The 57,671-nt window shown below is 46.9% G+C and carries 42 protein-coding genes and 2 pseudogenes (1 of these 44 cut by a window edge); 19 read left to right on the top strand and 25 right to left on the bottom strand.

What is annotated here, in order from left to right; all coding sequences use genetic code 11:
• The 4 genes from GZ78_RS14245 to GZ78_RS28945 all read left to right on the top strand — a co-directional run.
• Positions 1–2,436, top strand: partial view of a hypothetical protein gene (locus GZ78_RS14245; protein WP_034837295.1) — the 3' portion only. 48 nt of this gene lie to the left of the window's left edge; only the last 2,436 of its 2,484 coding nucleotides appear in the window; its start codon lies beyond the left edge, outside the window; its stop codon occupies positions 2,434–2,436.
• A gap of 195 nt (positions 2,437–2,631) precedes the next feature.
• Entirely contained in the window at positions 2,632–3,993 is a 1,362-nt protein-coding gene (locus tag GZ78_RS14240; RefSeq protein ID WP_034837292.1) for a hypothetical protein, read from the top strand.
• A 114-nt stretch (positions 3,994–4,107) separates the two neighbouring features.
• Positions 4,108–5,576, top strand: a protein-coding gene (locus GZ78_RS14230; RefSeq protein ID WP_407919779.1) for an ISNCY-like element ISEnu1 family transposase whose coding sequence is annotated in 2 segments (ribosomal slippage) — positions 4,108–4,552 and positions 4,552–5,576 — 1,470 coding nt in all. Because the reading frame shifts where the segments join, the coding sequence is not laid out codon by codon here.
• Positions 5,577–6,244: 668 nt separating this feature from the next.
• On the top strand, positions 6,245–6,475 hold the full coding sequence (locus GZ78_RS28945; RefSeq protein ID WP_236631570.1) for a hypothetical protein: 231 nt from the start codon (positions 6,245–6,247) through the stop codon (positions 6,473–6,475).
• A gap of 121 nt (positions 6,476–6,596) precedes the next feature.
• Here the strand turns inward: GZ78_RS28945 and GZ78_RS14220 are convergent, their stop codons facing one another.
• Both GZ78_RS14220 and GZ78_RS14215 read right to left on the bottom strand, forming a co-directional pair.
• The gene (locus GZ78_RS14220) at positions 6,597–6,902 is read right to left on the bottom strand and encodes a hypothetical protein (RefSeq protein WP_152558735.1); all 306 of its coding nucleotides are present in this window, start codon (positions 6,900–6,902) and stop codon (positions 6,597–6,599) included.
• 131 nt (positions 6,903–7,033) lie between these two features.
• Positions 7,034–8,500, bottom strand: coding sequence for a hypothetical protein (locus GZ78_RS14215; protein WP_152558734.1), 1,467 nt, complete (start codon positions 8,498–8,500; stop codon positions 7,034–7,036).
• Positions 8,501–8,919: 419 nt separating this feature from the next.
• On the opposite strand from GZ78_RS14215, the gene GZ78_RS14210 reads away from it, so the two are divergent.
• Complete coding sequence (locus GZ78_RS14210) at positions 8,920–10,266, top strand: hypothetical protein (RefSeq protein WP_034837280.1); 1,347 nt, start codon at positions 8,920–8,922, stop codon at positions 10,264–10,266.
• A gap of 161 nt (positions 10,267–10,427) precedes the next feature.
• Here the strand turns inward: GZ78_RS14210 and ccoP are convergent, their stop codons facing one another.
• From ccoP to GZ78_RS14150, 11 genes are all read right to left on the bottom strand, one after another.
• Entirely contained in the window at positions 10,428–11,348 is a 921-nt protein-coding gene (gene ccoP / locus GZ78_RS14205; RefSeq protein WP_330217612.1) for a cytochrome-c oxidase, cbb3-type subunit III, read from the bottom strand.
• Positions 11,345–11,560 carry a CcoQ/FixQ family Cbb3-type cytochrome c oxidase assembly chaperone gene (locus tag GZ78_RS14200; protein WP_034838313.1) on the bottom strand — a complete coding sequence of 72 codons (216 nt, stop codon included), beginning with the start codon at positions 11,558–11,560 and terminating at the stop codon, positions 11,345–11,347. Before GZ78_RS14200 ends, ccoP begins: the two co-directional genes overlap by 4 nt.
• A gap of 5 nt (positions 11,561–11,565) precedes the next feature.
• On the bottom strand, positions 11,566–12,177 hold the full coding sequence (gene ccoO / locus GZ78_RS14195) for a cytochrome-c oxidase, cbb3-type subunit II (RefSeq protein WP_034837277.1): 612 nt from the start codon (positions 12,175–12,177) through the stop codon (positions 11,566–11,568).
• Between the two features lie 15 nt (positions 12,178–12,192).
• On the bottom strand, positions 12,193–13,635 hold the full coding sequence (ccoN, locus tag GZ78_RS14190; protein WP_034837274.1) for a cytochrome-c oxidase, cbb3-type subunit I: 1,443 nt from the start codon (positions 13,633–13,635) through the stop codon (positions 12,193–12,195).
• Between the two features lie 811 nt (positions 13,636–14,446).
• On the bottom strand, positions 14,447–15,577 hold the full coding sequence (locus GZ78_RS14180; protein ID WP_201772716.1) for a YHYH protein: 1,131 nt from the start codon (positions 15,575–15,577) through the stop codon (positions 14,447–14,449).
• A gap of 303 nt (positions 15,578–15,880) precedes the next feature.
• Entirely contained in the window at positions 15,881–17,008 is a 1,128-nt protein-coding gene (locus tag GZ78_RS14175) for an ABC transporter permease (protein ID WP_051786191.1), read from the bottom strand.
• Complete coding sequence (locus GZ78_RS14170; RefSeq protein ID WP_034837270.1) at positions 17,008–17,934, bottom strand: ABC transporter ATP-binding protein; 927 nt, start codon at positions 17,932–17,934, stop codon at positions 17,008–17,010. Before GZ78_RS14170 ends, GZ78_RS14175 begins: the two co-directional genes overlap by 1 nt.
• Positions 17,931–18,887 (bottom strand): HlyD family secretion protein, encoded by a 957-nt coding sequence (locus tag GZ78_RS14165; RefSeq protein ID WP_034837266.1) that lies wholly within the window; start codon positions 18,885–18,887, stop codon positions 17,931–17,933. The genes GZ78_RS14170 and GZ78_RS14165 overlap by 4 nt, the downstream gene beginning before the upstream one ends.
• 83 nt (positions 18,888–18,970) lie before the next feature.
• Complete coding sequence (locus tag GZ78_RS14160) at positions 18,971–20,308, bottom strand: protein kinase domain-containing protein (protein WP_152558733.1); 1,338 nt, start codon at positions 20,306–20,308, stop codon at positions 18,971–18,973.
• Between the two features lie 396 nt (positions 20,309–20,704).
• Positions 20,705–21,640 carry a Dyp-type peroxidase gene (locus GZ78_RS14155; protein WP_034837261.1) on the bottom strand — a complete coding sequence of 312 codons (936 nt, stop codon included), beginning with the start codon at positions 21,638–21,640 and terminating at the stop codon, positions 20,705–20,707.
• A gap of 853 nt (positions 21,641–22,493) precedes the next feature.
• On the bottom strand, positions 22,494–23,753 hold the full coding sequence (locus GZ78_RS14150; protein WP_081869905.1) for an FAD-dependent monooxygenase: 1,260 nt from the start codon (positions 23,751–23,753) through the stop codon (positions 22,494–22,496).
• A 209-nt stretch (positions 23,754–23,962) separates the two neighbouring features.
• On the opposite strand from GZ78_RS14150, the gene GZ78_RS14145 reads away from it, so the two are divergent.
• Positions 23,963–25,342, top strand: a complete 1,380-nt coding sequence (locus GZ78_RS14145; protein ID WP_236631568.1) for a hypothetical protein — start codon at positions 23,963–23,965, stop codon at positions 25,340–25,342.
• On the opposite strand, the gene GZ78_RS14140 is transcribed toward GZ78_RS14145, so the two are convergent.
• From GZ78_RS14140 to GZ78_RS14130, 3 genes are all read right to left on the bottom strand, one after another.
• Entirely contained in the window at positions 25,339–25,614 is a 276-nt protein-coding gene (locus GZ78_RS14140) for a hypothetical protein (RefSeq protein WP_034837254.1), read from the bottom strand. The two genes, GZ78_RS14145 and GZ78_RS14140, sit on opposite strands and share 4 nt — an antisense overlap.
• Before the next feature lie 137 nt (positions 25,615–25,751).
• The gene (gene cdd / locus GZ78_RS14135) at positions 25,752–26,660 is read right to left on the bottom strand and encodes a cytidine deaminase (RefSeq protein WP_051786190.1); all 909 of its coding nucleotides are present in this window, start codon (positions 26,658–26,660) and stop codon (positions 25,752–25,754) included.
• A 517-nt stretch (positions 26,661–27,177) separates the two neighbouring features.
• A complete protein-coding gene (locus tag GZ78_RS14130) occupies positions 27,178–28,668 on the bottom strand; it encodes an MATE family efflux transporter (RefSeq protein ID WP_034837253.1) in 1,491 nt (496 codons plus the stop codon).
• A 224-nt stretch (positions 28,669–28,892) separates the two neighbouring features.
• Between GZ78_RS14130 and GZ78_RS14125 the strand changes: the two genes are divergently transcribed.
• From GZ78_RS14125 to tusA, 4 genes are all read left to right on the top strand, one after another.
• The gene (locus tag GZ78_RS14125; RefSeq protein WP_034837249.1) at positions 28,893–29,525 is read left to right on the top strand and encodes an alpha/beta family hydrolase; all 633 of its coding nucleotides are present in this window, start codon (positions 28,893–28,895) and stop codon (positions 29,523–29,525) included.
• A gap of 89 nt (positions 29,526–29,614) precedes the next feature.
• Positions 29,615–32,518 (top strand): hypothetical protein, encoded by a 2,904-nt coding sequence (locus tag GZ78_RS14120; RefSeq protein WP_034837246.1) that lies wholly within the window; start codon positions 29,615–29,617, stop codon positions 32,516–32,518.
• Between the two features lie 82 nt (positions 32,519–32,600).
• On the top strand, positions 32,601–33,950 hold the full coding sequence (locus tag GZ78_RS14115) for an MATE family efflux transporter (protein ID WP_034837244.1): 1,350 nt from the start codon (positions 32,601–32,603) through the stop codon (positions 33,948–33,950).
• Entirely contained in the window at positions 33,940–34,182 is a 243-nt protein-coding gene (gene tusA, locus GZ78_RS14110; RefSeq protein ID WP_034837242.1) for a sulfurtransferase TusA, read from the top strand. The genes GZ78_RS14115 and tusA overlap by 11 nt, the downstream gene beginning before the upstream one ends.
• Before the next feature lie 407 nt (positions 34,183–34,589).
• Here tusA and GZ78_RS14100 read toward each other — a convergent pair whose 3' ends face one another.
• Both GZ78_RS14100 and GZ78_RS14095 read right to left on the bottom strand, forming a co-directional pair.
• Positions 34,590–35,279: a hypothetical protein gene (locus GZ78_RS14100; RefSeq protein WP_034837237.1), complete on the bottom strand. Its 690-nt coding sequence runs from the start codon at positions 35,277–35,279 to the stop codon at positions 34,590–34,592.
• Positions 35,280–35,496: 217 nt separating this feature from the next.
• A complete protein-coding gene (locus tag GZ78_RS14095; protein ID WP_034837234.1) occupies positions 35,497–36,555 on the bottom strand; it encodes a DUF3080 family protein in 1,059 nt (352 codons plus the stop codon).
• 166 nt (positions 36,556–36,721) lie between these two features.
• On the opposite strand from GZ78_RS14095, the gene pdxB reads away from it, so the two are divergent.
• Entirely contained in the window at positions 36,722–37,873 is a 1,152-nt protein-coding gene (gene pdxB / locus GZ78_RS14090; RefSeq protein ID WP_034837232.1) for a 4-phosphoerythronate dehydrogenase PdxB, read from the top strand.
• Positions 37,874–38,197: 324 nt separating this feature from the next.
• Here the strand turns inward: pdxB and GZ78_RS14085 are convergent, their stop codons facing one another.
• On the bottom strand, positions 38,198–38,713 hold the full coding sequence (locus tag GZ78_RS14085) for a hypothetical protein (protein WP_034837229.1): 516 nt from the start codon (positions 38,711–38,713) through the stop codon (positions 38,198–38,200).
• Positions 38,714–38,750: 37 nt separating this feature from the next.
• Between GZ78_RS14085 and GZ78_RS14080 the strand changes: the two genes are divergently transcribed.
• The 3 genes and pseudogenes from GZ78_RS14080 to GZ78_RS30995 all read left to right on the top strand — a co-directional run.
• Positions 38,751–39,770 (top strand): hypothetical protein, encoded by a 1,020-nt coding sequence (locus GZ78_RS14080; RefSeq protein ID WP_034837226.1) that lies wholly within the window; start codon positions 38,751–38,753, stop codon positions 39,768–39,770.
• Positions 39,771–40,128: 358 nt separating this feature from the next.
• Positions 40,129–40,673, top strand: a pseudogene (locus GZ78_RS14075) (transposase); the annotation flags it as partial.
• 207 nt (positions 40,674–40,880) lie between these two features.
• Positions 40,881–41,453, top strand: a pseudogene (locus GZ78_RS30995) (hypothetical protein); the annotation flags it as partial.
• Between the two features lie 260 nt (positions 41,454–41,713).
• Here GZ78_RS30995 and GZ78_RS14065 read toward each other — a convergent pair.
• The 4 genes from GZ78_RS14065 to GZ78_RS14050 all read right to left on the bottom strand — a co-directional run bounded on the left by GZ78_RS14065 (position 41,714) and on the right by GZ78_RS14050 (position 45,727).
• Complete coding sequence (locus GZ78_RS14065) at positions 41,714–42,571, bottom strand: PA4780 family RIO1-like protein kinase (protein ID WP_034837224.1); 858 nt, start codon at positions 42,569–42,571, stop codon at positions 41,714–41,716.
• 712 nt (positions 42,572–43,283) lie between these two features.
• The gene (locus tag GZ78_RS14060; RefSeq protein WP_034837222.1) at positions 43,284–43,565 is read right to left on the bottom strand and encodes an addiction module antidote protein; all 282 of its coding nucleotides are present in this window, start codon (positions 43,563–43,565) and stop codon (positions 43,284–43,286) included.
• Between the two features lie 3 nt (positions 43,566–43,568).
• Positions 43,569–43,868 (bottom strand): type II toxin-antitoxin system RelE/ParE family toxin, encoded by a 300-nt coding sequence (locus GZ78_RS14055; RefSeq protein ID WP_034837219.1) that lies wholly within the window; start codon positions 43,866–43,868, stop codon positions 43,569–43,571.
• A gap of 224 nt (positions 43,869–44,092) precedes the next feature.
• Positions 44,093–45,727: a cytochrome P450 gene (locus GZ78_RS14050; protein WP_034837217.1), complete on the bottom strand. Its 1,635-nt coding sequence runs from the start codon at positions 45,725–45,727 to the stop codon at positions 44,093–44,095.
• Positions 45,728–45,885: 158 nt separating this feature from the next.
• Between GZ78_RS14050 and GZ78_RS14045 the strand changes: the two genes are divergently transcribed.
• On the top strand, positions 45,886–48,519 hold the full coding sequence (locus tag GZ78_RS14045; RefSeq protein WP_034837214.1) for an autotransporter family protein: 2,634 nt from the start codon (positions 45,886–45,888) through the stop codon (positions 48,517–48,519).
• Between the two features lie 186 nt (positions 48,520–48,705).
• Here GZ78_RS14045 and GZ78_RS14040 read toward each other — a convergent pair whose 3' ends face one another.
• Complete coding sequence (locus tag GZ78_RS14040) at positions 48,706–49,725, bottom strand: IS66 family transposase (protein WP_051786188.1); 1,020 nt, start codon at positions 49,723–49,725, stop codon at positions 48,706–48,708.
• A gap of 275 nt (positions 49,726–50,000) precedes the next feature.
• On the opposite strand from GZ78_RS14040, the gene ltrA reads away from it, so the two are divergent.
• From ltrA to GZ78_RS30990, 4 genes are all read left to right on the top strand, one after another.
• The gene (ltrA, locus tag GZ78_RS14035; RefSeq protein WP_201772715.1) at positions 50,001–51,572 is read left to right on the top strand and encodes a group II intron reverse transcriptase/maturase; all 1,572 of its coding nucleotides are present in this window, start codon (positions 50,001–50,003) and stop codon (positions 51,570–51,572) included.
• Between the two features lie 432 nt (positions 51,573–52,004).
• Positions 52,005–53,210 (top strand): transposase, encoded by a 1,206-nt coding sequence (locus GZ78_RS14030; RefSeq protein ID WP_152558732.1) that lies wholly within the window; start codon positions 52,005–52,007, stop codon positions 53,208–53,210.
• Positions 53,211–53,587: 377 nt separating this feature from the next.
• The gene (locus GZ78_RS14025) at positions 53,588–54,553 is read left to right on the top strand and encodes a hypothetical protein (RefSeq protein ID WP_236631567.1); all 966 of its coding nucleotides are present in this window, start codon (positions 53,588–53,590) and stop codon (positions 54,551–54,553) included.
• Between the two features lie 399 nt (positions 54,554–54,952).
• Positions 54,953–55,324, top strand: coding sequence for a transposase (locus tag GZ78_RS30990; protein WP_034837206.1), 372 nt, complete (start codon positions 54,953–54,955; stop codon positions 55,322–55,324).
• 888 nt (positions 55,325–56,212) lie between these two features.
• On the opposite strand, the gene GZ78_RS14010 is transcribed toward GZ78_RS30990, so the two are convergent.
• On the bottom strand, positions 56,213–57,154 hold the full coding sequence (locus tag GZ78_RS14010) for a hypothetical protein (RefSeq protein ID WP_152558730.1): 942 nt from the start codon (positions 57,152–57,154) through the stop codon (positions 56,213–56,215).
• Positions 57,155–57,671 lie beyond the last annotated feature (517 nt).

The following is a 57,671-nucleotide window of genomic DNA, read 5'->3' as shown; positions in this document are numbered from 1 at the left end:
ATTGGCGCTAATGCTGAAGTTGATTCGACTACTGTCGTGCAAAATATAGCAGCCACAAAGGGGGAGGCAGGCACTCATTCTGTTAACCCCAAAGAACGAATCCAGTTGCCTCTGGGGGTTTTGCAAAAAGCTCCTGATGGATGGGTGTATTGGAACGGTGCTGAAGCCAGACAGGTTGATTATTATCAGTCTTCTGCTCTTTACAGTTATCTTTATTCAATCACCACCTATGTTCTCATGGGTGGGGTTACTGCCATGCTCGGCGGATATACTCCCTTTGAAATGAAAGCCATCAGTCTTCTGACGACGTTCGGCTTTCTGGTTGATCTTGGTTTAACGGCCAAGCAGGCCTATAAGGTTTATAGCCTGTCTGGTCAGCCTGAGAGAGGGATCTGGCAGATTCCTTTCAGAGACAGGAAAGAACCGCCTCTGCTGATACTGTTGAACCAGCATGCTATAGGCAGTGTTCATTACACCGTTTTCAGCCTGTATGACGAGGAAGCCAGTGACTTACGGTACATTGACGACGAATATTTAAAACTGGCCAAAATCCTTTACAAAAGAGGGGTTTATCTGACTTTAACTCCGATGGAAGAGGAGCCTGAAGAACATTCCTCATTAAGGGATGAGCTGGCCAGAGACAGTGATCTGTCGGTATCGATCTTTCAGAATTTGAACCGGGAATTACTCTACCATGTTGATTTTAGTGGCAGCCCATCCTTGCCATGGCAGGAGCTGTCCCTGAACACTGCATCCGGTGCGGAGTTGGACAGGCAATATATTTCTGCAATCTCTCCGCTCTGGATCGGGCACGTGGCTGATTGGCTGACAAAGCCTCAAAACTGGAAGCTGATGGGTGACTATCATGCAGCTCTGGATGAAGACCTCTCTGGTTTGGGAGAAATGCCTGAGCAGCCAGGCCCCTTGCTTGAAGAGGATGAGCTGGGTGTGAACAACATGTTGGTGAAAGATGCAGAATCTGGCTGTTTGCAATTGGATATGGGGTCTATGGTGGGTCGGTTGCCAGCATCTGGCGTTCTGCTGATGGCCCATGATCAGCATTGCCTCTCCATTGGGCGTAAAGATATCCCGCGTCATGCTGAGCATGATGTTTCAAAGAGTTATACCTACAACCATTATGAAGCTGAGAGTACATTCCTGAAGTGGACAGTACTTAAGAAGATCCAGGTGGCGGGTATTAACTGGTTGTTCATGAATGGTGTCAGTCAAGGGCACAAAGCATATATGGGCTGGCAAAACAGAAAGGCTGTCTCAGTGCCGGTCACTGAATTTGTTCCACCTAAAGACATCCCAGCAAAAGATATTACTGGTAATGAAGTGATACCTGCTCCCATAGCGAAACCTCCTGCCAACGTAGCTAAAGTGGTCGCGAAAAGCTTGGGGTTGCAAGATCACCTGGTGCTTGCCGAAGTAGAGAAAAGGGTAGGGCTTGGTGCTGAACTTGCAAAAGGTATTCAACTGAAGAAGAGAGACGAGATAAAACCTCTTAAAGAAAAAAAGGTGAGCGAGTTTGAAAAGAAACTGGAAGCCCATAATAAGGCAATGCACAGGGGCGGGGATTCAGACGATGAAAGTGATGATGACTTTGAATTTGACGATGAGAAAAATGAGGAGGTTACATCTGCCAGACCTAAATTGGTCGTTGTAGGGAAGAAAACAATACCCGATGAACCCCAACCTGAAAAAGACAATACAGCAGGGGGGCAGAAGCAGGGTATACCTGCACCTCCAACTGGGGCAGTACCACCACCTCCACCGCCACCAGAGGTGAAAGTTCAGACAGGGTTAAAGATCAAAATCAAACCCAAGGCTCAGCTAGCTGCAGATCAGACTGCTAAAGCCAATCAACCGAAGAGTAAAAACGGTATGGATGATGTGGTGAGTGCTATGGGCGATATTCTTGAGGCTAGAAGGAAAAAGCTCGAAGCATTTGAGCGTCAACAGCAACAGCCCTCTGTGGATCAGGATGTTCCACCCGTTGAGCCTGTCAATGTTGCAATGGGTCAAGTTAACCAAAGGCAGGCTCCGCCACCGGTTAAACCAAAGCCACCAAGGTTGAAGCCCAGGCCCACACGAGATCAGGTCAATGCTATTCGTGAAAAGCTTCTGCAAAAGCGTCAGGGTGATCATGTTGTCATTGACGAAGTTAAAGAAGAAGTGGAAGTCTTTGGCTATAAAGTGGAGCCTGAAAACTGGAATCGATTCCTCAAAGCCTCCAGAGCGGCAGGTGTTAAAGGCAAAGAGCAAGCGGCGCTCAATGCGGGGAACATACCTGAAATAGGTGATGATGAGTGGGATGGAGAGGGACAAAGACCTGTCGAAGACTATGATGGCCCCGCCATTATTGAGATACCTTACCAGTGGATCATTTACATGTGGCGTACAGGCTTGATTGGAGAAAACGATATAGATTAATTGAATTCCTGATGTAGCTTATAAAGCCCTTATGCCCTGCGTAAGGGCTTTTTTTTTATTTCAATCGATGGGGGAGGTGGGTCAATCAGTGCATCTGGTCATTTAATAGGATTTTGAAATAAATTCCGCTCACATTAAAAATATTAAATTATATTTATCTTTACTCCGAATTCACTGTAGAGATGTAGTTTTCAGATGAGAGTTGGTCTGTTTGTAGTGCTGACACTGTTAGGCTTTAGCAACGTCTATGCCAGGGATGAGGCAATAAGAGTTGTTGAGCTGCCAGAGGGTGTCTATGAAGAGTATGAAAATGGCAGTCTTTGGTGGGAGAAGGCCAGTTCCAATGCTGTTATCGACTATCACAGGTCTACTGTCTCGACCTGGTTTTGTTCGCTGACCTCACTGTTCCCAATACTCATGGTCATCAATACGGTCAGTCAGCATTCGCCTCACAGTGCTCCCATGGCCAGATTGCTTTTTGCGGGTCTGGCTTTCACGGATTTTGCCTTCCTCTGCAGTGACGGGGTAGCTCTGGTTCAGAGCAGTCGTCAACTTCAGCCGGTTTTCCATACCCTGCCTTTTCAAGATCGCAAGCGGGCCCCTTTGTTGATACAGGTGATTGTCGGAGTTTTGCCATTCAATATGCAGTATCGAATCCATTCTCTCTGGCAAACCGGAATATCTGACTCAGATTATGGTGATGATGAGTATCTGGATCTGGCGAAAGTGTTATCCAGAAATGGCCAGTACCTCAGACTGTCGGGCTTTGATATAGAAGATGAAGAGTCTGAGTCAGCAACAAGCAGGCTCTTGGAGCGAACATTGAAGATGGAAGTGCATCAGGTGGGTGGTAACGATACAACTCAGGTGCTGTTTGAAGAAGCGTCGCCCCGGAGATGGATAGAACCCTATCTGCTGAATCTCTCGGAGCTGGAAGATTCTGATGAGCTCTATCAGGCGACTATCAGTCCTGAATGGATGGCACATATTGCGCAGTGGCTGTCAGCTCATCCTGATGTAGCCGTGGAGAATGAAGTTATTCGTGTGGAAATGGGATCTTTGTCATCAGAGACATTTGACGATGAGTTCGATGACCGTTTTACCCTGGTAAAGGGTAAAGAAGGCTGTTTGTCATTGGATATGGATGGCATGCAATGGAATTTGCCAAAAGAAGGCATCCTGTTTTCCAGCGATGGCTGTTTCTCTCTGGGGCACAGCAGCGCAAATGTATCATTGCCGGGCTCTCATGTCGCTCAGAATGAAAGAGACAGTCGTTACTATCTCTATAAAGATAAAGCCCTGAAGCAGTTTATGGTGACAGCCTTTAATGGCGTCATGGGCAAAGCCCTGGAATATGGTATCAGTAAGCTGTTTGGAAATAACCGGCAACCGGTTTTTAAACACACGACTGAGGTTTTCGCGCGGGACAACAAGCAGCTGGTTTTGAAACGTAATATTAAGGCTTACCAGCGAGACTTGGATCAGCAGATAGTCAAGTCTCAAACAGGGCAGTTCTCTTATATAGTGCCTGAACGAAAATCCTCGAATAGCTTATAGATCAAGACGTCTACGTCATATTTACCGTATGAAGTTTTTCCTAAAGCTTGGCTTTTAACGCTAGAATAGCCCTAATCATGTCTATTTCCTTCATTCTTCGGCTCAAAAATAATCATGCGACAGGTACAATCCAGACAACTTCAGATCGGTGAAGTGGATATTGGTAGCATTGAACTCGATCATCGGTCCCGTGATGATATTCCCCAGATCCTGCTTGGCTTACAACACCTCTATTTGAATGCCGAAGCCCGGGATTTAGTCTTTTCTCTTCTGGAGCAGGCTGTCCCTGAAAATATCAGCCCTGACAGGGGGCGACCAGGAATGCAGCTGTGGAAGATCCTTGTTCTGGGTGTACTCCGGTTAAATCTTGATTGGAACTATGACCGGCTTCGGGAAATGGCCAACCAACACGCCACCATCCGGGCAATGCTCGGTCACGGGATGTATGACCTGTATGAATATAAGCTCCAGACGATTAAGGATAACGTCTCACTTTTAACCCCCGAACTGCTCAATCAGATTAATGAAGTCGTTGTGGCTGAAGGCCATAAAATAGTTGGAAAAAAAAAGAAGATCCGCTGAGAGGTCGCTGTGACTCTTATGTTTTAGAAACCGATGTTCATTTCCCGACAGATCTCAACCTTTTGTTTGATGCAGTCAGAACTGTCGTTGTTCTTACTGCACGCTTTGCAGCCAGGGCTGAGGTAAGTGGTTGGCGACAGTGGCAATACAACCTGAATCAGTTGAAAAAAATGTATCGTCGTGTACAGATATTACGACACTCTACTTCGAAAGATCCTGCCAAAAAACTTCAAAGGGACAAGGAAATCCGACAAGCCTGTCAGAACTACCTGAATGGCAGTCAGGCATTGATTAACAGAGCTGAAGAAACACTTCAGGACAAGGCGTTCATTACGATATGTCCAGCGAATAAATACAGTTCTATCCAGAAGTTTATCGATCATGGTAAGCGGCAGGTGGATCATGTTAAACGTCGATTGATCGACCATGAAAAAATCCCTCATGATGAAAAAGTATTCTCGCTCTTTCAGCCGCATACTGAGTGGATCAATAAAGGTAAAGCAGGTGTTCCGGTTGAGCTTGGCGTCCGTTTGGCGATTGTCGAAGACCAGTATGGTTTTATTCTGAACCATCGGGTCATGGAAAAAGAAACCGATGAAAAGGCTGCCGTTCCGATCATCCGGGCAACCAAAGCCGCCTTTCCATCTTTGAGCGTTTGCAGTTTTGATAAAGGGTTTCACTCACCATCCAACCAAAAAGATTTGCTTAAATACCTTACTATGGTCGTATTACCAAAAAAGGGACGACGAACCCGGGCCGAGCAGGAGCGGGAAAACGACCCGGAATTCAAAGCGGCTAAAAGAAAGCACTCGGCGGTAGAATCAGCGATCAATGCACTTGAGTCTCACGGGTTGGATAAATGCGCGGATCACGGAATAGATGGACTGAAACGCTATGTTGCTCTCGGAGTTCTTGCCAGGAATTTTCAGAAGATGGGGGCAGAGCTTCAGAAAATAGAACGAAAGAGCGCAAAAAAACGACAACTTCGACTCTGTGGCTGAAAGCACTGACGGTTAATTCGAAAAAAGAATAAAATCAGTAAAGACTGAGGTCGTCGCTTGTCTTGAAATTGCAGAAATGACGAGTTTGGTAAGAAAATTACGATGAAACTGGCAAATCAGAAAGTCTATTGATCGATTATTCAAATATCTGGCTTATGAAGGCTGAACTTCGAACAGAAAAGAGCATTTTCCGTTCGGGCACTATATAGAAACGTTTGTAGAACAGCCTATCCCGGTTATGTGGCTACCCAATCGGGAGGGTACAGCCAAAGGCAGGGCTCGGGAAAAAAGTGGTGTGAATACCGAGGGCACCAGTAAGCGGAAGTCATCGAAAGACATTTTGTCGGTTAAGCCCACCATCAGGTCATTGCGGGGAGAAGAAATACCTGAGTCGTTTATTAAGGGGGCGAATGATCGAAAGTTGGGTGTACTGGTCGAAGAGTATGAGGAAGGTGATGAAATGAGTGAAAGTTCAAAAGGTTCTCTGACTCACTCGTCAGCTTCGAGCACTCTTGTTTCTCAGAAAGTTAGTTCGTCAAATGATGGTTCTGTTATCAGGGTTCAAGGTGAACGGATAACATTGGAATATCCTGCAAACAGTGATCAGTTGGGACTTGCACAGCCCTATTTACCCGGAGAGGTGGCTTTCCAAGGGGGTGTTGCAGAGAGTGCCAAAGAAAGTGCTGTCAAAATGGGGCGAAGGTCAGCTGGAACTTCTCAGCCGAGAATTAGATAGTCAGGAAATCAAGCTTTATGTAGAAGGGTTGTTTGAAGAGATTCAGCAGTTCGATTGGTGGAGCTTTGATGGGGAAGATCTCTCGGAGCGTGATATTCCCGATCTGGCTCATGAGGTATTGAAAAAAATCTTCTGGAGTAAAACAGGTCGGCTTAGTGTGTAGAAAAACGAAGTTCTGTCACCCGTTCTCGATGATTCCGATGACGATCTGGATATGTGGGGTATAGACATTCCGTAAAGTATTCTCAGGCGTTTTTCTGGACGAAGGCAATACAGAACATTGGTTATCTATCTGATTCTCTTCGAGGGAGAAACCGGATGACCAGAACGGCTCCTCTGCTGTCATCAATAATCAGTTTCCATATGGGGCCGCCATTATCCGGTATAATCAGAAACTGATGGCTACCCTGTGGAATGAAGCCAGCAGGTGGCACCTCAATCAATCTCAATTGTTCCATGGTGACAAAAGGCGGGCATCTTTGAGCAGGGCACTGTGCCTGAAGCAATTGGGCCAGAGCTCCGGATTGAGTGACGTAATTCAAGGCACCGTGCAGTTGGGCTAGCAGTGTGTAAGAAAAAGGTGAGATCAAAACCTGGTCTGCTGTATTTTCGGTCTGGTTCAGAAGGTTTAGCATGTCATGATGAGGTGTGTGTTTGGGGGCTCAAAAGCCCACAGACTGGCTGCAGGCTTTAAATTAAAAAAACGTTTTGATGCCCGGTCTCACTCGATCTTGGTATAAGCACCGGCTTTGCAAGAGATCGCCACAATGCCGATGGCAACGTAGCCAAGTGCTTGCAGGCCATTAACAACGAATGAGGCAATGGCTGCTGCTTTCCAGGTATCTGATCTTTTATTGCAATCAGGGCATTTAGGTCCATCGTACTTTAGAGTCAGATTAAAGTCTGCGCGCTTTGTTTTTGAGCTAAGACCACAGCCCTTGCTCCAGAAAGAAGCTCCCTCATTTTCAATGGTTTCGTTCAGGTTGAGAGTAGGAAACAGTGGAGTAATGCAGGTGCCCATTCTGGGCCAGGCAGTCAAGCTGGTTGGGCTGCTGCCCGGATCAAAAAACTCTGCCCAGGTAATCACTTCCTCCAGGGGGACGGGCCCATAGTTTTCCTCAGTTTCAACCTGCTTACCGACAGATGGGCTGTTACCGCAGGCCCGAGTCAGGTTGTCGGTAATACTGTTGGCAAAGACATGAACTTCCAGATCATGGTCGCTGGTTTGCAGAAACTGCATGGCACAAACCGATGGCCAGCGCGTGGTAGAAAGAGAGTGGAAATAGTTTTCGGCTACTTTGGAGCGTTCAGTTCTGGAAGCGTTGTGCAGGTTCTCTAATGCAAGAAGTGCTCTGGTATGCCCTTTATTGGCGTTATTGCCATCCATATAGAAATCATTATGCTCTATTTGTCCGTACACGTGCTTAAGGTGCATACCTCTCTGGCAACTCATGCCTGCAGCTTCCTCCGTCACTCGTGTAACGTTGTGCTTAATATCAACTTCCTTATGGGCGTTTTCGTCCGGGCCGCCTTCGAGCAGCACTCCGTACTCATTGCCTTCGAGTTCGAACCAGCTTCTGCTGATCCTGTACTTCCCTTCTGAAGCAATATTTTCAGCCCCCGTGTTGTCTACCCAAACCAGCGCTTTCAGTCCAGGTCTGCCAATCATACCCAGTCTGGAAATATCAAATTGACTGCTTCCCCTGCTGTAAGCCAGTACTTTAGGAGCCGTCGTCGTGTTGAATGAGCTACTTTCTGTGAGGTTGAATTGGCCGGAGTCTATTGCCAGCCCGGTAATGTTGTTGTTTTGGGAGAAGTCCAGCAGGCAGTAGATGGAGTCGTCACCGATGTCGAAGTCGCTGGCGGGTGCAATAAAGAACAACCCTTCATCACCGGCGCCATCAGACATCAGTCCAGAGGCTCCTTTTGGCTTCAGTGCTTTTGAAATTTCGTAGGGAGTCGTCCGGGGTCTGGCGGGTATGATCAGCAAATGATTAGCTGGCAGCTCATCAACAGCATCATCCAGCCTTTGATCTGGCTGTAAGTGGTGTATTTGATCTTCAGTGTACTTGAGACAGGTATTTCTGTTTTCCGTTTGATCGGGAATGGCCATACAAGACGGAGGAATAGTAGTCTGTCGTTTAACAATGCCCGTATCTTTATGTCCAGCCGATTTCCCAGGTTGCAAGACATCAACTGAGGTGTCCTGTTGGACTGAAGAAGTTGAACCTGTTGAGGCTGCTCCTGCCGTTATTGAAAACAAAAAAAGACTGCATGCTATAGAGCATGTACGAAGATCAAATTTCATAAGGCATCTCTTGAAGTCAGTAAGAAGACGCAGTCGGCCGTTGCTCATCTTAAAGATAGAATAGATATATATAGGAATAGTTATCGTTTGTAATATTGATGAGATTTTATCTCTTTAATAGTTATAGATTCGAACTCACTTCAGTCGTTGCCCTTTGTCGCTTTTCTGCTATTAGCATTACAAAAAACACAAATCATTATTGTTTACAGATAGGAATGATTATCTATAAATAAGGGTGCCGGGAGGCTACAGGGATTTTTCTACGGGAGTCGTATCACTTGAACAACTGGGTGTAGACAATGAGCAGAAAGCTGTTGATGTTTCTTCTGACAGTGTCTTTAAGTAGAGGTCTCTATGCCAATGACCTGACTTTATACGACGAAGAGCAAGCGAGGCTTAATCAGGCTAATCATCAATTGGCGTTGTCATCAGAAAAGCCCACAGAGATTCCGATGATTGTTTTTACTCCAGTGCCCAGAGAGGGGCTGAAGCCGGATCAGGCAGGCGTAGTGAAGGAAAACATCGAGCTGGAATGGCAGGGAGAGCCGGTGCTCATGAAAGTGGAGAGTCATACCTCCGAAAAAGAATATCGCAAAGCCATGAAAAGGTTCATCAGGGAAGAAGGGTTGGAGCTTGATAAGCGATCTTCTGACTCTGAAGATGAAGGCGTCAACAGGAACGATACTTCTGTAACCGGTCAGGAATGGCTCAAAACAACCTTTCTATGGTCAAGAGAATCCATGGAGCAGGTGATTTTTATAGGGGCTTTTGTGATTGAGTACCCCGAACATCGGGGAAAAATCATGATTGGCGCTGCCGCAGGTGCTGGCGGGACGGCAACGGTTGTGCTGGTGGGCGGTGTGTTGTTGGATAAATTCTCCAGCGGAATACCAGAAGCCATGATCGATCTGATCGAGTGGGGTACAAACCTTTTGGGTGCAGCCGTCTTCGCTCGCTTTAATTACATGGTGTCAAACAGTGTCGCATCGCGCAGATTAGCTGGTGGAGGCTCTCCTGTGGCCAGAACAACCAGTGGCTATGATGTGGGGTCTTATGTGGTATTCCCTGTCGTGATCTATTCCGCGAAAGAGATGGCAGAAGCCGGCTTTGGTACCTTGAAGGTACTGTCAAAAGGTCATTATGAAGCTTCTGCCATGCCGCTGATTCCTGTAGCTTTCTTCATAGTCACGACAGTTGTCGTATTTAAGGATAAGTTGCCCTATGTAAAAAATTATCATTGTCCTGCATGTGTCAGAGGTCAGTATCTCCTTTCGGTTCTGGCGCGGGCAGGTTTGACTGTGGTGGGAGCGGGTATGCTTTCCGGAGCGGCCCATGAAACAGAAGATCTGACCGATTGGCACTCACCTACTGTGTGGGATGCAAACAATAAAACGGTGGTGAATGGTTATGATTTCTGGGGGGATGATTCGGTGCTGGCCTTGATCCTTTCTCCTCTGGGGTTCAGAGCTACTCCCAGCGTAGCGACCATGGTCACATGGTTAGGTTACGCTGCAGCGATCACGGGAATGAATGTTTTTGTTGAGTATATGTACTGGAAAAAAGCCAGAATGGAGGCAAGGGTTCGGGGCAGTGCTGGAGGTGAAGTAGAAATGAACCTCATTGGATCTGATGCTTCGGATTTATGATTATATATTGTTGATTAGCAGTCAGCAGTCAGCAGTCAGCAGTCAGCAGTCAGCAGTTAGCAGTTAGCAGGACTAGGGAAGTTAGAGGTTTACAAGAGTCCAGATAAAAAAACCGCAGCCGAAGCTGCGGTTTTCATGACAAGGGTGTGAATCAGAGAAACTCAGTTCTTCTCTTCTTTCTTTTCCTTGTTGTCTTCATTCAGGCTGTATACGTAAGTAGAGACCAGGTGTACCTTTTCCTTGCCCAGAATGTCTTTCCAGGCAGGCATAACACCATTACGGCCGTTACGAATCGTGTATTCAACCTGAGCCTGGCTGGAGCCGTACAGCCAGGTGTCATCCGTCAGGTCAGGTGCTCCCAGAAGCTGGTTGCCCTTACCATCGGCGTTATGGCATACGGCGCAGGTTGTGTCGTATACCTTTTGGCCGGCTTCAGCTGTGGCTGGGTCAACATTGTCGACCAGGCCAGCCTGAGCGCGGATGAAAGTAGCTACGTCACGAACACCCTTTTCACCAATAACGGCCCCCCAGGCAGGCATCTGCCCGTTACGCCCTTCCATGATGGTGGTGTTGATGGCATCGGCTGTGCCGCCATACAACCAGTCATCATCGGTCAGGTTAGGAAAGCCGAAGGCACCTGCAGCATCACTACCGTGGCAGAGCGCGCAGTTATTCAGGAAGATACGCTCACCCATTTTGACGGCCTTTGGGTTGTTAACCAGCTCTTCTATCGGAGTATTGGCATACTGCGCGAACAGAGGCTGATAACGGCGGTTGTGCTTTTCCTGATGGCGTGTCAGTTCCCCGGTGGAGGTCCAGCCCAGAAAGCCTTTCCAATTTCCCAGACCAGGATACAGCCAGAGGTAGAAGGCCGTGAATATAAACGTGGCGATAAACAGGGCCAGCCACCACTTGGGCATGGGGTTATCCAACTCTTCAATGCCGTCGTAGACATGTCCGGTGGTTTCGTTGGTTGTTTCGCTGCGCTGTTGCCTCCAGGTGGTAAACAGCACATAGCTTACAAATGCCAGGCAGGCCAGAGTAAGGATGACAACCCATCCACTCCAGAAACTACTCATCATTGTATGGCCCCTTTGTCCTTGTCTGCGTGCTCAGCACTTGATACGCCACGGGCGTCTCGTGTATTTATATGTGCTGCGTCGTCTTCGAACGGCAATGTAGCCGCTTCATCAAAGTCGTGCTTCTTACGGCCACTGTATGCCCAGAAACAGACCGCCAAAAAGGCGATCATGGCAAAAACAGTGGACAGTCCTCTCAGATCATTAATATCCATGAGTGTCACCGTTTGTTCTGGAGCGCGGTGCCCAGTGACTGCAAATAAGCCACGACAGCGTCCATTTCAGTACGACCTTTCACGGCAGCAGAGGCACCTTCGATGTCATCATTGGTGTAAGGCACACCCAGACTTCTCAGAACTTCCATTTTTTTGCCAGTCAGTTTGCCATCCAGAGTGTTCTGGTTCAGCCATGGGTAAGATGGCATGATGGATTCAGGCACAACGTCTCTTGGGTTGTTCAGGTGAGCACGGTGCCACTCATCAGAGTAGCGGCCGCCCACACGGGCCAGATCTGGCCCGGTACGCTTGGAGCCCCAAAGGAACGGATACTCATAGACAGATTCACCGGCTACAGAGTAGTGACCGTAACGCTCTACTTCAGCACGCAGAGGGCGAACCATCTGCGAATGACAACCCACACAGCCTTCGCGAATGTAGATGTCACGACCTTCCAGTTGCAGAGCAGTGTAAGGCTTCAGGCCTTCCACTGGCTCAGTGGTGGTCTTCTGGAAAAACAGTGGCACGATCTCAACCAGGCCACCAAAGCTGATGGCGACTACGATCAGTACCACCATCAAACCAAGATTTTTTTCGACTAAATCATGTTTTCTCATGGTGAACTCCCCGGATCAGGCTGTCTGTGCAGGTGACGCCTGAACTTCACCTTCCTGCTGGTTTTCACTGCCAAGTCTGACAGTGCGGAACACGTTGTAAGCCATGATCAGAACACCTGTTACAAAGAAGGCGCCACCGATTGCACGGACAACGTAGCCGAAGTGGCTGGCGGTTACAGACTCAATAAAGCTGTAAGTCAGTGTGCCATCGTTGTTTACTGCTCTCCACATCAGGCCCTGGGTAATACCGTTAACCCACATGGCAACGACATACAGAACGGTACCGATAGTGGCCAGCCAGAAGTGAGCATTAATCAGTCCAACGCTGTACATCTGTTCACGACCGCAAACTCTTGGAATCAGGTGGTACAGAGAGCCAAAGGAAACCATGGCTACCCAGCCCAGAGCACCAGAGTGTACGTGACCAATGGTCCAGTCGGTGTAGTGAGACAGAGCGTTAACAGTCTTGATGGCCATCATCGGGCCTTCGAAGGTAGACATGCCGTAGAAGGACAGGGAAACCACCAAAAAGCGCAGAATTGGATCGGTACGCAGTTTGTGCCACGCGCCGGACAGCGTCATGATGCCGTTGATCATACCGCCCCAGGAAGGTGCCAGCAGAATCAGGGACATAACCATACCCAGACTCTGGGCCCAGTCGGGCAGAGCGGTATAGTGCAGATGGTGTGGACCGGCCCAGATGTAGATGGCGATCAGTGCCCAGAAGTGTACGATAGACAGACGATAGGAATAAACCGGGCGACCAGCCTGTTTGGGTACGAAGTAGTACATCATCCCCAGGAAGCCGGCAGTCAGGAAAAAGCCTACGGCATTGTGGCCATACCACCACTGGATCATAGCGTCCATGGCTCCGGCATAAGCGGAGTAAGACTTGGTCAGGGTGACGGGTACTGCAGCGCTATTGACGATGTGAAGAATCGCAACGGTGATGATGAAGGCACCGAAGAACCAGTTGGCTACATAAATATGCTTTGCCTTGCGCTTCATGATGGTGCCAAAGAACACAATCGCGTAGCTGATCCAGACAATGGCAATCAGAATATCAATAGGCCATTCAAGCTCGGCATACTCTTTAGTAGAGGTCATGCCCATTGGCAGGGTGATTGCGGCTAATACAATGACCAGCTGCCAGCCCCAGAACGTGAAAGATGCCAACTTTGGCAAAGCCAGTGTTGCCTGACAAGTTCTCTGAACGACATAGTAAGAGGTAGCGAAAAGGACGCAGCCTCCAAATGCAAATATAACGGCGTTTGTGTGTAAGGGTCTTAGCCTGCCAAAACTGGTCCAGGGTAGATCAAGATTCAGTTCAGGGAATACCATCTGGGTAGCGATGAACAGTCCCACCCCCATCCCAACGATGGCCCAAACCACCGCCATGATGGCAAACTGCCTGACAACCTTATAGTTATAGGTTGGCTGTAACGTTGCAGTGCTCATGCTCCATGTTACCTTCGGGTTCTGCTAACAAATTACGACTTGGAGTAACCTGAGGCTTTGCACCTCTGACCGGAAATCCAGTAACACATCCTGCACCTTTAAACTGCTTATGAGTATTTCAGGGCAAAACGAACCCTGACCGGCTGCCAAAGGCTTCCGGATAATAAAGGCGTTGCTGTTCTACTGGATTTCAGGCCAGATATTCTCTGCTTCCGGCCAGCTCCCCTGGGTTGTCCGTAAGGCCTATCATCTTGGAGTCTTATCCTTTATTGAATAAATACTGCAGATGATGAATGGAGTCGGAACACTCCGCTCATGGGTCCTGCTAAAAATGGCAATTCCCGTTGAGTCTGCCTGACGTGAGCTTTATGTCATATTCATCTTGTTGCTGAGGTCTTCTGACTCAGTTTGAGTGAACTTTAATGGGCTCATGACAGTGAGACTCTGAGTGCTTATTCCTGGATCGGTACTCCTGATTTTGACACTTCTGATTATTCTCCGGTCCTTATCGGCTGGCAGTGGGTTGATACTGCCAAACCCGCTGCAATCATACAGAAATATCACTAGGCCTGCTAATGCTTTTTAGGTATGAACAGGTGATTTGTATTGAAAGCTTTTGTTTGAGTTTGTTTTGTATGTGAAGTGTCAGGATTACCAAGGGCTGAGGGCTGCATGAAGATAATTAAGGCAAATTTATGCTGTGATTTACCGTGATTGTAAGGAGATGTTCGTTTATGTGTAAGCAGATGGGCTCATGAGATGTAGCGATTAAGCTACATCTCTTAATGGCTCGCTGACAGGAATCATAAGCTCAGTGTGAATGCATTGAGTTGATCAGTGCTTGCCCTGTTTTGCTGAACGAAGAGTCAGGTGTTCCTTTGAAGCATGCCATCGCCCAAGGGTAACTGTCAGTGATGTAATAACCGTACTGATTATTGAGAGTCATGCCGTTGCACTCGTCCAGATCGCCACTATTGATCTGGTATTCATAATCTCCGGTGAATTGACCATTATAAGTGTTGCTGCTCACGACGCCGTTTCCTGCAACCGGTGTTGTATAAGGTGAAACGAATGCCCGGGTACCGGTTTTCAAAACGAAACTGGATCTGGCTTTGCGCACAATTCCGTCAGCGGGATCCCTGAAGCAGGGGCCATAAACTGGAAAACCGTCGGCAGCAAAGCCAATGACGGGAGACTCTTGCCCTTGGGATTCACAATCCTGAAAGTACATCGCTTTCGGATCACCATGATAATGGTAACTGCCATCTGGCTGAACATGGGCGTTATGCTCGTCGGTTCCAAAATTGTTCAGGGCTGACATGGGGTCGTAGCGCCAGGGATTGTCAATCTGACTTTGGTCACAACCTGTTTTCTCCCGTCCCAAGGGTTCATCGCCTACGTCATAACAGGCGGCTGCCAGTAAATCCATAGACACTCCGTTCAGCATGATGACATTAGTGATACCTATGGATCTGGGTGTGACAGAGGCGGAAAAAGTCGGAGAGGGGGTTACTTCATACAGTCCGTTCTGCTCCTGAACAGTATTGGCGAAGTTTGCTGATGCATCGTTGAAATCATGGTTGGGGATTTCATCAGCAGTAAAACGACATTTACCCTCTTCAACGGATAGAGTGAGATTGCCTGTAAAAGCCACGGCTCGCTGAATGTCGGTAACATTGGAGTAGAACGTGCCCACGTATTCTTGGCAATTGGCAGATCGCACAGTAAATAAGCTGTTTGTTATGTCCGTTCCAGTATTGTTAATGGGCGCAGGTGAGATTGAATCACCACTGTCACTTCCTCCACCGCCACCGCCACCGCCACCGCCACCGCCACCGCCACCGCCACCGCCACCGCCACCTCCGCAGCCTGAAAGAGAGACAAGAAGAGCGCTGAAAACAGATACTTTGATGGGTGAAACCAACTGACTTCCCATATTCATTATTATTGTATTCCCGGGGAGAGAGGAGTAGTCAGAACAGTATTTCAGTTAATCTAAACGACAACAAGTAGATAAACGAATAAATAAGAAGGGTATAGGCCTTTAAATATCTTCACATTTATTCATTGCCGTTGCTGTGTGATGGCGATTATAGGGTAGCAGGAATAAGTCGTATAATATTCTTTCTATTCCATACAAAATAAATGTTTGTTTTATTTTTGGTTTTTATGTTTTAGGTTTTTATGTTTTAAAAGTGCACGGGGTTTTTTAAGAGGCAGTGAAGAGGGTTGATATGGAACTTCTCTAATCAAGACTCTTCTTAAATCGTTTTGCCGCGACCATTAGCCCTGCAATCGTAAACACACCAAGATAGAGAGCATTGTTGCTCATGCATTGTATTTCTGCCCCCCTTAATACGATCCCTCTCATCAACCGCATATAATGGGTGGCCGGTAATAGCTCAGACAGCCATTGAGCCGCCACAGGCATGCCTTCAAAAGGAAACATAAACCCTGATAAAAGAATGGAAGGCAACAGAATGAAAACGGTCATCTGCATAGCTTGCAGTTGGGTTTCAGTGCACGTCGAGATAATCAGTCCCAGGGTCAGGCTGGCAGAAATAAACAGCATCGTAGCCAGTAGCATCTGCACAATACTACCCACAAAAGGTACATCAAAAATAAGGTGGCCCAGGGAAATAATGATACCGGTCTGAATGAGTCCAACAAAAATATAAGGAACAATTTTGCCTATCATCAGCTCCATTGGGTGAACCGGTGTCGCGATGAGCAGTTCTAAATTGCCTCTTTCTCTTTCACGAACCAGCGCAGCAGAGGTAAACATGATCATGGTCATCGTAAGGATAACGCCCACCAGTCCAGGCACAATATTGACAACGGACCGTTGCTCCGGGTTGTAATAGAGCACAACCTCAAAGAGTGCTCTTGGAGAGACTGACTGAATACCCTCAATAGCTGAGAAAGGCATGGTCTGTAGTTTCAGAATGGCTGAGCTGATCATGGTGTCCGAACCGTCAACCAGCCATTGAGCAGGGGGTCTGCCATCGTTTAATCGTTGATTAAAGTCAGACGGGATCAACAAGGCCGCTCTGACGGTCCCTCTTTGAAGCGCATTTTCTGCTTCCTGAGGCGTTGCATCTTGCCGTACGACTCTGATCACCTGGGTCGCCTTCAAAGCCTCGATCAGTGCACGGCTATAGTAAGTGCGGCTGTCATCGACAATGCTGACGGGTAACTCTCTGACATCGGTATTAATAGCAAAGCCAAACAGCAGCAGCTGTATGAGTGGAATGATTACAATCATGGCAAAGGTGGGGCGATCGCGTGATAACTGTCGTAACTCCTTGACCAGAATGGACATGATTCGCTGAAGACTGTTCGTCACTTTTCGGAGGGCTGAAACATTTTCCATTACTGCCGCCGTTGTCCTGTGCAATGAACAAATACGTCTTCCAGACTGGGACGAACTCTTTCTATCGTTCTGTCTTTCATCGCATCCGGCCACTGACTTTTAAGCCACTCTTCAGGGTTGCTGAGGGCGTTGGTGACCAGCACTCGTAAACGGGCACCCTGTTGAGCGGCGGATAAAATTTCCGGTCGGGCAGTCAGGACTTCCCTGATCTGTCGAAGATGAGTGCCATCAACTTCAAGCACCGTTGCTTGCATATCAGCCATCAGCTGCTTGGGTGAGCCGTCAGCCTGTTTAATGCCGCCTTCCAGGATGGCCAGATTATGGCAGCGCTCGGCTTCATCCATATAGTGAGTAGACACCAGAATGGTGGCTCCTTGGTCGCAGAGATCAAACAGGGTTTCCCAGAAATCGCGGCGGTTTTCAGGGTCTACGGCCGACGTGGGTTCATCCAGCAGTAATAATTCAGGTTCATGTAATGTTGCAGCTGCCAGAGCAAGCCGCTGACGCTGGCCACCACTGAGGCTACCCGCCATTCGCTTGCGGCGCTGATCCAGACCGTAGACAGTGAGTTGGGCGTCAATGCGTTTATTAACTTCTCTGCCCGGCAGGTTAAATACCTGAGCCATGAACTTCAGGTTTTCTTCTATTGACAGGTCGTCGTATAAAGAAAATTTCTGGGTCATGTACCCCAGACGCAATCGAAGTGCTTCTGACTGTTTGGGTATATCCAGGCCCAGAACACAGATATCGCCATGGCTGGGAGTCAACAAGCCAGTCAACATTCTGAGTGTGGTGGACTTACCGCTGCCATTGGGGCCAAGAAATCCAAAAATGGTTTTTTCTTCAATGCTCAGGTCCAGTCGATCGACAGCAATGAAGTCACCAAAGCAGCGGGTCAGCCCTTTGGCAGAAATGGCCAGGCTCATAAGGGCAAATCCACTTGCACAGGAAGACCTGATGGCAAGTCCGCAGCGGTTTCAGGAAGTTGTACCTCTGCCATATAGACCAGTCGTGATCGTTCTTTCTCATTCAAGGCATAATGGGGAGTAAAGGCTGGATCAAGTGATATCCAGCGTACCTGACCAAGAAAGGTTTTTCCTACACCATCAATATGTATGGTTACATGGTCGCCTACATGAAGAGAGGCCTTATGGGGTTCTGGAACATAGATTCGAGCGTATGGCGCTTCATTGACCAGCAGAATAGCAAGGGGGCTGCCTGCAGAGACTCGTTCTCCCAAGTGTCTGGGAAGACTGTCCAGCCTGCTGTTTCTTGTGGCATAGATTGATAAATCGTCCAGCTTTTGCTCTTCCAGAATATGATTCGCTAATGCCTTGTTCAGAGAAGCTTCAGCTTGCGCTATGGATTCGGGGCGGTTGCCGTTGAGCAAGCTCATGAGTTTTTCTCTGGCATTATTTTTCTCGGCTTTGAGGGCATCACGAGCCGCTCTTGCCTGATCCAGCTCAGACTGGCTGATCAGTTTGCGTTGCAGTAGAAGGGCGTTTCTCTGGAATGTCTTATTAGCATCTACCAGTCTGGCTTCAATTTGGCGGACATTGGCTCTCGCGGCTGCAATATCTTCAACCCTTGCACCGTTGATCATTTCATCCAGATAGGCTCGGGCTCTTGCTGCTTCGGCAGAGGCAGCAGCGACGGCTGCCAGCTGTTTTCGATCATCCAGCTTCAGGATCAGTTGGCCCATTTTTACCGGGCTGCCTTCAGGTATAAGAATGTCTGTGATCAGTTCAGATGCAGTCGCTTCCAGAGTGATTCTGTCTCTCTCAAGTGTCCCCAGAGCTTGGCGGGCGTCAGAAGAGAAACAACCGGAAAGCAGCAGTGTTACTGTGGTACCAAAGAGCAACTTCTGCAGACTATGCATCAACCTGTTCATAAAGGGGAGCGTTCTATGCCGACTAACATCACACAAATGTAGTCATAAAATGTAGTCATAAAATGTAAAGACTACTTTTTCTTTATTCTCGGTCTTCTTCGAGTATGGCTCTTTGGCCGTCTTATTCTTTTGACTGTCGAAGACTGTTGCTGGGCAGCGAGGGCAGCCAGTTGGGGGACTGCATCTTCTATTGTCATCCTCGTGGATGGGGTTTCTTCGGTCAGGTTGGCGATCAGTTCAAGAAGAGGTTGATTCTTTTCAAAGAACTCAGGGTAATATTTGTTGAGGGCTGCTTTCTTTTCAAAGGCGGAGAAATCAGCAAACTCCTTTATATTTTCGAATTGCTCTTTTCTGTCGAGTATCTCTTTATTCTTCCAGCGACCATTGTTATTTGCGGGTAAATAACCACAGCTAGCCTCTAGCAGAACAATGCCCAGCGTCCAGGCATCTACTTGCAGGTTGTATTGTCGGACCTCCCTGTCATCAACCAGTATCTCAGGGGCAAAATAAGACGGAGTGCCACAAAAACTGCGGGTTGTACTTCCGGGTTCCAGGGTTTTATTGAGGCCGAAGTCAATCAGTTTGACGGTGATCTGTCCGGTGTCTGAAACAGAACACATGATGTTCTCAGGTTTTAAGTCACGGTACAGAATCTTGTGGTCGTGCAGGTGCTTAAGCCCCTGGCAGACTTGATGACCCACTTGAATAGCGTTTTTGGCACCAATCGCAAGATGAGTGGAGCGTCCTCCCGCCCATGCTTTTTGAAGGTCCTTACCTGCTACCCTCTCGCCAATACAGGCTCTGATTTCATAATTCCCCTTCTGATCATCGGGAATTTGATCCGCTGAATTAATGACACAGTAATGGCCACTTCTGATATTCCTGACCAGAAGTGCATAGGTATCCGCTACGTTTGCATGTGAGGGACGGCTTAAAGCGGTTATCTCCCCCTGAATCAGTCCACGTCTATCGGGTTTGTGGGTTGCACTCGCCTCTTTCGGCGGTTCTATAAACTTCACAGCGTAACGTTTATTGGCAGGGGTCTTCATCAGTTTTACCTTCCCCATATGACCACTGCCCAGTGTTTTCAAAGGTGTTGAAATAGACAACAGTTTATCAAGCGCCTCTTCGCTGCATGCTGCATCAATGTGATGTCCCCATCCTTGCTCAGGTTTAAAAGGGCAGTGCCTTATGGTGCCTGGCTGATCCGTATTGCTGGCTTTTCTTACTTTTGAAGAGGGTGGTTTCAGGGCTGAATCGGGCTCAGGGCTAGGCGTTTTGGGCAATACCTCTTCACAAGCCAGAACGTCTTTATCAAAAGACCGTGATCTTTTTGCACCAGCCACAGGCGTGGGAGGCACCAAAGGTGCTTCTATGGCTTTAAGATCTCTTGATGTAGAGGGCTGCATTGGAATTCCTTTTTCATGCCAGCAGGGGGTTGTATACAGGTGATTGGACAATGGAAGGCCTGAAAAGTTTAGTCTTTTCGGTTGTGCATCAATGACTGCCAGGGAAGGTGCGAACAAGTCCTACAAGTCCTATACGTGCAGTCGCGCCTTCAGAGGAAGCCAGCCTCCTAGGAGGCTGACCGAAAATAGCGTCCGAGCATAAAATTCAGTAGAACGAGTCAGCTTTTTCACTGAATTTGTGCGAATAGTTGACCTATTTAAGCAAATCCAGTGGAAAAGATGGCCGTTCTTTCTGGATTTTAGGCCGGACTGTCTATTCTCGGTCAGCCTCCTGGACATGCCTGAAAAAGACCCCTTGATTCTGAATCCCCCTGGCAGGCCAGTGCAACATAGGACTTATTCGCACCTTCTCTGGTTATTTTCCAGAAACTCAACAGAAGGCGCAAAGAAAGCGCAGCCGGTAACGGCTTCTGAGTAATCCATCAAGTGATCATAGTAGCCCTGTGTATCGGCCTTGATCATAGACTCCAGCATTTTTTCAAAATGTACGGGTGTACGACAGTAAGAGACAAAGTAAAGTCCGCCTTCACTGGCATTGCCATAGGGCATACTGTGCCGCAGGATTTCCATGCTCTTGCCTTCACTGTTCTTGACGTTTGAACGTTTGACGTGAGCCGTGGGTGCTTTTTCTTCGCCACTGAATTCAATGTCGTCTTCCTTGGTGCGACCAATCACTTTTTCCTGCTCAGGTACTGCCAGTTTGTCCCACTTATTGAACTTGTGGACCCATTTTTGGGTGTGGATATAGCAGCCACCGGAAAAGGCGTTATCTTCTTCTCCCACCAGAGTCACGCTGGCTCTGTTCTCACCCTGGGGGTTTTCAGTACCATCGATAAATCCTGTCAGGTCGCGGCTGTCCAGGTAACGGAAACCTGTTTCATCTTCCTGAATTTCAACACTCTGACCAAAGTGATCCATGGCTTTGTGCAGAAGGATAAAGTTGATATCCCGACGGTTGGAACGGATATGGAGCAGCAGGTCACCTGGTGTAGCCGGTGCAGTCCGAACACCTTCAGTCATGGATTTAAAAGGTTCGAGAAGTGCAGGTTTACTGGCTTTGTACAAGGTATCCCAAGCCAGGCTGCCGATACTCAAGGTGGAAGACAGCCTTGCGTCCGGGTACTGCTCACTGAGGTCCCGGGTCAGCTGGGGAATCAGTGCACAGGTCTTTTTAATCTGATCAAGGCTGTCGGCATCTTGCTTGATGTTTAAAACCAGAAAGCAGGCATCGGTATTCGCTTCTGGAGTAATTCCTGATTGTGGTGTGCTCATTTCCAACTCTAGCGTCAGTTTGCGAAATAATTGGAACCTGACTGAGGATAGCGCTCGAGCATAAAGTTCTGTAGAACGTGGCACAGTCTTGAACGCTCTAGGAGGCTGACCGAGAATAGCGTCCGAGCATAAAATTCAGTAGAACGAGTCAGCTTTTTCACTGAATTTGTGCGAATAGTTGACCTATTTAAGCAAATTCAGTGGAAAAGATGGCCNAGTTAAGCAACCGTTCTGATTATCACAACGGAACGGTTGCCATGCTCACTTCAGAACAGAAAGTTATCCTCCGGGAGCTTTCTTTATATACGACATTTCTCACAGGCGCGCTATCATCAATTGCGGCACCAACGTTCTGCGAGTTGCTTCTGGGGAGTATGATTTCTGGTGAAGGGTTTCTTACACAAACCCTTCTGGTGGTTCAGTGCTCCATAAAGCGGTCAGATGCAAGGCAGTCTTGTGCAGGCATAGCTTTCCTATGTCAATCAAGACTAACGCTGTCACGACTGCATGGATGCAGGAGCTAGAGCAACGCAAGGAGCAGGTGCCCTGATGGCCGCTTTATGGGGCACCCCCCGGGCGACTGAGAGAGGGCTCATTAGCGCGTTCCAACCGATTGAAAGATATTGATATTCCTTCACGGTTGCGCCTTGTCCTGAGCCCTCACTCAGCCGCTGAACGCGACAAATAAATGGGTTTCGAGTACTTGTGTTGCTTCGAACTAACGCCGAAGTCTCCGCCTATTTTCCATGGCAGACATCATTCAGTCATATCGGAGTCTGTCATAAAAAAGCAGCAGACTGATTAAAGAGGAGAGGAGCCACAGAGACAGAAGCTCTGTGGCCTGTTGAAACGATCAGTGACGCTTCGCCAGCTCGGCTTGTTGGCCTGAAATCCCCATAGCGAACTTCATGACTTCTTTAACAGCAGGCGTCGATTTACCCGCTATCCCTAAAGCCATATTCCTTAGTACTTTGAGCGGAGCACTGTCATTACTGAAAACATGGTAAAAAGCATCCATGGCACTCATCATCAACTGATTGTCTCGGCGACGGGCTTTTTCATATCGCATTAACACGTCCTGGCTACCTGGTGCTTCTCCAGCTTGAAAAGCGTTAATCAATATTTCTGACAACCAGGCAACATCCTGAAAGCCCAGGTTGACTCCCTGACCAGCCAAAGGGTTAATGGTGTGTGCTGAATCACCCGCCAATACGACACCATTGGTGAAATAGTTCATGGCATGACGACGGGCCAGAGGGAAAAAGCCTCTTTCATGCAGCTTCACCAATGGCGGTAACTCTTTCGGGAACGTCGTGGATAATTCTTCCAGAAACTCACTGTCCGAGAGCTTCATCAGTTTCTGAACATTCTCTGGCAGGTTATACCAGACGATGGATGCATAACTTTTGCCGTTGATATCAGGCAGCGGCAAAAAAGCTTCTGGCCCTGTTGCAGTAAAAGCCTGCCAGGTAATGTCCTGCAAGCCCCCCTCAATCTCAACTGTAGCAACCAGACACTGCTGCTCGTACTCACGGGTATTCAAACGTATGTTGGCCTGACTTCTTACCCTGGACTGGGCGCCATCAGCACCAATGAGCAGGTCGGCCGAAAATTTTCTTCCATCGTCCAGCACTACTTCAGGCGTATCACCCTTGAAGTTCATACTGGCAATGGTTGCAGGTGCAAACACGGATACCGACTCAATCTCTTCAAGCCTTTTCAAAAGCCCAAGCTGGGTAACCCGATTTTCTACGATGAATCCTAACTGACTATGTTGGATATCAGCCGCGTTGAACACTGTTTGATTAGGACGTTTATCCAGCTCTCTTCCAGGTGGAAAGTGCAGTTTCTCCCAGACTGCCATGCGCCGATAAGGGCACATTCTCATGGCTTCCATGTATGGCCAGGCCCCCAGGTTCTTCAAAATCTGCTCCGACGCATAACTCAGGGCCGATACCCTCAAATCCGGTAGCTGATCAGGTTCGAAAGCTGACGGCAAAGCTCGATCAAAAACCGCAACACGAATACCTTTGAGACCCATAGCACAAGCAATTGCGGCACCTATCATGCCTGCGCCGACCACTAATACATCGTAGTTTTCTGATTTCACCATAGCCTGACTTCCCATCAGCCCACTCTCTGCGAATAACCGGCCTATATGACCACAGGGCTAAGGAATGCTCAACTCTCCAGATCAAGGGAATGACGAATAGTCTTCTTGCATATCGATCAACCAGTGCTAAATACAGTGTCATCACTAATAAAATTTCTTGAGCGAGTATTCAAATGCAGTATCGGTTTTTTCCGATAGTCCCTCTCCTTGTGTCAATTTACAGCGAAGCAGGACAATTCCAGGACACATCCCTGTATTCAGCGTCTTCTTATAGTCACCCCAAAACAATGGGCTTAAACAATCTACCTGAACAAGTATTCGAAATTTCTATAAGACAATGGCTTGGTGCGGGGTTAAATCTACCTGAGCCTCTCCCTCGTAATGAGACAAAAACTCCTTTTCAATTGAATGTTTCTACCCTTGGCGCTTCCAGGGTTGAGGTTATTGAAGTCTCAAACGGTACTTTCGTCACTTCATTTAAAACCACTGAAAGCGTTTCCGAAACAACATCTACATTAGAGAAGATCTATCTGAATCATCTTGATGTACTTACACTCAACAAAGTCAGACTGGTGTTTGACTCTCAAGACGATTCACTAAAATTTTCTTTCCAGGGGAAGCAGTTCATTCTTTCTGAATTCAGCCATTTAGCGTTTTCAGAACCCTATCAATCATTCCTGATCCCTGCCATCTCATTAATGCCGGAAGTCCTCCAACTGGTGGTGAATCTGATCAAACATCTGAATGAAAACCCTATCGGTATAGTAGAGACAGAAGCGTTCCCAGGCGGAATGCTCGAACCCTTGGAGGTGAATAAATACCTCATACTTCCTGACATAGTTCTGCTTCCAACTTTGCCTGACACAAGCCTCTGCTGGGGCAGCAGCCACTGTATACCTCTGAGTCAATACGCTTGGCTTGTCTATTCAGGACATGGAAAAGCAGCCATTATCAGTGACCCTTATTCCTCTGATGAGCCTATGGACGGTAAAAAAAGAAAAGGGGGCAAGGGTGGTAAAGGAAAAAAGATCGCCTATACATCTGTTCCTCTTGCTAAAACAGGCTTTCAGTTCAGTAATATCGGCAATGGTGGAATTGGGACTGGCTCAGGCAGTGGCGACAATGATCCACCGGAAAGAGAAACGGATTATTCCATAACGCCTCCTGCAGACAAAAACGAGTTTGAAGATGACGACACTCGTTATTACCAGGTACCAACGGATGATGAAGCCGAAGAGCTGGATGCCCAGGCAAGATCTGACCAGGAAAGAACAGGGAACGCTCTTCTGACGCGTGATGCGGTTCAAGGCCGGAGAAATGGCAGGCAATTGCTGGACGTTGTGGGCGGAGAAGCTGAAGGGACAAGACAATCACCACCCAATCCACCAGCACCACCAGAAGCCACTGTTGTTCCTAATCAGGAACCAACTGTAACAGAGACAACCGTCAACACTTTTGATACAAACTCCTGGATACCAGACGATGGCGAAGAAATCGTCGTCAATCCAGATCCGGGAAGCAAGGGTCAGCTCCCGAAAGGGATGTCTTCCAGAGAGCGGGACACATTCATTAACATTGATGACATCTAGATCTCTGAATCTTCCTCATTCTCGTTCTCTTCTTTTTGCCGGGCCCAACGCTCGGCAAGCTTTCGAGCTTTACTCTGCTTCTTCTTGCGCTTTTTTGAGGTTTTTCTGGATCGCAGATTACGGGCTGACTCCGGCCCTCCCTCTTCATGAGGGACAATAGGCTGATACTCATCGTCTCCCTGTTGAGCACCTTTATCCTGATCACCGGAGCTTTTGTTTGGATTCTCTCCATAATCCAGGGAAGTAGAGGTAGAAGATGGATTGATCTTCAATGGCTTGGCTTCCTTGCTGAGCTATATAACCGGTTTACAGCTAAAAACCGGTCATCACCAAGAATGCGGAAAGGCCCTGTTCGTCCATTGATCTCACACAGGGAAAACTCATCAGTCTATAGACCTCCCGCTCTGTATCAGAGCTGGATATAACGCAGTGAGATGCCGTATTTATTAAGGAAAGAAGCGGCCAGCTCTTTTTGGGAAGACTTGCTGGGTTGCTCTACCATAACGGCTTCTTCGATAGCGTCTTCTGTGTTGTGAAGCAAGGCCAGACGCCAGTTTACGGCAGCGGACTCCATTGCTGTAACGCCAGGATTAAAAGCAGCATTGGCGCCGTAGCGACCCGTCACGATACGTCCACTTTTTAATCTGAGAGCAATTCCGGCACGGCTTTGGCAGACAGGAGCATAGCTTTTGGAAGCAGCAAACAGAGCGACTTCTGCCAGCTCGTCACCTTCCAGCTCAGCGGGCAGTTCCAACGGGTAGCTAAGATCACACATCAAAGCACCGTCTTCCATCCCCAAATCAGCAGGTCCAAAACGATCAGGCAGTAATTCACCTATCGTATAGTGCCGAGCCTCTCCCTTTGAATTGTTGTAAACAATGACTTGTAGCTGATCGACTCTGCACAACTCATTCAGAAACTGTCGACAGTGGCCGCATGGAGCTTCATTCACTACCAGGCGTTTCAGACCTTGTTCACCACGATGCCAGGCATTAACTACGGCAAACTGCTCTGCATGTACTGTCGTTTTCAAAGGTTGCCCGGTAAATTCCAGGTTGGCTCCCAGATAGAGAGACCCTGATAATCCTTCTGCTACCACACCGACCCGAAAGTCCGAGATTTCGGCAACACTCAAGGAAGCAGCCACCGGTAATAACTGAATCATGAGCTCTTCCAAAGAGAGGCTCATGGCCGCTTTTAATTCTTCAACCTGAGCAGCGTCGAGCTTACCCAATTGTGCAGGAATATTCTCGAGAACAAGGGCAGCAGAGGCGGGGAATTCGGCGATTTTTTGATTAAAGTCTGAAGTGATTTGCATCGCTTTTACCGCAGCAATGATGTATGGAAAGCAACCATACCTCAATATGAATTTCTGTCCACCCAGAAATTGCGCTTACCTCATTTTCTTCGACCGATACCTCTTAAATGAGTAAGTTAAATGAGTAAGCTGAACGATTGTTTTCTTTTCTCCTCTGCAGACAGCTATTTGCAAAGAGCTGCAAACGCTCTAGGAGGCTGACCAAGAATAGCGTCCGAGCATAAAATTCAGTAGAACGAGTCAGCTTTTTCACTGAATTTGTGCGAATAGTTGACCTATTTAAGCAAATTCAGTGGAAAAGATGGCCGTTCTTTCTGGATTTTAGGCCGGACTGTCTATTCTCGGTCAGCCTCCTAGGCAGCTTCACTGGATTTGTGCAAATAGTCATCTATTTAATCAAATGCAGTGGAGCTGTCCAGAACGCTCATGGCTGCGACCGTTCTTTCTGGACTTTAGGCCGAGCTGTCTATCCTCAGTCAGGTTCCCTTACATAGCATGCAGCGGTTTATCTTTGGGATCAAGACACCTGTTTGGCTTTATCTGGCAGGTTGCAGGCTTCTTCGCACTCACCTTCTTCAGCCATTTGTGCCAGCTGTGAACACTCCGATGACATTGGGTTGAAGGCGCAGGTCATAGTTTCATCCTGATGGGTCATGATACTGGCTATCATATTCTGGCGGGTTACCTTGCAGTCTATGGAATCTATGGTGCGGAAGCCGAGCCATATGGCGATCACTGAGAACAGTACACCACCGGCCGCCTGACCTACCAGAACCCCGTAAGCGCCCATGGATTCCGATGCCAGCCAGATAAACGGAAGGGTGCCCAGCGTTGCCCGGCCCCAGTTAAGAAGCGTGGAATAGCCCGGTTTACCGAGGTTGTTGAAAACCGCGTTGGTGACGAAGAGGCAGCCAGTAAAAACAAAACTGATGGCAATCCAGGTGCAGAAAAACGACACCAGACTGGCAGCCTGACGCTTGGCTCGAAAGACCTCAATCAGAATGTCCTGCAAAAGAAACAACACCACTGAAATCAGGATGACATAGATCACCGTGAAGAAGATGGCATTGCGAAATGACTCTCGAACCCGGCCAATCAGTCTTGCCCCAAAATTCTGTCCGACAATAGGGCCCACAGCACCAGACAGAGCAAAAATGACACCAAAAGCAACAGGAACCAGGCGATTGATAATGGAATAGCCAGCCACATAACTGTCGCCATACTGCGACATATAACGAACCATCCAGGCACTGCTGAATGGCATAGCCAGGTTGGTTCCAATGGCTGGCAGGGCAATGCTCATGATATTTTTCAAATCACTGTTGAACAGGATGAAACGAAAGGGCGAGTAAAGCTTGTGTTTACGGAAAATGCCGTAACAGACAACGCTGAACAGGGTTACTCGAGCCATGACAGAGGCTATGGCTGCGCCTTCAATATTCAGATCCAGCAGAAAGATCAGTATGGGGTCCAATACGGCATTGACTGCCCCGGCGCATAAGGATGATGTCATGGACAGTTTTGCATCACCCACTGCTCTAAGTCCGGCACCCAGAGTCATGGCCAGACTGACCAGAGGCATGGAGGGGATCAAAATGTTCAGATATCGCACCGCCAGATCGTGAACCTGGCCTGTCGCTCCAAGTAGAGTCAGCAGTTGTGGAATGAGCAGCCAGATCACCAGAGCCAGAGTGATACTGATGAACAGAACCAGAAAGCAGATATTGACTTGATACTGGCAGGCTCTTTCCCGGTCATGGCTGCCTATAGCTCGTGAAACCAGAGCGCCTGCGGCAATGGATAAGCCAATACCCAAAGAAGACGTCAGGAAGAGTATAGTTCCTGCATAGCCTATGGCTGCAGCCAAAAACTTTTCACCCAGCAGGCTAAGAAAAAACAGGTCGAGCAAGTCGACAATAAACAGGGTCGTGATGCCTGCTGCATTGCTGAGGCTCATAACAATGATATGTTTCATTGTTGAGCCTTGGGTAAAGCGGGGCTGGGACATCAGAGGCTTCCGTCAGGAGTGGTAGAAACTCACGCATCAGTCAGTGAAGCGACAGAAAACAAAAAATAAAAAACAAAAAAACAAAAAATAAAATGTAGAGAGATAAGTGCTCAAGCCAGTTCGTGGCATCATGAAGAGCTTCGACCAGCTTAGTTCAGATAGCCGGGTCCGGTCGGGTAAATAAAGGTACAATCAGGTACTTCAATACTTTGGACTGTCTGTTTATGAACCTTATCTGGAATCGGGCTGAGGCGGGATCTCCATTATTAATACTTGCCCATGGTGCTGGTGCCGCTATGGACAGTGACTTTATGAATCAGGTCGCTGATCTAATGATGGCAGGGGGAGTCAGTGTCGTGCGGTTTGAGTTCCCCTATATGCAAGAGCGAAGGGAGACCGGTAAAAAAAGACCGCCGGATAGACAGCCTAAATTGTTGCAGTGTTGGCAGGAAGTTATTCAGCAAGTCATGAACGAATACTCAGGTCCTTTGTTTATCGGTGGCAAGTCGATGGGCGGACGAATGGCCAGTTTGCTGGTGTCAGAGTGTCCTGATCTCCCTTTGAGCGGTGTCGTGTGTTTAGGTTATCCGTTTTATGCACCAGGCAAGCAGGATAAACCCAGAACAGAGCACCTTGCTGATTTTCCATTATCCATGCTGGTGGTTCAGGGTAGCCGGGACGCCATGGGTGACTACGAAACTGTGCAGGGTTATGACCTGTCTTCTAATATCCAGCTCCATTGGTTGGAAGATGGAAATCATGATTTGAAACCCAGAGTAAAATCAGGGTATAGCCATGAGCAGCATTTGGTTGAAGCAGCAGACAGGGTAGCAGCCTTCATCAAGTCCAGGCTCTAAGCCACTGAAAAAAAACGTGAGTCATCAGAATAATTATTCTAATGCCATCTATAATTCTGACTCTTTTTTAGTCTGCACATTGGGTCAGTATGAAGTTGAAAGGCATTGGACTTTTAGTCGGACTGTTGCAAATATTACCGGTTTTCGGCTCACTTCTGGAAAATATGGCGGCAGGGGTTTCAGCGGGTATTTTTAGTGCGGAAGCTCTCCCTTTCATTAAAATCCAGAACATGCACAGGTTCTATCAAAGTCATATTCCTGTAAATGTGTTCATGAGTGAAGAGGTTCTTCCCCTGTTGCCAGCCCCTCTGGTCAGCGATCCTCTGGAAATAGTCAAAGGCCCGCTCTATCAATTGGAAGATCATCGTTTACTGAGGCTTTTGAGAAAGAACCGTCAGTATTTTATCCAGTTGGAGCTGAAACCTTCCCGTGTTGACGGCAGTATCAAAACGGATATCAAATCAGTCAGTACAGTTGTTTATGATGAAGGAGAAACCTTCACATTCTGGCTGCCTGAAAACAGGCAATCTGAAAAAGGCATTCAAATAGAAGTCTGCCTTGCTGAAAACAGTGTGATAGAAAGTCTGATTCGTGAATATCTGAGCATTTATTTTGGTGACGTCGAAGATTATACCGTTAGCCAGACAACAGATGGGTCTATTCAGATCAGCGTCTGGAAGAAGGGGGTGCTGATCAACCTTACCCTTAAACAGTTGCTGATGAAGCTGGGGGAGTGGCATTACTTTTTCTTTGAAGTCTATTTGCAGGGACGTTATGGCCGAAGCCATTGCACTTCTGTTTATGTCCCGGGGTCATCCAGCGCAGAGTATATTCCTGTCTACTCTCCGGCCAAGAAAAAAATAAAAGGCGACAACCCCACTCATTCTGAAGAAGTGACCGATGGTAATACCGGCTCCAGATCTACCAAAAAGGGCGAGGCGACCGGCGGTGGGGCTCCTGAGCCCAATCCTTCAAAGGTACAAACACAAAACAAGCCAGAACAGGGTGGGAAGGACGTTCCCGATGGACCTCTTGATTTTGAAGCGGTGAGTCGTGAGCAACCCGATGGTCAAAATAAAGGGGGGGCTCAAGCCAATCCTTCTCAGGATTTGACCCGATTCAGAATGATGAGGGCCATGAACGACCTGGTCACCAAGCGTCAAATCCAGGAGGGCAGGGGCAAAGGGGTTAAAAAGCTGGCTGAGTTTATTCATGGGGAGCATGAAGTAGCTCTTAGAAAAGAGTTTGACTCTGTAAGTCGTTCTCCTGGTGCAGCACTGCCGGTTTTTCTGGCGGATATTCTGGTGCAGGGCTACACCGCCCAGTTAGCCAGATTTCTGTTGACAAGGTTTGATGAAGCCCAACTGAATCTATTCAAGGATGAACTGAATACCGTCTTGCGTCAGCAGACGTTTAGAGTGCGCAGAGCGGGTCAGACCCAGATTCGAAGAGGAAAAGAGAATAATCAATACCCATTGGTGGTCAGTATTCTGGAAGAGCTGGGCAGCGCAGGAGGCGCAGGCGACTCCGGTTGTTCGCTGGCAAAGTTGAATGAAAAAGGCTGGGATATTGTTTTGTCCCAGGGCAAAAATGAAGTGGTCTACCATCACGATCAGCATCGGCAAATGGTTGAGGAAGGACTGCCCGCATTGGCAGGAGCGGAACTGAGCAAACGAATGCTGGTGGACCTGCTGGCCGCAATGGGTTTGTTCCTGCAGGATGATGCGCTAAGGGACGATGTGATCCAGGAGATCTGTTCTGTAGTGCCCGTGGATGTCGACAGCACCGTGAAAGAAAAAATGCAGTCGGTCGGTCTTAATCAGGGCATTCTGGAGATATCGCTAGGGTTGCAGGAATTTGTTCGCTTGCGAGGTCACCCCAATGTATTTGCCGGTACTGTGTTGTTGTCAGAAAGGCCCAGAAAGCATGTCGAAATATTGCTCAGGGGTGGGTATGTTGAAATCCGGGTCAGTATGGAATTCTCGTCAGTCACTCTTACCCGCCCCGACGGACGAACTCAGACGCTAAGAATGCAGCTGGGTATTCGAAACCACTATCGTTTTTATACTGAGACATCCAGTTTGGAAACTTCCCGTTCGGAAGTCGTTCTGAGTCCACCGCAGATACCGCCTGGACCCACAGAAGAAGAGCAGAAAGCCTGGCTTGAAGCGGCTCAGAAAAGGTATGAAAACACGGTTAGGAACGGCTTGGTGAAATCAAGGGAATCTTATGCAAAGTACAAGGAAGAAGTTGAGGACAGAAACGATGATTCCCTGATGTCATTAAGCCCTCCGAGTCGTCAATTCAAGGTGGCCTGGCAAAAGCTCAAAAGTCTCAGAGGACTGGTGGAAGAGTGGCAGTTAGATAAAGACGAATTGATGGATCAATATGCCGAACTGAAGCAGGCTACCCGTGTCTATCTTGAAAGTGTCAGGGCGGCGCTGAGAGCAATGGGTACCACGCAGGCTGAAAGCCATCCCCATGGTCAGGCTTTGATCAACAAATACGTAAGATTGGTTGAACAGAGTATTGATCATCTTGAAGCCATGCAGCGGCTGGCAGAACAGAAAGCGCAGCCACAGTTCAATCGTCGGGAGATGGAAGAACAGATTCGGAAATGGGTTGAGAGTCATGAAGCTCTGGGAGACACATTCAGGTATGACACCCGATCGGAGTTGCCTGTTGAAAGATCCGAGAGGGTCAATGATGGCACTATGACTCAGGAACAAAAGACAGTGACCAGCTATCTGGTGGATATCTATTATGTGATGACTTCCGCTTTTACGGTTGAAAAACAAATGGTGCTGGCAGATGTAAACGGCAGTGGCAACTTAGAATTGCAGAGTGAAGATGAACCAGCCGCAGAGGCTCTGATACAACCGAGTGAGGAGGAGGGCGGCACGGCTGAACCGGTTTTGCCATTCAGGGTGATTGATGAAGGTGATGATAGCCCGGATACACCGGATGAGGTAATGTCTGAAAACAATCAGTAGCCCATCACGATTCTACGTATTCAGGATAGAACTAATGTCCCATACAATAGTCTGATTCTTTGTTGGGCAATTGTGAGGGCGGATGTTGACGTCGACTGCAGCATTGTATCGGCGGGTCTGGATGTTTGCCTGGCCTGCCATTCTTTCTAATATCTCGGTTCCCCTGTTGGGACTGGTGGATGCAGGTGTACTGGGTCATCTCTCTTCCGAGATCTATCTGGGTGGAGTAGCCATTGGCAGTACACTGTTTACGCTGGTGTTCTGGGCCTTCGGTTTTCTCAGAATGGGTACGACCGGGCTGGTGGCCCAGGCGCTGGGGCAGAACGATCATCAGGAGACGCGGCAGTGGCTGGCGCAGTCGATCCTGCTGGCTCTGGTTATTGGCTTTTTCCTGATTCTGCTGCACCGGCCTCTTCTTGATCTTGTCTTGCCTCTGTTTAATCCTGCTGTGGAAGTGGCTGAACAGGCAAGGATCTATTTCACGACGCGCATTTTCTCAGCCCCTGCGGTTTTAATTAACTATGCCATTGTCGGCTGGTTGATAGGCATGCACCGACCTAAAGGTCCATTGCTCATTCTGGTGCTGGCGAATCTTGTTAATATTGTATTGGATCTGCTGTTTGTACTGGGCTTTGGAATGGCGACACAGGGGGCGGCGCTGGCTACTGTCATTGCGGATTATGCCAGTCTGATGTTGGGTATCTGGGTGGTAAGGGGCACGCTGGCAGACAGACCCGGAACCTTTACACGGGCAATGATGCTGAATTTGACTGCCATGCGCCGGCTCCTGTTGTTGAATCGACATCTTTTTGTTCGCACACTTTGCTTGCTTGGTACACAGGCTTTCTTTACTGCACAGGGTGCCCAGAATGGCAATCATATTCTTGCGGCCAATGCTCTTCTGTTGAATATGCTGCTGTTGATTTCCAATGGGCTGGATGGCTTTGCCCATGCCGCTGAAGCACTGACAGGTGAGGCTCTTGGGCAAAGAAGAGAAGATCGTTTTAAACAGATTGTCAGAGTAACAGGCTATTGCTCGTTGATTTGTGCTGTGCTGTTTTTCATCGCATTCTCACTGCTAGGCCGCGATATCATCAATCTGTTGACGAATATCCCTGCGGTGGCTGAAACAGCGGCAGCTTATTTGCCCTGGCTGGCTGCTATGCCAATGTTTGCTGTGTGGTGTTATTGGCTGGATGGTGTCTTCATTGGAGCCGTTCGTACGGATATGATGCAACACACCATGCTGGCAGCCACGTTATTGGTGTTCCTGCCGGTCTGGTATTTCACCCGGGATATGGGGAATCACGGCTTGTGGTTGGCTTTCAGTGCCTTTATGCTGGCGCGCAGTGCAGGGCTGGCTATTGCTTATCGATCCCTGAGTCGGTCCAGATCCTGGGTCAGTGATAACAGGAGTGAAAGTGTCGGATAGTATTGAAATCAATCATGAGCTGGATACTTCGGGTCTGCTTTGTCCCGAGCCAGTTATGATGCTGCATAATAAAGTAAGAGATATGAAGCCGGGGGACGTCGTCAAGGTCACAGCGACAGATCCTTCGACCCAGCGGGATATTCCGAAGTTCTGTAATTTTCTGGATCATGAGCTGCTGTCTCATGAGCAGGTGGACAAGGAATACATCTACCTGATCCGCAAGGCGGGTTGAAGCTAATGCAGGAGTCTGATGACAGGCTCCAAATGTTCACAGAGTACCGGTTCTTCGGAAACTCTGTGAAACTGATCCGGGTATCTTCCCTCCAGATTTCCCCGTTTCCAGGCTTCATCACTGGCCGCTTTTTTTTGGCTCGTGTGATAGGTTTGTCTTCTTTTCCTTTCTTGGCTTCCTCTGTTTGGTTTCGTCGCTAACCCCTGAGTCTTGATTCATTTCAAAGGTGTGTAGCGATCAGCTGACTACAGAAGTTATGCACTTATGATACGAATTTATATTATCTATCAGAGCGAACATGTTTGAATGAAATAGGAATGATACTGAATGTATCTTTCGCCTTCATAGGTTAGGTAATACCTCAAAATTTGATAAGGGTTCAGCCATGAGTGATTAAGAGGAGAAGGTTACTCTTCAATCAGCTGAGTGAAAGCGGCAATGGCATCAGGATCACCATGCTTGATCTTATTGGCAATAACATGGTGAAAGAAATAGCGGAAGCTTTCATGTTCCTGTGCCGGAAACAGGCACTCATCTTTGGGTAGAATGGGGGTGGTTTCCACTTTCTTCTCATCAGCCAGCATCGCATGAATACGACCGTCGCTATATAAACGCCAGCTGGTTACATGAATCAGCATAATTGTATGGAAGTTGTCTTCTGTCAGAATGGCGTGGGTACCAATATTGTCACTAATCTCCTGCAGAATCAGGTCTGCCTCTTCTCCTTTTGATTCGAAGTAGTTGGCAGCGGTTTCCAGCTCGGTAACTTTGTATTCTGGTGGTTCAAAAAATGCGTGATCATGGAAGCTGTCGTAATAACCTTCCCAGTGGCCATTCAGGGGGTCATTAAGATCCTGAGCGGGGACCAGTTTATTGAGCCATGGCACCATGGCGTCCACTGTGCCGTCTTTTTTCAGAGCCCAGCAGAGAATTTTCATACTGAACAGTTTGCCGGGATTGGCATCGTTGCTGTACAGCATTTCCAGGCCGTCCAGTTCAGGTGCCAGTCTTATGATTTTTTCGCTTTCATTTTCGTCGAGGGGCTTACGAGTAAAAAGGTCAATGACATTCCCTTCGTCATCCGGCTGCTTATCCATTGAGTCTCCGGTTGTGCAGGGCTTAAAGGTGAATGAAGAATCGCCCTTAAAGCTGTCTATCGGCACCGGAGCTTGGAAGTTAATTTAGAGCTTAATACACTCACATACCTGGCTTATCGAAGAATGTTATTCCTGCACTTCGACAGGCTCAGTGCGAACGGGATAATGCACTTCGACAGACTCAATACGATCAGTGTGGGTATAAGTCTGAGTTAGACTATGGCTTTTTCCCGGGTTGCATCTGACATTGCATCAGCACTGTTTGCCAGCTTTGGGTATGACGGATGATAGCCTTGTCCAGTTGGTTCCAAATAGAAAAATCGGAATCAGAATCTGTAATAGCTAACAGATAGTCTTCCATGGCTTTGTCGGGTGGAGCTGGCAGTTCAAGCAGCAAAGACAGCATCACAGAACGCCATTCTCTCCCTTCTGAAACTACTTTCGACATATAGGGTTGAATGCTGTCGACATAGAAAAGTCTGAAGACATTGTTGAGTCGTTCTATGGTTACCGTGCGCCGACCTTGTGGACAGATATTGTGACTGTTCTCCAGCATGACGGAAACCCGGTTAAGGGTATTGGTGATGGCGGTCGCTGCAGCCAGTAACTGACCACTGTAGTGAGAAGCGGTTAATTGTTGCAGTTGCATTTCCAGAGACTGCTGATCGTATGGAGGAGAGAAACGGTCACCTTTTAGATAGGAAGTGAGATATTTAAGAGCTTCCAGCGTACCCTGTCGGCCATTATCCCCCTGTAAGGGAAGCAGGTTTTGAAAACCACTGAGCTGGCCGGGCAGTTCAGTGTTGGAAAGCAGCATATTCCACTTGGCAGCAGGCAGTGCTGATTCTTTCTGTTGGAGGGTGGTTTCCAGCTTGGCTCTTAGCTCAGGCTTTTTATTCTGTTGCTGTAAATAATGGATGCAGTCTTTAAGCTGGACGATCAGTTTTTTTTCATAATCCAGCAGCTGGGAAGGTTGCATCTGTTTACCCAGGCTGTTGTTGCGGTGTGCGATGAGCTGGGTGAGTTTAGGGCATTCGAGCAAGTTAAGGGCTTCCAGCGCTTTCAAACGGATATCCGGCAGCGGGTATTGCCTTTTCCTTAGTGAGGGTAGTTCTGGAAAACTGATGGTGGGAGAGGGCAAGGATACTTCGGTGACGGTACTGATCCTGCTTTCATACTCTTCAAGCTGATATTCAGGGGTAGAGCGATAGCCGCAGCCTGTCAGAGTCAACAGAAGCACGAAGAGAAGGCTGTGAATAGTTGCTTTTAAGGTCATTAGTACTGTCTGGGCAGAATGAGAACAGTATAGTTTTTATAAGCGTTTTCTTCTTGGGTGTCATCTTTCAGTCTGGCGCTATAGGTCCGCATAAGCACAGAGTTGTTAATTTTAAGAGCGGACTATAGTATCACTGCATTACTGAACTCTACGAATACGGCCATCGATGAAAATTGTTGCTGACGAGAATATTCCACTACTCCATGAATGCTTTGGCTCACTGGCTGAAGTAGTGGCTTTGCAGGGGCGAGATATTACCGCAGGTGATATTATTGACGCCGATGCTCTGCTGGTGCGCTCGGTAACAAAGGTGAATCGTGCATTGTTGTCTCAGGCGTCATCTTTAAGGTTTGTCGGCTCCTGTACTGCCGGGGTAGATCATATTGACCAGCAGGAATTAAACGGTCGTGGCATCAGCTTTTCTAATGCTCCGGGGTGTAATGCCCGTTCTGTGGTTGAATATGTACTCTGTGCCCTGGATATTCTTGCTGATCGCGATGGCTTTGAGCTGGAGAAGCGAAAGGTAGGTATTGTTGGCCATGGCCAGGTGGGTAGCAGGTTGTATCAAACCCTTGATGGGCTCGGCGTTGAGGTTATGGCCTGTGATCCGCTTTGTGAGCGAGTCCCCGATGTTCGATTTGAAAGCCTGGAGACTCTGATCCAGCAATGTGATGTCATTGCTCTGCACACCCCACTGACCCGAAACGTTGAATATCCTACTCATCACCTGCTGGATTATGACAAGCTCAGCCAGATAAAATCGGGCGCCATTCTGATCAATGCAGGTAGAGGGCCGGTCATTGATAACCAGGCGCTACTGAGAGTACTTGAAGAAGGTCTGGATATCAGTGTGGTGCTGGATGTCTGGGAACATGAGCCCGATGTTAATCTGGATTTGTTGGCCCGCGTTGATATTGGCACTCCCCATATTGCGGGTTATAGCCTGGACGGCAAGATTACTGGTACAGAAATGGTGTACAAGGGCTTGTGCCAGACTTTTGGACTGCCGGCTCGAGTCCGGCTGGCGGCCATCACGCCCATGCCTGCCCTGAATAGAATAGCGTTCAATGACTCTGCCACTGCTGCTCAGGCGGCGGGTATGGCTATGAAGTCTGTCTATGACCTGCGCCGTGATGATGCCCTAATGCGGCGTCTTTTCAGAATGGATCAGGAGGCACGCTGCATCGAGTTTGACCGTATGAGGAAACATTACTGTGAACGGCGGGAGTTCAGCACGCTGACGGTTCAGGCAAGAAAGTGTGAAGCCGGAGTACAGGAGCGCATGAAGGCTTTGGGATTCCACCTTCAGGTGTCCTGAATAATGGTTAACAGAGAACCATAGAGAGTCCTGATAATTTTACGATAACCTTTCTGAGATGAGTGCTCTGAGAAAGGTTCCATGATCAAGAAGCTGGTGCTAAGGATTTGTCTTGAAATAACTTCCCGATTAAAACATGAACTCCGTTCACCCTGAGCCTGTCGAAGGGTGGTGGCTCTGGGCTTCGACAGGCTCAGCCCGAACGGGGGGTGGTCAAATAAGGAAGTTATTTACGGACTATTCCTTAGTGGTGAGATACTGCTTTTGGTTGAGCGGACTTGGATGCATCGTAAGAAATCATAAAGGCCCCCGCTTTAAACCTGGTCATTGGAGTGAATGTTTAGGACGCTGTTGCTTTAAAAAACTGACACTTATGGAGCAAAGGCTATTCTCGTCGATACTGCTTTCAACCTTGTCAGGTAACATTCCCCTGAGATAGATTTTCAAACCTTCAATAAACATCTCGTCGTCCATTACCTGGTCAAAAACGATCGTGTGCAGTGGCATCATTTTATAGGGGGTGCCTTGGTACTGGAGCTGAACCCTGAATAGCTCGTTATTATCCTGATAGCTGGCCACAATCTGACTGTCTGCCAGGTTGGCTTTGTGTATGCAGTAGGATAACTCTCTGGCCAGGACAATACAGTCTGCATTTGGGTTTAGAGCCAGGTTCCAGGCATGTTCATAGCGATAGATGTTTTCTTGAATGATCTGATCTTTCTGGTTCTCTTGCCTGAGAATAAAGTGAGGCTGTTTTCGGGTTCTCAGAAAAAACAGAATATTGAGAAAATGAGCAGTTACAGTGCAAAGCAAGTCATTTTTAACTACCTTAATGAGCACCTATCACTGATACCCATAGTTAGTAATGGTGCAACTAATGGTGAGAAAAAATATCGTTTTGTTGATATTAATAATATGCAAAAGTAATGTCGTATTAGCAGGCTATGGTTCGGGAGGAAATGGCATTTTAGCCCTTACCTCTTTAGTAATCTTTTCCAAATATACAAATCCTGATTGGCTTGTTGTTTTTCCCATTGGCAAAATAGGTGGACAAGAACAAGAAGTACAAGTTCAGCAATCCGATTCAGGTAATCAGAAAGGTGGCAATAGTCGAACCACGGTTAGTCAAGGTGGCTTTCATAATCAACATTCTGATGATGAAGGTGATGATAAACCACCCGTGCCTCCTGAACAGGATAAAAAAGAACCTTGTGGAGCAGAGTGCTTACCATTTCCTCTGCGAAAAGTTATACAGGTGGGGCAAACGCCTATCAGTTTTACCTATAGTGTTACCAAGGAAGATCTACACGTAAATTATGGTAATTCTCCCTGGTGCCAAATACCTCTCACACAGGGAGCCGCTTTTGTCCAAGTATCACTTCATTGGTATAGTGAAGGCAGTCAGGAACTCTCTCTATGGGCAATAGCAAGAACCTCAGCACCACAACCGACGCCCACAGTAATAGTTCTAGGAGGCGCAAATAAAATCCCCAAATCTAGCTCAAATACCATCTTATTAGAAGGAGAGTTTTCTTCAAATAGTCAAAGCGCACTTTCTGAGTTGGAAGTTGAAATACAATTACTTGATAATGATAATCAGATATTATCGAATATAAATTTAACAGAATTCGACAACTATGCTCCTTTTTTTCAAGCTTTTAATCCTTTAGGTATAGATGACTTTGAAATGTTCAATCATCAATCAAGCGTTCATGGAAATTTACTTGATAGTTCTGCTGTAATTTCAAGCTTACCGCCTTTTCAAAATTGCCAAACATGCCAATCAATTGCCAGTAGCAGAAGCAGTTTTAGGCAATGGCTAGAGAGCCTAAATAGATACATGAAGAGTAATGAAGTATTAACATTCAGGATAATAATAAAACACAAAGAGGAATGAGTGAATGCAGCCTAATCGGGTAGCCGGAGGTTTCTAACCTCCAGCCCCCACAACACCCTGCATGCGGGTCCGCACAGGGCGTTTCATTAAGAATGGTGAAGCTTGATCCATCCGTCCCGCAGTGAATAGAGCCCCTGTGATTTCAGATAAGCCAGCGATAGCGCCTGATTGATACCCGGCGTTTTCGCGCTTCTCCACGGGCCTTTACTGCTTCGACCACAACCAACTGCCGTTCGGATTTCAACGCCAAGACGCATCAATTGTCTGATTTTAGTACGAGGCTTTCCCCCTGTGTCAGCATAGTTGTCGCCTCTTCTGATTTATCTATTTAAGACAGGGGGCGGTCAGAAAACAATCAATGGCCCGTTATTCAGAAGAGTTTAAGTCATCCGTCGTTCAAAAGATGATGCCACCCAATAATGTACCTGTTGCCCAGTTAGCCCGCGAGACTGGTATCACTGAGGCAACCTTGTACACTTGGCGGAAAAAGACAAGAGCGCAAGGAGTGCCTGTGCCGGGTGATGGTCTCAATCCTGAACAATGGCGTTCAGAAGATAAATTTGCTGTCGTACTTGAAACAGCTGCCCTGAATGAAACAGAACTGTCCGAGTACTGCCGGAAAAAAGGGTTATTCCCTGAGCAAATCACGCAATGGAAAGCCGCCTGCTTAACGGCCAATGCAGAAGCCGCAGAGCAATGTAAACAGCTTGCTGAAGAGCGTAAACAGGACAAGAAAACTATCAAGAGTCTTGAACGCGAACTCAGCCGAAAGGACAAGGCTCTGGCTGAAACTGCCGCCTTGTTGGTATTAACAAAAAAGGCCCGCGCGATCTGGGGGGAGCGCGAGGACGACTGATCAGCCTCCCGGATCGCAAAAATGCAGTAAAACTGATTCAACACAGCATGGAATACAGGTTTTTAGAGTACCGGATAAAGGACAAACGCATTATCCGCGTGGTAAAGCAGTGGGTAAAAGTAGGGCATTATGACGACGATGGTCGTCATGTTCAAAGCGTGGCAGGGGTTCCACAAGGATCAGTGATATCTCCTTTGCTATCCAATATGTATTTGCATTATGTCTTCGATCTTTAGGTTAACCAATGGCGTAAGAGGCACGCCTATGGAAGGGGTATTGTTGTGCGTTATGCCGACGATAGTGTGTTGGGTTTCCAATCGGAATGGGATGCAAAGAGCTTTCTGAATGAACTGGGTAATCGACTAAAACAGTTTGGGCTAACTCTTCATGAGGATAAAACCCGACTTATTTATTTTGGGCGTTTTACCAAGAGTAATCTACAGAGGCTCGGAGGAGGGAAACCAGCGACTTTGCGAGGGATTAAAACCTACCTGCTTAAACACAGGCACGATGCTGTGTTGGAACAATTGAAGTGGTTGAAGCGTGTCGTTCAAGGGCATATGAATTACTTCTCAGTTCCGGGCAATAGCCGTAGGATAAATGCTTTCAGAACAGCGGTGCAAAAGATTTGGTATAAAAGCCTGAAGCGGCGTAGTCAACGAAGCCGACTGAACTGGAAGAAGTTCTGTGCTTTCGTAAATACTGTGCTCCCAAAGGTTAGAGTCCTTCATCCATGGCCGGAAAAGCGGTTTGACGTTAAGCACTCGAGGCAGGAGCCGTATGCGCTAGCAGTGTATGTACGGATCTGCGCAGGGGGTGTCGGGTGACCGGCATTCCTACTGTGACCTATAATCAGCCACTCGATTCAGGCAAAAGGCTGCGGAAGTACTGAGAAATTCGTTTTCTGATGTGTACGAAAAGAAATGAATATCGCTCGATGGCTTCTCGCTAGCTCTTTCTCCGTTGTGACCACATATTCTCGTCAGGTTCATGCAATAAGCGTGAATATGATGAGAACATGTGTCAGCGAAAAAATAGTGGAGCGAGAGGCCCAACACTTTATGACATTTACGGGCTGGTAAGAAAATTACTCGGGGTTATCTGAATCCCTGATACGTTCAAGGCGTTCTTGCTCTTCATGCATGGCTGCTTTGATTTCTTCCATGATGGAATCAACATCGGCAGCCGATTCATCGATCTCAAATTGCCCGGTCAGTTCAGTTTCAGGTGTGAGCTCGCCATCTTCAAAAAGTTGCCAGATTTCCTGAGCGTAACGGGCATTAAGCAACTGTGGTGCAAACTGGCCGTAATAGTGATTCATGTTTTCGATGTCACGTTCCAGCATACTGCGCGCATTATTATTGGCGGCAGCATCGACAGCCTGAGGCAGATCAATGATTACGGGGCCATCTTCGTTTACAAGAACATTGAATTCAGATAAGTCGCCATGTACCAGGCCGGCACAAAGCATCAGTTTTACGTAATGCATGACCAGGGCATGATCTTCAAGCGCCTGTTCTTCAGACATGGAGACGTCACTGAGTCTGGGGGCTACGTCACCATCGCCATCGGTGACCAGCTCCATCAGCAGAACACCTTCCAGACAGATATAAGGTTGAGGAACTCTGACACCGGCGTTGGCCAATTTGAACAGTGCGTCGACCTCGGCATTCTGCCAGACCTCTTCCTGTTGCTTGCGACCAAACTTGGACCCTTTTTCCATGGCCCTGGCCCGGCGGCTGTTTCGTACCTTTCTGCCTTCCTGATAGAGAGCGGCTTTCTTGAAGCTGCGCTTGGCGGCTTCCTTATAAACTTTGGCGCAGCGGATCTCGTCACCGCAACGTACAACAAAGACATCGGCTTCTTTTCCGCTCATTAATCGGCGGAGGACTTCGTCAACCAGACCTGCTTCTACAAATGGTTGAATGCGTTTAGGGGTTTTCATCGCGTCCTTGTACATTAGTCACAGCAAAAAGTCAGGCAAAAAATGAAAAATTTTTTATTTATGACTCTTTTAGAAGGCTGACAGAGTAGTAGCGTTGAAAAAACGAGCAGACAAGCATCGGAAAACTCCTAAGTAAAGAGGTTAAACTGTCGCTATGCGTAGCGAGTTTATGATCGCGTTCAATCGACTCAAGCCAGAGTAGGAACGATTGTACCAGACCATGGTTTCAGCCACTCAACGAGACTAATGTCTGATCGTTCAAGAATAGCTGGCATTCCTGAAGGGACTGAGCCTTTTTTGTCCACTCTGACAGCACGTCCACTCCATCAACCGAGCCAGTGGCTGTTTTCTTGTATCAGAGCTTGATACCTGATCGATTCGTTCCTGGGTTGAGGTATAGCCCGATTCCTCAGGTATTTCAGCCAATTTTGCCCGGATAGGGACCAAGTCTACCTAGACCATACTGGTCAGTTTCGTCCTGCAATGTTTGACTCTTAAACGGTCCTTCCCGGGAACACTCTTTACAATCATCTTCTTTATTGGCTTCACGAGCAAGGTATTCATCCAAGCCGCGCACCTGCGCCCTTGGGATAAACCAACTTCAAATAAACAAAACAAATAAACAAATAAAAAGGAACAAATAAAAAGGACATCCATAAAAATAAGACATATGTGGATGTCCTATATATTGGTTAGGCGCAGGGAACTGGATTTAACCGACAATAGCTAGACGAACGTTGAGGGCATGTAAAAGCCTATGAATGGTGTCCCACTTGGGTTGGACTTTACCGCTGAAAGTTTTGTAGAGACTTTCTCTATTTAGGCCAGTTTCTTTGGCTAATGTACTGATGCCTTTATGCTTTGCAACATGACCGAGAGCAATGATGAAAACACTGGGGTCTTCGTCAAGATATGCTTCTGTCAGGTACTCAGCAATCTCGTCTTCCCCTTGCAGGAAATCTACTGGGTTGAAAGCTGATAGTTTCTCTCCCATAACTTAATCCTCCAAGTCGTTTAAAATTTCTTTAGCTTGCTCTATATCTCTTGCTTGGCTGGATTTGTCGCCACCGCAGAGCAAAATCACAAGCTTTCCATCTCGGATTGTGAAATAGATTCTGTAGCCTTTTCCTACAAAAATCCTCATTTCACTCACCGCACCACCAACAGGTTTCACATCACCAAGATTTCCTGCTTCTGCACGGGTAAGCCGCATAGCTATAGCTTTCCTCGCTTGGCGATCCTTAACCTTGGCAAGCCACCTATTGAATGTTTCTGTCGATACGATCTCGTAGCTCATGCTGAGAGTGTAGCCTGTAGGCTACTTTCAGTAAACTACTAATAGTGAGGTTTTATAACAATTTGGTTTGAGCTCCTAACGAATCTGAAATAAAAAGGATATCCATAAAAAAGTCCGAAGAAATATGTGGATGTCCCTTTTTATCGTCTAATTTTCTTTCTGGGAATTAATGGTATTCCTTTGGCTAGCGCTGAATTAATGCCGAAATACAATTATGTAGCAATTTATCTTGAGTCTAAACGAAAAGACGATGAAAAAACTGGTCTCAATGTTGTCACATAATTAATTCTACTAGGCCCTGGATCTTGCTTTAAATCAAAACAGTGTAGAAGAGCCCTGATACCTTGTTCTACCTCCATCTTACCCAGCTTTCTACCGCCACAACTCCTTGTTCCGGCCAAAAATGGCAAGAACGCTTTTCGATCATAACTATCATTCATGAATTCAGGTCGTTCAGGGTTAAATACTAACGGGTTTGTCCAGTAATCCGGATGCGTATGGAGACCAATAATAGAAACTAACATGTGTTGATCTTTTTTGAATTTCATTTGGTTTTGTTTGAAATCCTGATTGGCTTTTCTAGTGACAATGGGAACAGGAGGGTAAAGTCGCCACATCTCATTTAAAAAACCTTTGAACTCAACAGATTCAGGATCATTATTGATTCGGAGATGCTGTTGCAGTTCCGGTTGTTTTGACAGTAATTCGACTGCCCAGCTGAGGCTTGATGCCGTTGTTTCTGTCGCAGCTAACAGGTTCTGAGCTAATTCTTCAACAGGGCTGAATGAAGGGCAAAGCATCATGCTTTTAGCTAGTATATTCAGAAACTTTGCCCCTTCTGGAGATTTGAAAAACCGTTCTTCCGTTATCACTCGTTCTTCTTTTAACGCTTTGACTGACACCTGCGAGAAGGAATTCAATGCCGGACTCCAGGATATAGCTTGTCTTATTTGCAGTAATTTCAATATTTTATTGGCATGATTTGCGTCCCAGCCAATATCTTCTCTTATACCGAATGCCCGTAAAACGACTTCCGTAGCGGCAGATAGGAAGACGTTATACAACTCTTGAGGTGAATGGATAGGGTGCGATGTCAGATGTCGGCAGTAAATATCATACACAGCATCAGGATTTTTTAAATCTGTGGCTTTACTATAAAAGGTTTGCGTTAATGCTTGTCGTTGTTCCCATTCTTCACCATTGGCACTGAACCGGCCTTTTGCAAAATCTTCCAGAAAATCATAATCTTTTTCAAAAATTTGATGATTTCTAAATATTTGAAAAGCCACTTCCGGAGAATCAATAAAGGTCATAGGAAAAGGCTTGGCAGGAATGTTTCTATCTGTCCGCTGATAAACATCCGTCAATAATTCGATGAGTCGTTGTTCAGACTGAAATTCTAGCTGTTTTGTCTCTGTGGCAGAAAATTGCTTACGCCCCATTATAGGAGGACGTTTGTGTGATTTTCGATCTCCCTGAAAGGTTCGCTTTCGATAAACAGGCAAGCCTGCACAGCCGTCGGAGATTCCACGCACTAACTGAGCAATGGCTTTTCGTTCATTACTGACCGTAATATTTACCAATGCAGCTTCTGGATGATCCCAGTCAGGAACGGGGTCTTCATTATTATTAAGCCAGTTAGTGATCGCAGTAGTGTTGGTCAACATCCAGCCGGCATACCCTACTAACTGATCATCTTTCGTCACACATATATGACTCTTATGTTGTAACTGTGAACTCAAAGTAGACAACATGGCCGCAAAACCATATTGACTAAATGGCGGGTGTTGACTGACTAAGTTAGCAATATTGATAAAGTTTTCTGGGGTCCAACTAGCTACCGTCAACTTGTAACCCATGTAGAAACCCTTCCCTGATTTTTCATGTGCTTATTAATTTATACAGGAGTTTCTATGAAAAAACACATTAAGTGGCCGATAAGCATCGGATTGGAACTCTAGGTTTAGAATTTGGCAGGCTACTGGCTGCTTGAATTACATGACTCAAGGAAGAGAAAATGTTTGATTCAACGGGCAAAGAGATACCCTTTCAGAGAACTTCTCTGAGCAGAGCAATATTCACTGTATGTTGCCTTGGGTTTTACGCTTCAACTGCTTCTCCAAAAATAGCGGCTGCAGAGGTGTGTGTTGCCACTGAATTGAATGTAATCAGTACTGACCTGTCATCAGATAGTTGTCTTATCGGTACGGGTGGGAGTGTTCAGGTAAATTCTGGAGGTATGATTGAAACTATCAAAGTTGATGGCCAAACAGAGGGTGGTGTTACCAATAATGGCACTGTTAAGAGTATCGATATTGGGTCATCTGCTCAAATAAAAGGGGGGATTACAAATTCCGGGACTTTGGGTGACCTTGAAGGTAATAATTTTTCAATTGCAGAAGGAAGTTGCATTAATGGTATCCATAATACGGCTGATGGTGTCATCCAAGGTACATCGGTAAATATTTTTGATACAACAATTGATAGTCATCCATCTTTGGATAATGAAATAGCCATACAAAACGATGGCCGAATTTCTGGTAGAAATGGAAATGGAAATGAATCTAGCTTAAATATCTACGGCAGTACTATTAACGGAGATATAGTTAATGAAAGTGAAGGATCGATAGAAGGTGATAAAGGTATTGTTATTGGACTCGAAGTAGAATTTAATGGTGCTTTGATTAACAAGGGAGAAATATCGGCAGAAAGTATTGATAAAGGCATAGGGATCCATAGTGAAGTGAGAGATGGTGTCATGAACAAAGGCATCATTCGTGGTGATGTGGTTTTTTTTGAAGATTCTGGTAGCTCTTATTTTGAAAACTCTGGTGTTGTGTACGGTAGTATTTGGATGATTTCATCTGAATCAAGCTTAAGTATCAAAGGTGGCGGCGTAGAAGGTTTTATAGTGTCAGGAAATGGCGTTGATGTGAGTATTGATAGTGAAATGAATGTCGCCAATTATCAAGGAGGATTTGAAGGGGTTTTAAGTTTTCAGATCGCACCTTTAGGACAAATGAGTTTTTCAAATACAGATTCTTTTTCAATGGAAGAATCTCGATTCGTCGAAGCGGCGACAAACAAACGAATCCAGAATAAAGGAACGATCAATATTGCTGCAAATGCGGATGCAACGATAATAGGGGATTATTCCCAGTCCGGGGATGGACAAATAATGATTCAGGCCGAAAGTGCCTCTAATTATGGACGTTTAACTATTGATGGGACTGCGGATTTAAGCCAGAACAATGTTATTGGTTTAACGATCACTTCTGATGATAATTTCCGTAATGGCGACGTATTAGAGAATGTTCTTAGTGCCACTAATCTGATTGTTGGAGATGAACTTACACTTATTGATAACAGCGCATTACTGGATTTCAGGGCTGTTGCAGATACCGAAACCAATACTGTTGATATTCTTACAAGCCAGAGAAGTCTTTTGCCTCTACTGCATGAAGGAGGCTCTCATATAGAACTCATTCAGGGATTAGGAGCTCATCTTGAAAATCATTTAAATCAGTCTGATTTACATGATTCTATCGAAAGAGTAACAGGCGAGCTGCTTTCTCTAGGGAGTGCTGAAGAGGTGGCTGATGCTGTTGAACAGATGGGGCCTCTGCTTTCTGGCAGTACAATATTATCAAGTTCAGCCAGTAAGCAGGGTTTGGGAGCTATTGTTAACCAGCGTATTTTGAATTCATCGGGAGTCACTTCATTTTCCGGTTATAACGCAGTCCAGTCTCTTGACTCAAAAAATACAGTAACACCTGCGAAAAGCTTTGATGTTTATGGTGTCGCTAATTCACATTCCTTATGGATTGCGCCTTATGGACAAAAATCTGAATACAAACAGCAAGGTGAAATATCGGGCTATGAAACGTCTACCTCCGGAATGGCGTTTGGTATAGAAACACAATGGCGACCCAATATTAAAGTGGGGATTGCTTTTAGTCACTCAACAGGAGAGGTAGTAGGAAAAGACAGTCTAAACCGTCATGAAGCAGATATTACGAGTGACCAGATTCAGGGTTATGGGAGCTGGAAACTAAGTGATAAAAACGGACTGCACGGTCGAATCACTTATGGGAAGAACAAAATGAAAGGCAGTCGTAATATTCAATTTGGCTCCATAAATGAAACTGCAAAATCTGATTACGAAGGCTGGTTTGCCAATATATCAGCAACATTAAGTCATAAGTATAAGGTATCTAAAGACTGGAATTTAACAGCCAATGCTGAAATGAGTTATGGCCACGCCCGGGATGATGGATATGAAGAAACAGGAGCAGGTGGTAGCAATCTGGATGTTCGATCCCTCAGTACAAAATCTATGAATATAGGGCTAAATGGACAGCTTGATCGTACCATTGAGTTGGAAAAGAAACAGTTACACTTTAGTTTTTACGGGGGCCTCACCACTAATTTAGCGGGCGATCAGCCACAATTAAGGGCGTCCTTGGTTAATAGCGACCTGCCTGATTTTACCACCGAAGGACTTAAGCCTCATAAAGTAACCTGGAGTACAGGCGTTGCGTTGCTCTTAACCGGAGAGAGTTCATGGCAAGGTCGTATTGGCTACGGTCTGAGAGGGCATAAAGATTATAATAGCCAAGCCTGGTTCATGAAAATAACCCGTCGATTTTAATGGTTTCGGGTACGACTTAGTGCAGCTTTGTGGGGGCTCACTGCACCAGAATGGAATAATGGTGGAGTGATAATTAGAGGCTGATACCCCAGAACCGACTCCGGAGGATTGGTTTTAATCAAAAGTCCGTGGCATATCCATGTTCAGTCTCACCATAGCACCATTAGGAACCGGAAAGGTAACTGCTCAAAAACCGTAGGCAGGACTACCCATCAGTTGAGCTGATTTTTGACGTATCATGTCAGACAGCTGGGGAATTAAACCGGTTCCTGAGATTCGATCCTTCAAATATCGAGAAAACGACACTCCATGTAGTTTGCATGTTTTTTTCAGGCTCGCGAACGTGTCCCGGCAGCTTTTGCCGAGTGAGCTTCGAGTACCGCCACTGATCTTTCGCCGCTTTACGCACTCTCGGATCTGGCGTTCGCTCAGGTTGTTGTGCAAGGGCAGCCATGGATACTCCAGAACCAGCAATAACTCCTCCCGTGCCCTGTGCAGCTGGCCCAGAATCGATCGAAGGTCTGTGTAGTTAACCTGCGTCGTCACCCAGCTATCAAAATCTTGCTCAATCTGAGCCTTCCTGCCTGCTGTCGGTGCCTGGCAATAGGCCTCAACGTCGTCGTATAAACACCAGAATTGCTTTTCCATCCAGTCGCGGGCAGCTCGCTCCTGTTTATTCGCAGGAATCAGCTTTGCCAGCGGGCGGCTGGCATGGAACCAACACAGGGAGTGTGCAAACACAGTATCAAACTGTCGTGCCCCATCACTGTGGATAATCATAGCTTCCGGGAAGCCATTGTTCAGCAGACCCGCTTTGAGAACCGCTTCTGTCGCCTTGCGACGTTGCTCCTTGGCAAACAGCTTGTGGTCATCCAAAAAAGCTTCCCAGGCCGCTTTGTCCAGGAAGTGGGTTTCACCATAAGCAGACAGAGTAGTCACCCATTTGTCGGCCATCTCCACCTGTTTCATGTAGCTGAGTGCAACGGGGTTCAGTACGTGAGACCGACGCTTCCCCTGAAGCAAGGTCAGGAAATTAATGCGGCTTTTGCTGGCGGTTGAGGCAAACACGGTAAAGATGTCATTACCGATGACTGTGCAATAGCCGCTTTGGCCGTCATGCCTGGCTCCTGTGTCGTCTACAAGCAGCATGCGGGAGCAGGCAAAAAGTAAAAAGTAAAAAGTAAAAAGGAAAAGTAAAAGGGACATCCAGTGCGCCGAGATAAATCGGCAAGAAATTGAAGGTGAAAGCCCTTCATCCGGTAAGGTCTAGCAAGCCGCCGGAACCCCGAGTCATGGGCGGTTGTCAGTAATGACAATGGTTAAGCGTTGACAGGGGAAGATGCAGGCTCAGTATTGAGCTCCGAAACCATTATCGAGAACGCCGACCACGTTGGGTGATTGGGAAGGCAATACAACAAGAGTGCGTTACTGCAAGTGCCCTTGTTGGTTCTCCGGAGTCGTTAGACCTGGTGCATGTATCGATGTCTCTTGCGCGGAACTCGGGAGACCCTGTCTGTGATTCACACTTTTCCATGTGGGTCAGGTTCGGTGAAGTCTGTGGACGAAGACTGGACGCTTACGCAAGCAGGGAGTCAGATAGTTTCATAGTAGTGAGGAAACTGGCGAACAAAGTGCAGGTAAACACACCAGACCACGGCGGAGCCGGTGGAGCGAAGGGAACTAACCGTCAAAAAGAGCGCGACAAGCCGATCCAGACTGTAACACAGAGTGCAGAAGGATGGACGACAGGGCTATCACGTCTACATACAGCAGCAAAGCGGGATCGGTCGCTGCAATTCAACAACCTGCTTCATCATATTACCCCTGAGTTGCTAGTGAAGGCATACCATCGTCTGAACCGGAAAGCGTCCAAAGGGGTCGACGGTGAAAGCTGGCAATGCTTTGGCCAAAATCTGGCTGAACGAGTGCAAGCACTTCACACACGCATTCATACCCAAGCCTATAAACCCCAATCCGTGCTTCGAATCTGGATACCCAAAGCGGATGGCGATCATCGTCCAATAGGGATAACCACAGTAGAAGACAAGGTGGTGCAGCAGGCGTTGGTCTGGGTGCTGGAAGCAATCTACGAAGCAGACTTTCTTGGGTTCAGTTATGGCTTCAGGCCGGGACGAAATCAACATCAGGCACTGGACGCAGTGTACATGGCGATTACCACCCGAAAGGTTAGCTGGATAGTGGATGCGGACATCAGCCGGTTCTTTGATCAAATCGATCATGGCTGGATGATGAAATTCCTGCAGCACAGAATTGCAGACAAAAGAATACTCCGGCTCGTAGAGCAGACGCTCAGAGCTGGAGTCGTCGACGATGGCCGAAAGATCAGAACAAGACTTGGAACACCTCAAGGGGCGGTTATTTCCCCATTACTGGCGAATATCTACCTCCACTATGTTCTGGATCTATGGGCTCACCAGTGGCGCAGGAAGCAGGCCAGAGGTGAGGGCTACATCGTCCGTTTTGCGGACGACAGTGTGATGGGATTCCAGTATCGGTCAGACGCGCTCCATTTTACGGGGTTACTGCACAGACGACTGGAAAAGTTTGGTCTGAAGTTGAATAAAGGTAAAACTCGATTACTGGAGTTTGGTCGATTTGCGACAAGTAACAGAAAGCAGAAGAACCGGCCAAAACCGGAGACATTTGACTTTCTGGGCTTTACGCATATCTGCTCCACAAGGCGCTCAGATGGGGGCTTTACGGTAAAACGATTTACCAGTGCGAAAAAGCTGACAGCCAAGCTGAAGGAGATCAAACAGATCTTGCTGAGAAATCGTCACAGGGATGTCTTCGAGCAGGGGAAGTGGTTAAAAAGTGTCGTACAAGGACACAATAACTACTTTGCGGTGCCCGGAAACCTGAAAGCGATAAACCTCTTTCGGAGGGAAATCTGCCGCTACTGGTTAAGGGCTCTGCGAAAGCGCAGCCAGCGCCACACCCTGACGTGGACAAAGATGACGAAGCTCATCAAATACTTCATCCCGAGCAGCATGCTTACACACCCATATCCAAATCAGCGACTGTGTGTCTGATTGACGGTAGGAGCCGTATGCATTAGCAGTGCATGTACGGATCTGTGTCGGAGGGGTGATGAACTGAAGGTTTTCTGAAAACTGTAGGTGAATCAACCCTTTACGGCGATTAAAAATAAGAAAAAATTAATAGAACATCCATACAAATATGCTGTAGGAATATATGGATGTCCCATATAACCATATAATAGCGATTGGCGACAGTGGCGAAAGCCTCGTACTAAAATCAGACAATTGATGCGTCTTGGCGTTGAAATCCGAACGGCAGTTGGTTGTGGTCGAAGCAGTAAAGGCCCGTGGAGAAGCGCGAAAACGCCGGGTATTAATCAGGCGCTATCGCTGGCTTATCTGAAATCACCAGCAATTCCCGCTTAATTGATTCCGATCAATAGTNGAATCAATGAGGATTCAATTCCACTTCATGACGCCATCATGAGCGGTCTTGCCGTCATGCACTTGAAGTATCCGTCACTGCTTCAGTTTGACCGTGATTGTGTAAAAAAACCGGATAAGTTACGTAACCTGAAATCGTTATACAGAGTTGGACAAGTCCCTTGTGACACCTACCTTCGGGAGATGCTTGACCCCATTGAAACTCGCTATTTCCGCAAGTTCTTTACCCGGCTGTTTGCTTTTGTTCAACGCTCCGGGCGCCTCAGGCAGTTCGAATATTTTGACGAAGGCTATCTCGCGCCAATTGATGGAACTGGACATTTCAGCTCAGGTAAAATTGACTGCCCGGAATGCTGCGTAAAAAAGCCAGGTAGCAAGAATCCTCAGTACTATCACCAGCTATTAGCTTGCTGTCTGGTAAAGCCGGGCAAAAAGGAAGTACTCCCTTTAATGCCGGAACCCATTATTCAGCAGGTGGATGCCTCAAAGAATGACTGTGAAAAAACGGCGTTGAAACGACTTCTGTCAAACATATCCAGAGAGCACCCACACCTTAAGCTGGTTCTGAACTTCGACGATCTTTACTCCGACGGCCCGACCATCAAGCTGGTGAAATCCCACGGATACAGCTTCATCATGGTGGCAAAGGACACTTCGCATACGTCGCTTTATGAATCGGTTGACGAACTGGATAAGGCTGACAAAGTGAAACGCTATCAGTTTACCGATGAAAAGGGTCATAAGCATTGGTTCCGGTTCGTGAACAACGTCTCCATCAATAAGTCTCATAAAAAGACACTGGTCAACTACCTCGAATACGTCGAAACTGATCCGAAAGGCAAAAAATACGTCAACACATGGATAACCGATATTCAACTCACTCAGGAGAATGTGGCGAAAGTCATGCGAGGAGGCCGCGCTAAGTGGAAAATTGAGAACGAAACCTTTAACACGCTAATAACACAGGGCTACCACCTCGAACACAATTACGGGCACGGAAAGCAACATCTGGCGACCAATCTGGCCTGCCTGACGTTCAGCGCCTTCCTCATCGACCAGATAGAGCAGCTGGCTTGCAAGTTCTTCCAGCAGGCTCTTGAAGCAAAGAAGTCCAAAAAAGCGCTATGGCATGCGATCAGGGGATTATTTGACTGGTTCACCATCGAAAACTGGGAAGACGTGTTTGCAGCGATTACTGAAGGCAGGAGTGCCAGCTTAAAGCACCTAGTAGTTGATACCACGTAGCAAAGATACTGGTGGCCCTGATTTCCTGTGTTTAGAACTTGCTGACAGATTGACTGATTAAGCAGTCGGGTGTTGTTCGGCCCGAATAAATGGCATCAAAATAATCTATTGGATCGAACATTTATTAATGGTCAGCGGGAATTGCTGTGAAATCACAGGGGCTCTATTCACTGCGGGACGGATGGATCAAGCTTCACCATTCTTAATGAAACGCCCTGTGCGGACCTGCATGCAGGGTGTTGTGTGGGCTGGAGGTTAAACCTCCGGCTACCCGATTAGCTTGCGTTGACTCCAAAACTTACCTAAGTTGTCTTTTTAGATACTTGCTTTGAGATTGAAGTATGTTTGTTAGATATCGTGTGATTATAAGGTATTTATTGACTTTCCTTACACTTACCTTTTCTATTCATTCTTTTCCAGAAACTTTAGAAGATATTGAACGGATAAAAACAAAGTGTAATCCAATGATTTTAAAAATTGACGAAGATGATTATTACGTATCTAAGGTGATTAACTCACTTGGTCAGAAGAATAAAGATTTAAAATCAGATGTTATTAATGCTCTTAGAATAGCACCGACTAGTCCTGATTTAGATGCTTTTCTTCAAGCAGCCCTTTCTGGCGTGTCACATTTTAAAAAACTAGAGTTTCCAATAGATGAAGAGGATGTTTTAGCTCTTATGTTAATAACACTGTTCATATCAATAAATGATCCAGTTCCTTTGTTGATTAGGAATATTGATAATCCTTGCAAACAAATTATGATTTTGTTTGATAGACAAACCTCAAAAATAAATTTTGCGATTGAACCTAGAAATTCACCAAGCAGTGTAATAAAAATATTACTTGGTAATAGGCTAGGAAAACCACACCTAGTCTATAAAGGTTTAGATTACGAAGACTTAGAAACAAGCTGCCCTATGAATTTACAGTTTGAGGAAAGTTTTCTAGATATTAGTTATTTATTACTTGTTGTTCATCTTGGAAAGCTTGATGCACCTGATTTAAGTAATAGCGATTGGTGCTCAAAAAAAACTAATGATCCGTTATGCAGATTAAGTACTCGTTGGAGCCTTATGACGGAGTCACAAAAAAAAGAAAGACTGATAGATGTTGCAAGCTCTTTTCATTTGGTTTCCCATCAAGAAATAGAAGAAAAAAACTCTATCGATAAATTGTGTGATCGTTTCGAGACGGATGCCTCAGTTATAAATGATCGTATAGGTTATGAACTTGAAAGTTATAAAACGCTAAGCCCTCATATTTATTCATTCCTTAAAAATGGTCTAACTGTATTAAAGAATTACTGCTTTATTTTGCGAAGAAGAGGCCAAGAACTATAAATTACTTCGTGAGCGAGCTAACGCCTGGTTAAGCGGCGCCACCGCAGGGCGAAGCCCGGAACGAACTTGAACCACTTGTTAGGCGCCATTTTCACTCCGAACTTTCTGGTTGCACCAAGCTCAAAATCGCTCTGCTCGCTACTTGCTGAGAGCTTTCTGTCAGGCATCTGCCAAGGAAGGTGACCATGCAGAACCAGAAACACCAAGCCTGCCCCAACCACTGAGAAAACTCAATAGCTTGTGCTGGCGCTATAGCATAGGGAAAAAAGGATAATGCCTGATCGCCAGCGGCACAGAACAAAAAAACTAACAATCTTGTTTGAACTAACTAACTGCTACCTGCCGAGAAGGTGACCAAGTTGAAACTGGCGTGGCACCATAGGGCAAAAGCGATAAAGCTTGCTCGCCAGAAACACTTTGAAAAGTGTCCGAGGGTACTTACTGACTCAGGAGTTTCAGTTATTTTGGGATTACGTGTCGCCACATTGGGCAGGGAAATATCTTGATCGCTGGAGCATCAGAGTCATGAGATCAAAGATAGAACCAATGAAGAAGGTGGCTAAAACTGTTCGACGACACAAGCCACTTATCCTGAACTGGTTTAAGGCAAGAAAGGCGTATTCAAGCGGGAAAGTGGAAGGGCTGAACACTAAAATAAAATTCACTACGAGAAAATCTTACGGGTTCATAACCTACAGACGTGCGGAAATCGCTTTATATCATGTGCTTGGCAAGCTGCTTGAACCAAAAATGACCCGCAGATTTTATTGAAGAGGCAAAAATTTGTACCTTTGGCGCTGAATTCACGACACTTAACGCCTGGTTCAGCCGCGCCGCCGACGGCGGCGTCGGGTGGAGGGGCGAAGCCCCGGAACGAACTGAAACCATTTGTGTACGCCCGGCATGGGCATGAACTTATGGGGTGAAAGTCCCCTGTAGGAAGATCACCGTTGAAACCCCTGTTGTGATTAAACGCTAACTACTAGCGAACGGCAAGGGCCAGCCCGTGAGGTCTGGTCTGGAGGAAGCCGCTAGCAAAGCTGCGAGCTGATGAACAAGAACATCCTATGAGGCGTAGGCTGGAGGCAAGTTGGCACAAGACAACGAAGCCACGTGATCTGACGGCCACCGTAAAGGATGCAGTTGCGCAGTGACAGTTCATGTCCTTATCCGGGGAGATCTGCTTAACACGCGATCGGTTACTTTCCAGTTCTCAGCCACTGGTCTCAACAGGCTCGGCGAACAGAATGCATCCCCCTGTTCGAGCAAACCGGATGACCACCGATAGCGCCGTCAGTCAGAGGCAACTCTGCTGGTGATTAAGCAGAAGTCAGCAGAAGGCATAGTAGTCAAATGCCCGGCGTAATGGCCGGGACACGACGAAGGCCTGAACATTAAGAATAAAGGAGGAGCCTTGTCAGACTTGAATACACGAATGCCGCCCGGTAATGACGTGACTCAGCGTGATGATACGAAGCCAGCCTTTGGCGACAATCTTTTCGACCACGTTTTCACTGCGGGACGGATGGATCAAGCTTTACCATTCTTAATGAAACGCCCTGTGCGGACCCGCATGCAGGGTGTTGTGGGGGCTGGAGGTTAGAAACCTCCGGCTACCCGATTAGCTGGCTTTGCTTGTTTTCTATAGTAATTTCGGATTTAAGGGTCAGTATTGATAGCCTGATAATCAGGCTGACTGCTAGTATCTGCTCTATTATAATCTCCTATCCAATGCCACGCCATGGTAGGCCACCCCCCCGTAAAACAATATTTAGTATATGGTTCGGCGCAGTACTTGCAGCCTAAAATACCAGACCAAAAAACATTGCATGGCATGCCTCTTGAGTTAGCCCTGCAATACAAAATTGATAATACTATTCCTTGTGTGGCAATAATGGCCGCAACTGCAACTGCAACTGTAACTCCAGCCACAACACTATAGTAGATGGTATTATCATCATCATCACCAACACTATTTCTTTTTATGCGCGTCACACCATACGACACTGGCTTACAGAGTGCATTAGATGCAACAAGGCAGATCAATTTGCTATTTTGATCAAAGATGGGTGTACCTTGCTGCAAGGTTAATTCTGAAGTTAAAGTATAAATTGGACTGTCATAATTATTATTTGGCAATGATAATTCTATATAATTTTGACTCGATATTCCATTCTCATTAAATGAATAGTAAAAGCTATAATCTATTAATTCACCAACAGTATGGTGCGTTGGATAAAAGTAAGAATGTTCCTGATCATTGGTTATAGCCAGCAATACATCAGAGGCAATGTAATTAATCTCAGTAGTTTCTATTACTTCATCGATATGAGATTGATTATGATCAATGACTCCAACGACTGTACTTGATAGTTTGTTTTTAATTTCTTTAATACATGATGGTGAGCTTGCAATATAACCTTTGGAAACTCTTACTCCTTGGCAAAAATCACCTTCCTGGAGCTGAATAGCAGGAGAGAATGAAACTAGAAAATCAAGAGGTGTACATGTGGCAGAAGTGCTAAATAAAAAAAAAATGAAAAAATAAATATATTTTGCTTTTTCCTTAGGATGCCCACACATAGAACCTATAAACTTCATATCACACCTAACTAGAACTATCGGAAATCGATGACATAGTATTATAGATGGTTCTTAAAACAGGATCGTAAAATTGTAATTTTGAGGTATCAACTGACCTGCCAGCTAACGCCTATATCAGGTGCGCCGTAGGCGTCCCATTTGAAGCATTTGTGTACGCCCGGCATGGGCATGAACTTATGGGGTGAAAGTCCCCTGTAGGAAGATCACCGTTGAACCCCCTGTTGTGATTAAACGCTAACTACTAGCGAACGGCAAGGGCCAGCCCGTGAGGTCTGGTCTGGAGGAAGCCGCTAGCAAAGCTGCGAGCTGATGAACAAGAACATCCTATGAGGCGTAGGCTGGAGGCAAGTTGGCACAAGACAACGAAGCCACGTGATCTGACGGCCACCGTAAAGGATGCAGTTGCGCAGTGACAGTTCATGTCCTTATCCGGGGAGATCTGCTTAACACGCGATCGGTTACTTTCCAGTTCTCAGCCACTGGTCTCAACAGGCTCGGCGAACAGAATGCATCC

Source organism: Endozoicomonas numazuensis, assembly GCF_000722635.1.
In the GTDB taxonomy this organism is placed as follows: Bacteria; Pseudomonadota; Gammaproteobacteria; order Pseudomonadales; family Endozoicomonadaceae; genus Endozoicomonas_A; species Endozoicomonas_A numazuensis.
This window is presented reverse-complemented; position numbering and strand designations above follow the sequence as displayed.

What these genes read in the sequence shown, in the direction of transcription:
- GZ78_RS14115 (WP_034837244.1), top strand. Translation starts at nt 32,601, where the DNA reads ATGTTGACGTCGACTGCAGCATTGTATCGGCGGGTCTGGATGTTTGCC.
- GZ78_RS14165 (WP_034837266.1), bottom strand. Translation starts at nt 18,887, where the DNA reads ATGCATAGTCTGCAGAAGTTGCTCTTTGGTACCACAGTAACACTGCTG.
- GZ78_RS14065 (WP_034837224.1), bottom strand. Translation starts at nt 42,571, where the DNA reads ATGAAAACCCCTAAACGCATTCAACCATTTGTAGAAGCAGGTCTGGTT.
- GZ78_RS14120 (WP_034837246.1), top strand. Translation starts at nt 29,615, where the DNA reads ATGAAGTTGAAAGGCATTGGACTTTTAGTCGGACTGTTGCAAATATTA.
- GZ78_RS14040 (WP_051786188.1), bottom strand. Translation starts at nt 49,725, where the DNA reads ATGTCCCTTTTACTTTTCCTTTTTACTTTTTACTTTTTACTTTTTGCC.
- ccoP (WP_330217612.1), bottom strand. Translation starts at nt 11,348, where the DNA reads ATGATGAGTAGTTTCTGGAGTGGATGGGTTGTCATCCTTACTCTGGCC.
- GZ78_RS14155 (WP_034837261.1), bottom strand. Translation starts at nt 21,640, where the DNA reads ATGAGCACACCACAATCAGGAATTACTCCAGAAGCGAATACCGATGCC.
- GZ78_RS14150 (WP_081869905.1), bottom strand. Translation starts at nt 23,753, where the DNA reads ATGGTGAAATCAGAAAACTACGATGTATTAGTGGTCGGCGCAGGCATG.
- GZ78_RS14130 (WP_034837253.1), bottom strand. Translation starts at nt 28,668, where the DNA reads ATGTCCCAGCCCCGCTTTACCCAAGGCTCAACAATGAAACATATCATT.
- GZ78_RS14095 (WP_034837234.1), bottom strand. Translation starts at nt 36,555, where the DNA reads ATGACCTTAAAAGCAACTATTCACAGCCTTCTCTTCGTGCTTCTGTTG.
- cdd (WP_051786190.1), bottom strand. Translation starts at nt 26,660, where the DNA reads ATGCAAATCACTTCAGACTTTAATCAAAAAATCGCCGAATTCCCCGCC.
- GZ78_RS14060 (WP_034837222.1), bottom strand. Translation starts at nt 43,565, where the DNA reads ATGGGAGAGAAACTATCAGCTTTCAACCCAGTAGATTTCCTGCAAGGG.
- ccoO (WP_034837277.1), bottom strand. Translation starts at nt 12,177, where the DNA reads ATGAGAAAACATGATTTAGTCGAAAAAAATCTTGGTTTGATGGTGGTA.
- GZ78_RS14180 (WP_201772716.1), bottom strand. Translation starts at nt 15,577, where the DNA reads ATGAATATGGGAAGTCAGTTGGTTTCACCCATCAAAGTATCTGTTTTC.
- GZ78_RS14240 (WP_034837292.1), top strand. Translation starts at nt 2,632, where the DNA reads ATGAGAGTTGGTCTGTTTGTAGTGCTGACACTGTTAGGCTTTAGCAAC.
- GZ78_RS14125 (WP_034837249.1), top strand. Translation starts at nt 28,893, where the DNA reads ATGAACCTTATCTGGAATCGGGCTGAGGCGGGATCTCCATTATTAATA.
- GZ78_RS14080 (WP_034837226.1), top strand. Translation starts at nt 38,751, where the DNA reads ATGGTGAGAAAAAATATCGTTTTGTTGATATTAATAATATGCAAAAGT.
- GZ78_RS14030 (WP_152558732.1), top strand. Translation starts at nt 52,005, where the DNA reads ATGAGCGGTCTTGCCGTCATGCACTTGAAGTATCCGTCACTGCTTCAG.
- GZ78_RS14055 (WP_034837219.1), bottom strand. Translation starts at nt 43,868, where the DNA reads ATGAGCTACGAGATCGTATCGACAGAAACATTCAATAGGTGGCTTGCC.
- ccoN (WP_034837274.1), bottom strand. Translation starts at nt 13,635, where the DNA reads ATGAGCACTGCAACGTTACAGCCAACCTATAACTATAAGGTTGTCAGG.
- GZ78_RS14175 (WP_051786191.1), bottom strand. Translation starts at nt 17,008, where the DNA reads ATGGAAAATGTTTCAGCCCTCCGAAAAGTGACGAACAGTCTTCAGCGA.
- GZ78_RS14045 (WP_034837214.1), top strand. Translation starts at nt 45,886, where the DNA reads ATGTTTGATTCAACGGGCAAAGAGATACCCTTTCAGAGAACTTCTCTG.
- ltrA (WP_201772715.1), top strand. Translation starts at nt 50,001, where the DNA reads ATGTCTCTTGCGCGGAACTCGGGAGACCCTGTCTGTGATTCACACTTT.
- GZ78_RS14100 (WP_034837237.1), bottom strand. Translation starts at nt 35,279, where the DNA reads ATGGATAAGCAGCCGGATGACGAAGGGAATGTCATTGACCTTTTTACT.
- GZ78_RS14050 (WP_034837217.1), bottom strand. Translation starts at nt 45,727, where the DNA reads ATGGGTTACAAGTTGACGGTAGCTAGTTGGACCCCAGAAAACTTTATC.
- GZ78_RS14010 (WP_152558730.1), bottom strand. Translation starts at nt 57,154, where the DNA reads ATGAAGTTTATAGGTTCTATGTGTGGGCATCCTAAGGAAAAAGCAAAA.
- pdxB (WP_034837232.1), top strand. Translation starts at nt 36,722, where the DNA reads ATGAAAATTGTTGCTGACGAGAATATTCCACTACTCCATGAATGCTTT.
- GZ78_RS14210 (WP_034837280.1), top strand. Translation starts at nt 8,920, where the DNA reads ATGAGCAGAAAGCTGTTGATGTTTCTTCTGACAGTGTCTTTAAGTAGA.
- GZ78_RS14170 (WP_034837270.1), bottom strand. Translation starts at nt 17,934, where the DNA reads ATGAGCCTGGCCATTTCTGCCAAAGGGCTGACCCGCTGCTTTGGTGAC.
- GZ78_RS14160 (WP_152558733.1), bottom strand. Translation starts at nt 20,308, where the DNA reads ATGCAGCCCTCTACATCAAGAGATCTTAAAGCCATAGAAGCACCTTTG.
- GZ78_RS14200 (WP_034838313.1), bottom strand. Translation starts at nt 11,560, where the DNA reads ATGGATATTAATGATCTGAGAGGACTGTCCACTGTTTTTGCCATGATC.